At 39.5% G+C, this 57,671-nt stretch carries 51 protein-coding genes, 1 tRNA gene and 1 other RNA gene (1 of these 53 running past the window's edge); 31 read left to right on the top strand and 22 right to left on the bottom strand.

Annotated features, from left to right (window positions below):
* From EDC37_RS08720 to EDC37_RS08695, 6 genes are all read right to left on the bottom strand, one after another.
* Positions 1-307: the 5' end (the start) of a uracil-DNA glycosylase gene (locus EDC37_RS08720; RefSeq protein WP_132550453.1), read on the bottom strand. The gene continues 377 nt to the left of window position 1, outside the view; 307 of the gene's 684 nt are visible here — the first part of the coding sequence; its start codon is at positions 305-307; the stop codon falls past the left edge of the window.
* A gap of 164 nt (positions 308-471) precedes the next feature.
* Complete coding sequence (locus EDC37_RS08715; protein WP_132550451.1) at positions 472-996, bottom strand: 2-oxoacid:acceptor oxidoreductase family protein; 525 nt, start codon at positions 994-996, stop codon at positions 472-474.
* On the bottom strand, positions 993-1,817 hold the full coding sequence (locus tag EDC37_RS08710) for a 2-oxoacid:ferredoxin oxidoreductase subunit beta (RefSeq protein WP_132550449.1): 825 nt from the start codon (positions 1,815-1,817) through the stop codon (positions 993-995). The genes EDC37_RS08715 and EDC37_RS08710 overlap by 4 nt, the downstream gene beginning before the upstream one ends.
* Positions 1,814-2,962, bottom strand: coding sequence for a 2-oxoacid:acceptor oxidoreductase subunit alpha (locus EDC37_RS08705; protein ID WP_132550447.1), 1,149 nt, complete (start codon positions 2,960-2,962; stop codon positions 1,814-1,816). Before EDC37_RS08705 ends, EDC37_RS08710 begins: the two co-directional genes overlap by 4 nt.
* Positions 2,959-3,159, bottom strand: a complete 201-nt coding sequence (locus EDC37_RS08700) for a 4Fe-4S binding protein (RefSeq protein WP_132550445.1) — start codon at positions 3,157-3,159, stop codon at positions 2,959-2,961. Before EDC37_RS08700 ends, EDC37_RS08705 begins: the two co-directional genes overlap by 4 nt.
* Before the next feature lie 189 nt (positions 3,160-3,348).
* Positions 3,349-5,028, bottom strand: a complete 1,680-nt coding sequence (locus tag EDC37_RS08695) for a DUF4127 family protein (protein WP_165874489.1) — start codon at positions 5,026-5,028, stop codon at positions 3,349-3,351.
* A 395-nt stretch (positions 5,029-5,423) separates the two neighbouring features.
* Between EDC37_RS08695 and EDC37_RS08690 the strand changes: the two genes are divergently transcribed.
* The 18 genes from EDC37_RS08690 (at position 5,424) to EDC37_RS08605 (ending at position 25,925) form a co-directional block, all read left to right on the top strand.
* Positions 5,424-5,663, top strand: coding sequence for a cell division protein ZapA (locus EDC37_RS08690; RefSeq protein ID WP_132550441.1), 240 nt, complete (start codon positions 5,424-5,426; stop codon positions 5,661-5,663).
* A gap of 101 nt (positions 5,664-5,764) precedes the next feature.
* The gene (locus EDC37_RS08685; protein WP_132550439.1) at positions 5,765-8,278 is read left to right on the top strand and encodes a U32 family peptidase; all 2,514 of its coding nucleotides are present in this window, start codon (positions 5,765-5,767) and stop codon (positions 8,276-8,278) included.
* A 10-nt stretch (positions 8,279-8,288) separates the two neighbouring features.
* Entirely contained in the window at positions 8,289-10,661 is a 2,373-nt protein-coding gene (locus tag EDC37_RS08680; protein WP_132550437.1) for an endonuclease MutS2, read from the top strand.
* Between the two features lie 184 nt (positions 10,662-10,845).
* The gene (locus EDC37_RS08675; protein ID WP_132550435.1) at positions 10,846-12,972 is read left to right on the top strand and encodes a transglycosylase domain-containing protein; all 2,127 of its coding nucleotides are present in this window, start codon (positions 10,846-10,848) and stop codon (positions 12,970-12,972) included.
* Between the two features lie 16 nt (positions 12,973-12,988).
* The gene (gene tyrS / locus EDC37_RS08670; protein ID WP_132550433.1) at positions 12,989-14,212 is read left to right on the top strand and encodes a tyrosine--tRNA ligase; all 1,224 of its coding nucleotides are present in this window, start codon (positions 12,989-12,991) and stop codon (positions 14,210-14,212) included.
* A 40-nt stretch (positions 14,213-14,252) separates the two neighbouring features.
* Complete coding sequence (locus tag EDC37_RS08665; protein ID WP_132550431.1) at positions 14,253-14,984, top strand: YebC/PmpR family DNA-binding transcriptional regulator; 732 nt, start codon at positions 14,253-14,255, stop codon at positions 14,982-14,984.
* Between the two features lie 6 nt (positions 14,985-14,990).
* Complete coding sequence (gene ruvC / locus EDC37_RS08660; protein ID WP_132550429.1) at positions 14,991-15,482, top strand: crossover junction endodeoxyribonuclease RuvC; 492 nt, start codon at positions 14,991-14,993, stop codon at positions 15,480-15,482.
* Positions 15,483-15,496: 14 nt separating this feature from the next.
* On the top strand, positions 15,497-16,096 hold the full coding sequence (gene ruvA / locus EDC37_RS08655; protein ID WP_132550427.1) for a Holliday junction branch migration protein RuvA: 600 nt from the start codon (positions 15,497-15,499) through the stop codon (positions 16,094-16,096).
* 74 nt (positions 16,097-16,170) lie between these two features.
* On the top strand, positions 16,171-16,977 hold the full coding sequence (locus EDC37_RS08650) for a TrmH family RNA methyltransferase (RefSeq protein WP_132550425.1): 807 nt from the start codon (positions 16,171-16,173) through the stop codon (positions 16,975-16,977).
* 42 nt (positions 16,978-17,019) lie between these two features.
* An RNA gene (rnpB, locus tag EDC37_RS08645) (RNase P RNA component class A) lies at positions 17,020-17,371 on the top strand.
* 162 nt (positions 17,372-17,533) lie between these two features.
* Positions 17,534-18,118, top strand: a complete 585-nt coding sequence (yqeK, locus tag EDC37_RS08640; protein WP_132550423.1) for a bis(5'-nucleosyl)-tetraphosphatase (symmetrical) YqeK — start codon at positions 17,534-17,536, stop codon at positions 18,116-18,118.
* On the top strand, positions 18,108-19,118 hold the full coding sequence (locus EDC37_RS08635; RefSeq protein ID WP_132550421.1) for an LCP family protein: 1,011 nt from the start codon (positions 18,108-18,110) through the stop codon (positions 19,116-19,118). Before yqeK ends, EDC37_RS08635 begins: the two co-directional genes overlap by 11 nt.
* Before the next feature lie 19 nt (positions 19,119-19,137).
* Positions 19,138-19,518, top strand: a complete 381-nt coding sequence (gene rsfS, locus EDC37_RS08630; protein ID WP_132550419.1) for a ribosome silencing factor — start codon at positions 19,138-19,140, stop codon at positions 19,516-19,518.
* The gene (locus EDC37_RS08625; protein ID WP_132550417.1) at positions 19,508-20,410 is read left to right on the top strand and encodes a CvfB family protein; all 903 of its coding nucleotides are present in this window, start codon (positions 19,508-19,510) and stop codon (positions 20,408-20,410) included. The genes rsfS and EDC37_RS08625 overlap by 11 nt, the downstream gene beginning before the upstream one ends.
* Before the next feature lie 149 nt (positions 20,411-20,559).
* Positions 20,560-21,513 carry a chemotaxis protein gene (locus tag EDC37_RS08620; protein ID WP_132550415.1) on the top strand — a complete coding sequence of 318 codons (954 nt, stop codon included), beginning with the start codon at positions 20,560-20,562 and terminating at the stop codon, positions 21,511-21,513.
* 392 nt (positions 21,514-21,905) lie between these two features.
* Positions 21,906-22,925 (top strand): zinc-binding alcohol dehydrogenase family protein, encoded by a 1,020-nt coding sequence (locus EDC37_RS08615; protein ID WP_132550413.1) that lies wholly within the window; start codon positions 21,906-21,908, stop codon positions 22,923-22,925.
* Positions 22,926-22,936: 11 nt separating this feature from the next.
* Positions 22,937-24,424, top strand: a complete 1,488-nt coding sequence (locus EDC37_RS08610; RefSeq protein WP_132550411.1) for a tagaturonate reductase — start codon at positions 22,937-22,939, stop codon at positions 24,422-24,424.
* A 16-nt stretch (positions 24,425-24,440) separates the two neighbouring features.
* A complete protein-coding gene (locus EDC37_RS08605) occupies positions 24,441-25,925 on the top strand; it encodes a UxaA family hydrolase (protein ID WP_132550409.1) in 1,485 nt (494 codons plus the stop codon).
* A gap of 35 nt (positions 25,926-25,960) precedes the next feature.
* On the opposite strand, the gene EDC37_RS08600 is transcribed toward EDC37_RS08605, so the two are convergent.
* The 9 genes from EDC37_RS08600 to EDC37_RS08560 all read right to left on the bottom strand — a co-directional run bounded on the left by EDC37_RS08600 (position 25,961) and on the right by EDC37_RS08560 (position 36,777).
* The gene (locus EDC37_RS08600; protein WP_132550407.1) at positions 25,961-27,805 is read right to left on the bottom strand and encodes a sigma 54-interacting transcriptional regulator; all 1,845 of its coding nucleotides are present in this window, start codon (positions 27,803-27,805) and stop codon (positions 25,961-25,963) included.
* A gap of 75 nt (positions 27,806-27,880) precedes the next feature.
* Positions 27,881-29,305: an argininosuccinate lyase gene (gene argH, locus EDC37_RS08595; RefSeq protein WP_132550405.1), complete on the bottom strand. Its 1,425-nt coding sequence runs from the start codon at positions 29,303-29,305 to the stop codon at positions 27,881-27,883.
* A 5-nt stretch (positions 29,306-29,310) separates the two neighbouring features.
* Positions 29,311-30,525, bottom strand: a complete 1,215-nt coding sequence (locus EDC37_RS08590; RefSeq protein WP_132550479.1) for an argininosuccinate synthase — start codon at positions 30,523-30,525, stop codon at positions 29,311-29,313.
* 23 nt (positions 30,526-30,548) lie between these two features.
* A complete protein-coding gene (gene argF / locus EDC37_RS08585) occupies positions 30,549-31,490 on the bottom strand; it encodes an ornithine carbamoyltransferase (RefSeq protein ID WP_132550403.1) in 942 nt (313 codons plus the stop codon).
* A 121-nt stretch (positions 31,491-31,611) separates the two neighbouring features.
* Complete coding sequence (locus EDC37_RS08580) at positions 31,612-32,805, bottom strand: acetylornithine transaminase (protein ID WP_132550401.1); 1,194 nt, start codon at positions 32,803-32,805, stop codon at positions 31,612-31,614.
* 32 nt (positions 32,806-32,837) lie between these two features.
* Complete coding sequence (gene argB, locus EDC37_RS08575) at positions 32,838-33,728, bottom strand: acetylglutamate kinase (RefSeq protein ID WP_132550399.1); 891 nt, start codon at positions 33,726-33,728, stop codon at positions 32,838-32,840.
* A 13-nt stretch (positions 33,729-33,741) separates the two neighbouring features.
* The gene (gene argJ / locus EDC37_RS08570; protein ID WP_132550396.1) at positions 33,742-34,947 is read right to left on the bottom strand and encodes a bifunctional glutamate N-acetyltransferase/amino-acid acetyltransferase ArgJ; all 1,206 of its coding nucleotides are present in this window, start codon (positions 34,945-34,947) and stop codon (positions 33,742-33,744) included.
* Between the two features lie 38 nt (positions 34,948-34,985).
* Complete coding sequence (gene argC, locus EDC37_RS08565) at positions 34,986-36,020, bottom strand: N-acetyl-gamma-glutamyl-phosphate reductase (protein WP_132550393.1); 1,035 nt, start codon at positions 36,018-36,020, stop codon at positions 34,986-34,988.
* A gap of 169 nt (positions 36,021-36,189) precedes the next feature.
* Positions 36,190-36,777: a hypothetical protein gene (locus EDC37_RS08560; protein ID WP_132550390.1), complete on the bottom strand. Its 588-nt coding sequence runs from the start codon at positions 36,775-36,777 to the stop codon at positions 36,190-36,192.
* 284 nt (positions 36,778-37,061) lie between these two features.
* Between EDC37_RS08560 and EDC37_RS08555 the strand changes: the two genes are divergently transcribed.
* The 6 genes from EDC37_RS08555 (at position 37,062) to cuyB (ending at position 41,370) form a co-directional block, all read left to right on the top strand.
* Positions 37,062-37,136, top strand: a tRNA-Cys gene (locus EDC37_RS08555).
* Between the two features lie 302 nt (positions 37,137-37,438).
* Positions 37,439-38,161, top strand: a complete 723-nt coding sequence (locus tag EDC37_RS08550) for an amino acid ABC transporter ATP-binding protein (protein ID WP_132550387.1) — start codon at positions 37,439-37,441, stop codon at positions 38,159-38,161.
* A gap of 99 nt (positions 38,162-38,260) precedes the next feature.
* Entirely contained in the window at positions 38,261-39,100 is an 840-nt protein-coding gene (locus EDC37_RS08545) for a transporter substrate-binding domain-containing protein (protein WP_132550384.1), read from the top strand.
* A complete protein-coding gene (locus tag EDC37_RS08540; protein ID WP_132550381.1) occupies positions 39,100-39,771 on the top strand; it encodes an amino acid ABC transporter permease in 672 nt (223 codons plus the stop codon). Before EDC37_RS08545 ends, EDC37_RS08540 begins: the two co-directional genes overlap by 1 nt.
* A 3-nt stretch (positions 39,772-39,774) precedes the next feature.
* Positions 39,775-40,422 (top strand): amino acid ABC transporter permease, encoded by a 648-nt coding sequence (locus EDC37_RS08535; protein ID WP_132550378.1) that lies wholly within the window; start codon positions 39,775-39,777, stop codon positions 40,420-40,422.
* Between the two features lie 219 nt (positions 40,423-40,641).
* On the top strand, positions 40,642-41,370 hold the full coding sequence (gene cuyB / locus EDC37_RS08530) for a cysteate racemase (RefSeq protein WP_132550375.1): 729 nt from the start codon (positions 40,642-40,644) through the stop codon (positions 41,368-41,370).
* 57 nt (positions 41,371-41,427) lie between these two features.
* On the opposite strand, the gene EDC37_RS08525 is transcribed toward cuyB, so the two are convergent.
* Positions 41,428-41,976 (bottom strand): flavoprotein, encoded by a 549-nt coding sequence (locus EDC37_RS08525; protein ID WP_132550372.1) that lies wholly within the window; start codon positions 41,974-41,976, stop codon positions 41,428-41,430.
* 413 nt (positions 41,977-42,389) lie between these two features.
* Here EDC37_RS08525 and EDC37_RS08520 point away from each other — a divergent pair, with 413 nt between their 5' ends.
* The 5 genes from EDC37_RS08520 (at position 42,390) to EDC37_RS08500 (ending at position 48,316) form a co-directional block, all read left to right on the top strand.
* Positions 42,390-44,519, top strand: a complete 2,130-nt coding sequence (locus EDC37_RS08520) for a TonB-dependent receptor (RefSeq protein ID WP_132550369.1) — start codon at positions 42,390-42,392, stop codon at positions 44,517-44,519.
* 71 nt (positions 44,520-44,590) lie between these two features.
* Entirely contained in the window at positions 44,591-45,622 is a 1,032-nt protein-coding gene (locus EDC37_RS08515) for a FecCD family ABC transporter permease (RefSeq protein ID WP_132550366.1), read from the top strand.
* 56 nt (positions 45,623-45,678) lie between these two features.
* Positions 45,679-46,404, top strand: a complete 726-nt coding sequence (locus tag EDC37_RS08510) for an ABC transporter ATP-binding protein (RefSeq protein WP_207900822.1) — start codon at positions 45,679-45,681, stop codon at positions 46,402-46,404.
* Positions 46,405-46,407: 3 nt separating this feature from the next.
* A complete protein-coding gene (locus tag EDC37_RS08505) occupies positions 46,408-47,472 on the top strand; it encodes an ABC transporter substrate-binding protein (protein WP_196589883.1) in 1,065 nt (354 codons plus the stop codon).
* Positions 47,473-47,527: 55 nt separating this feature from the next.
* Positions 47,528-48,316 carry an energy transducer TonB gene (locus tag EDC37_RS08500; RefSeq protein WP_132550360.1) on the top strand — a complete coding sequence of 263 codons (789 nt, stop codon included), beginning with the start codon at positions 47,528-47,530 and terminating at the stop codon, positions 48,314-48,316.
* Positions 48,317-48,462: 146 nt separating this feature from the next.
* On the opposite strand, the gene manZ is transcribed toward EDC37_RS08500, so the two are convergent.
* The 5 genes from manZ to EDC37_RS08475 all read right to left on the bottom strand — a co-directional run bounded on the left by manZ (position 48,463) and on the right by EDC37_RS08475 (position 54,134).
* On the bottom strand, positions 48,463-49,281 hold the full coding sequence (gene manZ, locus EDC37_RS08495) for a PTS mannose transporter subunit IID (protein ID WP_132550357.1): 819 nt from the start codon (positions 49,279-49,281) through the stop codon (positions 48,463-48,465).
* Positions 49,282-49,297: 16 nt separating this feature from the next.
* A complete protein-coding gene (locus tag EDC37_RS08490; RefSeq protein WP_132550354.1) occupies positions 49,298-50,113 on the bottom strand; it encodes a PTS mannose/fructose/sorbose transporter subunit IIC in 816 nt (271 codons plus the stop codon).
* 97 nt (positions 50,114-50,210) lie between these two features.
* Positions 50,211-50,690, bottom strand: a complete 480-nt coding sequence (locus EDC37_RS08485) for a mannose/fructose/sorbose PTS transporter subunit IIB (protein ID WP_132550351.1) — start codon at positions 50,688-50,690, stop codon at positions 50,211-50,213.
* Complete coding sequence (locus tag EDC37_RS08480; RefSeq protein WP_132550348.1) at positions 50,690-51,133, bottom strand: PTS sugar transporter subunit IIA; 444 nt, start codon at positions 51,131-51,133, stop codon at positions 50,690-50,692. The genes EDC37_RS08485 and EDC37_RS08480 overlap by 1 nt, the downstream gene beginning before the upstream one ends.
* A 280-nt stretch (positions 51,134-51,413) precedes the next feature.
* Positions 51,414-54,134, bottom strand: coding sequence for a sigma-54-dependent transcriptional regulator (locus EDC37_RS08475; protein ID WP_132550345.1), 2,721 nt, complete (start codon positions 54,132-54,134; stop codon positions 51,414-51,416).
* A gap of 288 nt (positions 54,135-54,422) precedes the next feature.
* Here EDC37_RS08475 and EDC37_RS08470 point away from each other — a divergent pair, with 288 nt between their 5' ends.
* Both EDC37_RS08470 and EDC37_RS08465 read left to right on the top strand, forming a co-directional pair.
* On the top strand, positions 54,423-55,373 hold the full coding sequence (locus EDC37_RS08470; RefSeq protein ID WP_132550342.1) for an AEC family transporter: 951 nt from the start codon (positions 54,423-54,425) through the stop codon (positions 55,371-55,373).
* Positions 55,374-55,390: 17 nt separating this feature from the next.
* On the top strand, positions 55,391-56,749 hold the full coding sequence (locus tag EDC37_RS08465) for a TrkH family potassium uptake protein (RefSeq protein WP_132550339.1): 1,359 nt from the start codon (positions 55,391-55,393) through the stop codon (positions 56,747-56,749).
* A 48-nt stretch (positions 56,750-56,797) separates the two neighbouring features.
* Here the strand turns inward: EDC37_RS08465 and EDC37_RS08460 are convergent, their stop codons facing one another.
* The gene (locus EDC37_RS08460; RefSeq protein WP_132550336.1) at positions 56,798-57,466 is read right to left on the bottom strand and encodes a potassium channel family protein; all 669 of its coding nucleotides are present in this window, start codon (positions 57,464-57,466) and stop codon (positions 56,798-56,800) included.
* Positions 57,467-57,671: the final 205 nt, after the last annotated feature.

The raw sequence follows: 57,671 nt of genomic DNA, 5'->3' as shown, positions 1-57,671 counted from the left end.
TACAACCGAGGTCTTCCTGTAATTCCTTGAATATATTTACAAGTGACGGCGGTGCTTTCACACCCGGTTTTACAGAAAAGCTTAGCCCATGTGCCTGTCCTGGGCCGTGGTATGGATCCTGTCCCAGAATAACGACTTTGCACTCATGATAACTCGTGTAATGCAAGGCATTGAAAATATCGTACATACTCGGATAGATAATTTTTGTCTTGTATTCTTCTTTTAAAAAATCTCTGAGCTTTAAATAATAGTCCTCTTTCAGTTCAGCTGCCAGATATTCATTCCAGTCATTTTTAAAAATCTGCATAATTACCGCTACTCCTAATAAGCTTTAATTACTATTATTATATATAAAAATTAAAGATGTAACAAGTACCGCCATATTCTTATGCCTAAAGAAGGCACGGACCGAAATTGGCCCGTGCCTTCTTTAGGTGATCTATATATTATGGAAACGAATAAAAATATAATTCAGACAGCATCATAACCTAGTTTTAATGCTTTTATATTTTGTTCTATTGTATGCGGTGGTACACGCTTTTTTACGGATGCTTCTGCACTTGCAAAAGAAATGAGCTTAGAAAGTTTAACCAACACACCCAATGCTACGATGTTTGTAAATAACATTTTGCCAACCTGTTCGGAAGCAATACGTGTGACCGGTACCTTTATCACATTAGGAAAATCTGGAATATCCGGTACAAGATCTTCGTCTACAACTAAAAGTCCTGTTTTTTCATCAAGATCTTTATAATATTTATCGGCAGCCTTCTGGGTTAAAGATAAGACAATATCCGGTTTTATAATTTTCGGATGATATATTGGCTTATCGTCAATAATTACTTCTGCTTTTGAGGCACCACCACGTGCTTCAGGTCCATAGGACTGTGATTGGACTACTTGTCTGCCTTCGCTCATGGCAGCTTCAGCAAAAATAATGGCGGCGGTGATAACGCCTTGTCCGCCAGACCCGGATAAACGCAATTGTTTCATTATTTTCTGCCCCCTTGTGCAAGCTCAATAACTTCACGATAAGCTTTTGTATATTCAACAGTTTGCTGTTCATGAAATACACCTATGGGGAATTTGTCCGTTCTTTTATCTTCTGGCAGCTTATCCCATGCTGCTTTCATTACCGCATTATCTCTCATCCATTTCATCATTTCTGATGGATCTGGCATTTTGTTTTTGCGGCCATAGGCAGTCGGACACTGAACTAATGCTTCAATAAAGGAAAATCCTTTGCAGGCTATACCTTCTGCTATCATACTGGTCAGATGCTGAACATGGAATGCCGTACTGCGTGCAACATAGGAAGCACCCGCCGCCTGTGCCAATTTACAGGCATCAAAAGGACGATCCACGCTGCCGTAAGGAGCTGTCGTTGCCTTTTTATGCAATGGTGTCATCGGTGAAGCCTGTCCACCAGTCATGCCGTAAATAGTATTGTTGAACAATACCACGGTGAGATCTATATTACGGCGCGCCCCATGGATGAAATGGTTGCCGCCTATGGCGGTGCAATCTCCATCACCAGTTATGACAATGACGTTCAACTCTGGATTAGCGAGCTTTATACCTGTAGCAAAAGGAATAGCACGGCCGTGCGCGGTATGCAGGGTATCAAAATCCATATAGCCAGAGGCTCTGGACGAGCAGCCTATGCCTGAGACGATAATAGTTTTGTCACGCGGCAGTTTTTGTTTTTCTACAGCCAAGACAATTGCCTTCATTGCTATACCGTTGCCACAGCCAGGGCACCAGATATGGGGCAGGCGATTTTGCCGAAAATATTTTTCATAAGTACGTTCTTTCATAAAATTCTGCCCCCTTCAAGATTTTCAATTGCTTTTAATATTTCACTTGGCGTAAATATTTCTGTATTGTACTTAGCGAGCAGTTTTACCGGACATTTTCCGGCAGCAGCTCTTTCTACTTCATATTTTAACTGACCATAATTAAGTTCTGGCACCAGAATGCCCTTTAATTTTTCGGCATTTCTGCGGATTACTTTATCAGCGAATGGCCAGATTGTCATCAAGCGTATCATCCCGACTTTAATTCCTTTTTCCCGTGCCTGGCGTACTGCTTCATAAGCAGTACGGGCAACACCACCATAGGAAAGCACTGCATATTCCGCATCATCCATAAAGAATTCATCATAATGGGTTATTTCATCTTGGGCAATGGCAATTTTCTTATGCAGCCTATCAATGAATTCTTCCGTCACAGCCGGACTGCCTGACGGGAATCCAGTATAATCATGGACAAGTCCCGTAACATGTATATGATAGCCAGTGCCAAAATCAGCAGGATTAGGGACGAGGTCTTTTTCAGGTGCATATGGTTCATAGCCCTGGGCACGTGTCTTAGAAGGCCGGCGGCGCGGATAAATATTAAGCTCGTCACTTTTCGGCAATTCTATGTTTTCTCTTAGATGACCAACTATTTCATCCATCAGCAAAATTACAGGTGTGCGAAATCTTTCTGCATAATTGACAGCCATCACGGTAGCATCGAAAGTTTCCCTGACAGTCCATGGTGAAAGGGCAATCATCGGGTGGTCACCGTGTGTCCCCCAGCGAGCCTGCATAACATCACCTTGCGCAGGTGAAGTCGGTTGCCCGGTAGAAGGGCCTACTCTTTGGACATTTACAATGACTACCGGTATTTCCGCACAGGCAGCATAACCGATCAGTTCCTGTTTGAGAGAAAATCCCGGCCCGGAAGTGGCCGTTAAAACTTTTTTACCAGCAAGGGAAGCTCCCAGCACTACTCCCATACCACCTATTTCATCTTCCATTTGCACAAAACAACCATCTACAGAAGGCAATACCTTAGCCATTGTTTCTGCTATTTCCGTGGAAGGTGTTATCGGGTAGCCACCAAAAAATCTTACACCGGCTGCGATAGCGCCGGCTGCACAGGCTTCATTTCCCTGCATTAATTTCATATTGTTCATGCGCTCACCTTCTTATCCACAAAAATTGCATAATCGGGACAACGCAGCTCACATTGTCCACAAGCGATACAGGCATCGGCATGAACGACACTACAGTGCCCCAAAGTATCTAAGCCAAGTACCTTTTTAGGGCAAAAAGATACACAAATGCCACATCCTTTGCAACGTTCAGACTTTAATAATATTTCTGTACTCATAGAGCTTCCTCCCTAACTCACCAGCGTTTTATCCGGAAAAGCCAATTTATAAAATATTTTGCGGCATTGAAAATGAAATCATCCGGATGAGATCAAGAACCCAATCAATAAGTCATAAACTATATTATAGAGAGTATTGTTCTTTTTGACAACACTCAATAAATAGAAGTTATATTATCTTGTCATACATCATTTCATAATGTTCATGCTGAAATTTACATCAGTATATATTTCAAAAGTTCTCGGCCACGGGAAAAACGCATTTACATTTATATCCTGTAAATAAATTCTTTGGAGTCCATCAGGAGTCTGTAACGTAATTGGGCTGCGTGAAGCCTTACTGTGCGTAAATTTAGCAAGCTGCCTTTGCAGTGAATCAGCCAGCATCCGATTTGCCCAAAGATAATTATTGTCCATATTCAAATCGCTCACATTGTCTATTCCCGCTTTGCGTAAAGCTGTATTGACTGCATCTACTGTCCCCTTTAAGTAAAAATAATCTTCAACAAAGTGGTCATAAAGAATAGTTAGATTATTATACGTCAAGCGTAATACAGCATCAGTGCTATAACTATCCTCAGCAGCCTGACAGTATATCGACGCTTGGGAGACAGCTGTACCAATGGAATTACTGGCAGTATTCCAACCTGAATAAGCCGTCAACTGATTGACCGGCACATCATTTTGCAGCAGTACCGGAAGTAATGTTTCCTCCGCCGAAAAATGCTTACTCAGATCAACTATGGCAACTTTTTTTCCAGCTGCAAGCCAATTATTTACTCTTTTTGCACCTAAAAGGCGTGTAGACAAATTTTTACTGTTGCCGATATGTACGTATAAAATAAAATCTGCTGCTTCAGGTGATTGGACAATCTGCCCGCCTGTCATCGCTATCTTCTCGCTGACAATCTGCCCAACAGGAGCAGCCATATACGGCAAGATGGCCTGTGCAGAGGCAGTTTCATTATATGCCACAAATACTTTCGGCGCATAATTTTGTTGCTTGAAAAGCTGTGCCATATTGAATAAGAGCGACATACCGACCTCATCTGCACCATGTGTTATAGTGACGGTATTAGCATCAAGCTGCTTTGCCGCCGTATAACGCTGCAAATTTCTGCGTTCCATATTGGGAATACCGTATTTTTCGCCATCATCCTGGCCAATTACTAATTTCGTTAAAACTTTGTCTGCAGCTAGATTAATCAGTTTTTTATTCAGCTCCAGATTTCTGTTATATAAATCTATATATTGTTCCAGATGTTCCTCGGGGATTTTAGCACGCAGCTTTTCAATTTTCAACAGATCCTTTTCTTCATAAAACCGACTGAATCTATCTGTCAACCTTGAATACTGCATAAGGTTTTTTATATCTTTTACCGAATCAATATTTGATGGTGGTGTTATACGTGGCAATATATTAAAAGCATAGATTGGTAGCTGGGGATTTTGGCTGCGTATATCTACCAATGTCTGCCATAGTGAATTTTCCTCAGTATCTTTCCCAAATGACTGGCGCGATGCCAATAAGCCTCCATATAAAAGTTGGTCGACAGAAATAATGATGCCGTCCGCTGAAGGCGCATTCATTTGCAGCCATGCCTGTAATTTTTTCGTGTTTCCCGGTTCGGTATAATAGTCCATGATATCCGGTGGTGGTGTTATCACTTCGATATCAGCCATTTTGCCGGCATCAACTACAAATTTAGCGCAGGGAGGACGACTGTCTAAGGGTATGAGTAGAATATGCTTTGTGTATTTTGGTGTTATAGTAACTTTTTTGCCAAGCGGTTGGACCAAGTAAAATTGCTGGACAAAAATAGCAATAATTATTGTTATTGAAATAAAAAAAACACTTCGTTTGTACAAAATTATACATCCTTTTTGTATATTTTATATCGATCAAGATTTACAAATTAATATGTCTGTTGATACAGGGTAATCATTCTGATTTCCTATTATTATATAAAATTACTTAAAATGTCAAATATGTTTGTAATATTTAACCTGTAATAAAAAAATTTACGAATTAATAAAATAACATATGAGAAGATGTACATTTGGTAAAAAATGTGCTAAAACATAAATAGTAATATTAACGTAATAAAGATTTAATCAAATTATACAATACTATGAAAATTGAAATTGCTGACAATAGCATAACAAAGAGAAAATAATGGGTGATTTTCCCTGTATCCTTGCATATTTAACTATCTTTTGATAAAATCAATAAGGGAAAACCCTATATATAACAGGTGATATGTATGGAAAACAAGTTGACAATAGATATTTACGGAGAACAATATCCTATAAAAGGTGACGTTGACATTGAATATATGAAAGAATTAGCTGATGTAGTTGATACTAAAATGCGAGAATTGGTGAAGAAGAACCAATACCTGCCAATCCAGCGCATAGGCGTGCTTACGGCACTGCACTTGGCTGACGATTATTTTCGTTTAAAAAAAGATTATGATGATCTGATTAAACTGCTTGATAAATAAAATCTGGAAGCATAAAAGCGGTATGGTTTTCCATGCCGTTTATTTTTGTTTGCACAGTGGTGCTGTATTATTTAATTGTTATTATTTTTGGAGGTATATTTTTGGTAGAATTACTCGCTCCAGCCGGAACTTGGGAAGCTTTAAAGGCGGCTGTGGAAAGCGGTGCTAATGCCGTTTATCTGTCAGGTAAAAGTTTTGGTGCACGTGCTTTTGCTGATAATTTTGATGAAGAAAGTCTCAAAAAAGCTGTCACATTTGCACATATGCGTAACGTGTCCATTCATGTAACAGTAAACACACTGGTGGATAACAGTGAATTACCAGCGTTGGCTAACTATCTTATTTTCCTATACACGATAGGTGTCGACGCTATTATCGTACAGGATCTTGGTGTAGCCAAAATTGCCCATGAAATAGTTCCTGACTTACCGCTGCATGCTAGTACGCAGATGAGCATAAATAATCTCGACAGCGTCAAAATGCTGGAAAAATTGCACTTCAGCAGGGTTGTCTTGGCCAGGGAAGTCAGTCTTAACGACATAAAATACATATGCAAAAATGCTAAAATTGAAATAGAAACTTTTATTCATGGTGCCATCTGTGTATGCTATTCCGGCCAATGCCTCATGAGCAGCATGATTGGCGGCAGAAGCGGTAACAGAGGACGCTGCGCCCAGCCGTGCAGGCTGCCCTACACACTTATGGATGAAAAGGAAAATGATCTTTTGCAAAATGCTGACGCAGGACAGTATTTATTAAGTCCGCGTGATATGAATACATTGGATTTGGTACCGGAGCTTATCGAAGCCGGCGTGTCTTCTTTTAAAATAGAAGGGCGCATGAAAAAACCGGAATATGTTGCTGTCGTGGTGAACGCCTACCGCAAAAAAATAGATACTTATTATAACAAAACAGCTTTCCCCGAAAAAGAAGTAAAGAAAGAGTTAAGCCAAATATTCAATCGTGATTTTACAACGGCATACTTACTGGATCGACCGGGCAGAACAATGATCAGTGACCGAAAGCCCAACAACCGCGGATTGCTTATAGGACGCGTCCAAAAATACAATAAAAAAACATTTGTAGCGGATATCAAGCTCAGCGGTGATCTAAATATAGGCGATAAAGTTGACTTTTGGGTAAAGGTTGGCGGACGTGTAAACACAAATGTGACCGAGCTAAAAATTGATGGCAAAAAAGTAGAATCCGCGCACAGCGGTGACGTTGCCAGTATCAAATTACCAGGACATGTCCAAGAACATGACCGTATTTTCAAAATACTTGACGCCAAGCTCAATGAAAAAGCCAAAACTTTTTTCAACAGCAGTGACCCAGTGCGGCGAATACCGCTTGATATTACCCTCACTGCCAGCATTGGTGAACCGGTAAAAATAGATATGGTAGACGGTGACCAGATACATTGCAGCTTCACTGCTGATTTTATAGCTGAAAAAGCTTTAAAACGACCGCTTACTTACGAAACAACAGCAAAACAAATGGACCGTTTGGGCAGTACTATTTATTATTTGCGAAAATTAGAGTGTAATATTGCCGATTCTGTAATGGTACCAATGAGTGTGTTAAATGATATCCGCCGCCAGGCTGTAGACATTCTTTACAAAAAGCGTCTACAACATTTTACCCGTCAGAAACCAAAGCGTAATACTAAATGGGAAGAGTTGTTATTGCCGCATCAGCAGCACAAAAAACAAACCGCGCAATTAATGGTAGCCGTCGATAATATCCAAAAACTTTCCGCAGCCTTAAAAGGAGGCTGTGATGACATATTATTTGGTGGAGATTCCTATCACCACCAAAACATTACTGCTGCGCAATATACCCAAGCAGCCAAACTCTGCCAAGATACCGGAGCGGCAATTTTTCTTGCTATGCCGCGTATCTTACGGCAGTCAGAAACCGACCTAACGGCAGCCCTTTTCCCAAAACTCCCTATTGACAGTTTTGCCGGCGTTTATGTGCATAGTGTCGGCCAGCTAAAAGAAATTAAAGATTTATGTGACCAATATAATAAAAATCTGCCTATCTGGGTTGATTATTCAATGAACGTATTTAATAACGCAACTATTGAAACATTAAAGGAACAGGATGTATCCGGCTGTGTACTATCCCCTGAATTGAATATGCAGCAGCTGAAGGTTATTACCAATATTTCACCTGTGCCGTTAGAAGTCCTCGTGCAAGGCAATATTGAACTGATGGTTTCCGAATATTGTATAGCGGGCAGTTTTTTAGGTGGGCTGCATACAGGCAGCTGCACTGCACCGTGCACTAAGCAAAAACTTTATCTAAGAGACCGAAAAGATGAGCATTTTCCTATTGTAACGGACCAATTTTGCCATATGCATATATTAAACGGCAGGGAACTTGTAATGCTGGCACACGTGCCCGATCTCATTGAGCTTGGCTTAAACCGTCTGCGTATAGATGGCAGGTATATGAGTAGCAGCAAACTGACAGAAACAGTAAAGCTTTATAAAGAAGTTATGCATAAAGGAAAATATCATAAAATCTTTCAAAATAATCTCATTGAAAAAATAGAGGGCAATAATTTTACACGCGGCCACTTTTTCCGCGGTATTTTGAGCAATGATTAATGGAGAACATATGGAACAAGCAACATTAAAAACACTTCAATACAGCAAAGTTATCGACAGGCTTAAACTAAAAGCCCATACTACCCAAGGCAAGGAATTAATAGCCAGTCTTCTTCCTGCCGATAACTTCGAGGATGCCTGTAGCAATCTAGAATATACTAAAGAAGCTGTTGCGGTGCTGCATGAAAATGAACCGCCCTTCGGCGGCATCTTTGATATAAGGACAGCCTTAAAAAAAGCTTCCATGGGCGTTGTGCTCGAAACGGAAGCACTGGTAAATATCAGCAGTACCATGTACGGTATGCGCGGCATTAAGAAATTTTTTAAAGAATATGCAGGCGAATGCAGCAACCTCAAAGGCTGGGCAGTTTTAATCGAAATACTCGGCCAGCTTGAACATGATATAAATACCATTGTAGATGAGCACGGCTCTATGCGCGATACTGCTAGCAATGAACTTTACCGTATTCGGCAGGGTATCCGTACCACACAAAACAGAGTGAAATCAACATTGGACAATATCTTGAGAAATACTGGTATGCAGAAATTTTTTCAAGAAAATATTGTGACTATGCGTGATGAACGCTACGTTATTCCTGTCAAGCAAGAATATAGGCAAGCTTTTCCCGGGATAATTCATGATCAATCGGCCAGCGGTTCGACTCTTTTTATCGAACCGATGTCTATTGCTGCGCTCAATAACGATATAAAGCAATATAAGTTGAAGGAAAGAAAAGAAATAGAACGTATTTTGAAAAATATTTCCGCCAAAATTGCTAAAAATGCTGATATTCTCAACCAAAATTGTGATCTTATCGCTAGGTTAGACTTTACTTTTGCTAAAGCAAAACTGGCGAAAGCTATGGATGCGTCATTGCCAATTTTAAATGAAGATGGACATACAAACCTGCTTGGTGCACGTCATCCACTTCTCAAACAAGAAAATATTGTTCCTATTGATATAAAGATTGGCATAACCTATAAAGCTTTATTGATTACCGGACCAAATACAGGTGGGAAAACCGTCAGCTTAAAGACATTTGGCTTGCTTGTGGCAATGGCGCAGGCAGGGCTTTTTATACCGGTCAAAGAGGATTCCCAGCTCGCCTTTTATTCGCAGGTATTTGCCGATATAGGTGATGAACAAAGCATCGAACAAAGTTTAAGTACTTTTTCAGCGCATATGACACACATTATAAAAATTCTGGAAAATGCGGCAAACGATGATTTGGTGTTGCTCGATGAATTGGGTTCGGGCACTGATCCAGAAGAAGGTGCGTCATTGGCAATGGCCATATTGGAAAAGCTTATGGACATGAATGTTTCCGTCGTTGCCACAACACATTATAATGAATTGAAAACATTCGCCTACAGTCACGAAAACATAGAAAACGCCAGCGTTGAATTTGACATCAAAACATTACGGCCGACATACAGGCTGTTAATCGGTGTTCCTGGAGCCAGCAATGCTTTTGCCATAAGCGGCAGGCTGGGACTTGCTGAATCAATAATTCTCCGCGCCAAACAGCTCATCAGAGCTGACCATGCCAATTTTGAAAATGTATTGAACAGGCTTGAGTCAGAAAAACTCATCTATGAACAAAAGAATGCAGATATTCTCGAAAAAGAAAGACATATATTTAATTTAGAAAAAAAATTAATAGAACAAAAACAGGAACTCTCCCGTAAAAAAACGCAGGCAGTGAAAAAGACACAAAAAGAATGTGCCGCTGTACTGCGGGATACCCGCCGACAGGCTGAAAGCATCATTAAAGAATTAAAAGCCCAATTCAACGATGCTGGTATAAAAAAACGGCAGAAAACAATACAATCTGCCCGCGAAAAATTACAGACCAGCATGGGGCGCTTTAATACAGTGACAGAAAATATGCCTGCCGAAGGAGTTTCTGTCGATCCGAAGACAATAAAAGCAGGAGATATAGTATTTTTAAAAAATATTCAGCAGCAAGGAACTGTCAGCGAAGTCAAGGGGAATGAACTTGTTGTCTTACTGGGAGGCTTAAAAACTACAGTAAAGGCCGCTAAATGCCTTTTTCTCGCTTCCGGCAAAAAAGTTTTACCCAAGTCCACTCGTTCAGTAGAGCATAAATCATTTTCACAGGTAGATAAGACAGCACAAATAAGCCATCAGATTGACATACGCGGCATGATGGTGTCAGAAGCAGAAACAGTATTGGACAGATATATTGATGACGCCGTCATGGCCGGACTGAAGGAAGTAATCATTATCCATGGCAAAGGGACAGGTGCTTTGCGCAAAGGCATCCACGAGTATCTGAAAAAACACCGCAATGTTTTTTCTTATTCACTCGCCGATATTAACGAAGGTGGCAGCGGTGCTACTGTCGTCCAACTGCAATAAATATCTCAAGGATTATTAAGTATAACCTTAGGGATTTTCATTAGTTTTTTTTAATTTGATTGCAGCTATTTACTAGGGACAGGTTTGAGTTTGCAAGTGGTAACATTTTAAATTTTATGGTATTATAGCATTTGATAATTAAAATTGTCCTATATTGTTCAATCTTGCACTTAGGAGGATATGCATGAGCAACCGTACACAAATGCCAGCTCCCCGCCACCATCGTCCAGGTGGCAGCAGCTGGCAGAAAACATCATCTGTCGTCATCATAGTCTTGGTCGTTATGGTTATTGGTGTCGGCTGCGGTTTTCTGACTGCTACAATAAATACAAAGCCAGATATGTTACATAACATTGAACCACCGGCTTCATCGCAGATTTATGATATTCATGGTAATTTGATAAGGAATGTACATGCTGTAGAAAATCGTGTTCCCGTTCCTATTTCAAAGATCCCGCCTGATTTGCAAAATGCTTTTATTGCAAATGAAGATGCTCGTTTTTATGACCATTTAGGGGTAGACCCCCGCGGGATACTGCGTGCTATATGGGCTAATCTGACCAACCATGAGATAGCAGAAGGCGGCAGTACGATAACACAGCAGTTAGCCAAGAATGCCTATTTGACTCAAGACCGCACATGGACCAGAAAAATCCAGGAAGTATTTTTGGCATTACAGCTTGAACAAAAATACACCAAAAAAGAAATATTGGAGATGTATCTAAACCAAATCTATTTTGGGCAGGGCGCTTATGGTGTCCAGGCTGCAGCCCAGACGTATTTTGGCAAAAACGTATCCGATCTTGATCTATCGGAATGTGCCATGCTTGCCGGCATTCCGCGCAGCCCTAATTATTACTCACCTTTAAATAATCTGGCGGCTGCCAAAGCACGTAAAACAGTCGTGCTGCAACAGATGGAAAAATATAACTATATTACAGCGGGACAGCTCTCCCAAGCTGATAAGGAAGAGCTAAAACTAAGCTCAGGCCAACAGCAGCAGGAAGATGACAATACAGCTTCTTATTTTGTTGACTACGTAACGCAATTATTGATAGACAAATATGGTGCAGACAAGGTTTATAAAGAAGGTCTGCAAATATATACAACTATTGATATGGAAACACAACGTGCTGCTGAAGCAGCCATGAAGAACCTGCCAAACTTGCGCAAAGACCAAAATGGTCTGGAACAGCCGCAGGGCGCGCTTGTTTCCATTGACCCGCATACCGGCTACATCAAAGCCATGGTTGGTGGACGTGGCACGGATAAATTCAATAGGGCCACAATGGCCGTAAGACAGCCAGGGTCATCTTTTAAACCATTTGTTTTTGCAACAGCTTTTGAAAATAATATGACACCAAATACACAGGTCAATGACAGTCCTATAAAAATTGGTACATGGGAACCGCAGAATGATGACCGTAGGTTCCGCGGTATAGTGAATATAAGGCAAATTGCCACAGAGTCCATAAATGTACCTACTGTCAAGCTTGCTGATTCGCTGGGCATTGACAATGTATTGGCAACAGCTAAGCAGCTCGGCATATCTACCCTTGTACTCGACGGCGGCAAAAATGACAGAAACCTCGCCACTGTCCTCGGTGGATTAACCAAAGGTGTTACCCCACTTGAAATGGTGGCTGCATATGGAGCCTTTGATAACAAGGGTGTGTATGTAAAACCTACGGCTATCGTTAAAATAATGGACCGCAGCGGTAAAATCATAGAACAAAACCATCCAGAAGAGCATAAGGCAATAAGTGAACACAGTGCTGAGCTTTTGACAAGCGTACTAAAGGATGTTATCACCAATGGTACCGGTAGAGGAGCCGATATAGGGCGCCCTGCAGCTGGGAAAACAGGAACTACGGATAACTCACAAGATGCGTGGTTTATCGGTTATACTCCAGAACTGGTTACAGCAGTATGGATAGGCAATGATGATAATACCAAAATGCCCGGTATGTATGGTGGGACTACACCGGCTTTAATATGGAAAACCTTTATGACCAAAGCTCTATCGGGAATTAAGCCAGCCGAATTTTCCCAAGATGCTGCTCCCGCTGGTGCTACTAAACAAATAAGCAGTGACAAGAGTAAAGAAAAGGCCGCGAAGGGAAAAGATGACGCTAAAGACAGCACCAAAACGGCCGCTGATAAAAATAGCGACACTGCCAATAAAAATCCTAAAGCCGTAGACAACAACCAAAAAGCTGCTACCGACAACAAACAGGTTCCAGCCATGCCGCAGGAAACCCCTGCGCTCCAACCTGAACCTGGAGAACAGAGCGGAAAAGGACAAAATTAATTGGGGAGGATTTTGATTGAACGTATATGACGTATTAAAGGAACGCGGCTATATTGCGCAGGCCACTCATGAAGAAGAAATAAGGGCACTTTTAGCGAAAGAAAACGTAACTTTTTATGTCGGTTTTGATCCGACGGCAGACAGTCTGCACGTAGGACATTTTTTAGGAATGATGGTAATGGCACATATGCAGCGTGCCGGCCACCGTCCTATTTGCCTTATTGGCGGTGGAACCGGAACTGTTGGTGATCCTTCGGGGAGAACTGACATGCGTCAAATGCTTACAGATGAAATTATTGAACATAATTGTAATTGTTTCAAAAAACAAATGCAGCATTTCATAGATTTTTCTGATGGCAAAGCCCTTATAGTGAACAACGGTGAATGGTTGCGCAAGCTTAATTATATAGATTTACTGCGGGATGTCGGCCCTTATTTCTCAGTAAACCGAATGCTGGCAGCAGAATGTTATAAGCAGCGTATGGAAAAAGGATTAACTTTTCTAGAGTTTAATTATATGGTAATGCAGGCCTATGATTTTATGGAACTAAACCGCCGTTACAATTGCAAGATGGAAATGGGCGGGGACGATCAGTGGTCCAATATCATTGCCGGTGTAGAGTTGCTGCGCCGCAAATACGAAAGACCAGCATATGGATTAACTTTTACCTTGTTGACTACAAGTGAAGGTAAAAAAATGGGGAAAACAGCAAAGGGCGCATTATGGCTTGACCCGGACAAGACTTCTCCGTATGAATTTTATCAATACTGGCGCAATGTAGGCGATACCGATGTAAAAAAATGCTTATCACTGCTGACGTTTCTGCCAATGGACGAAGTAAATCGTTTGGGCAGTTTCGAAGGCCAAAAAATAAATGAAGCTAAAAGAGTTTTAGCATATGAAGTTACTAAAATGGTGCATGGCGAACAAGAGGCCAAAAAAGCACAGGAAGCGGCTGAAGCTGTATTCGGCGGACAGGGCATCCTAGATAATGTTCCTTCTCTCGAAGTTTCTAAAAAGGCATTGGGCGGCAGACTGCTTGACATCTTGGTGCAGAAAAAAATCTTTGCTTCAAAAGGTGAGGGAAAACGCCTCATTCAACAGAATGGGTTATCTCTGAATAACGAAAAAGTCAGTGACATTGACAGAATTTTAAACGAGTCTGATTTTGCTGATGGCTTTTGTATGTTGAAGAAAGGCAAAAAAAAGTATTATCGTATTATACTGCTTGATGAGTAAACGATATATAGTAAATTAATGATTAGATGAGGTGTAATAAATGTCAGGACATTCAAAATGGGCAAATATTAAAAGAAAAAAGGGAGCAAACGATGCAATCCGCGGAAAAGTTACTACTAAAATAGGCCGTGAAATTACGGTAGCTGTCCGTATGGGCGGTAGTGACCCGACGGGTAACATGCGTTTAAAATTGGCACTCTCTAAAGCTAAAGCAAATAATATCCCCAAGGAAAACATCCAGCGTGCTATCCAAAAGGGACTGGGCGCAGCTGATGGCAGTAATTATGAAGAATTTGTTTATGAAGGATACGGTCCAGGCGGCAGTGCTGTAATGCTCGATATAATGACAGACAACCGTAATCGGACAGCAGCTGATATCCGTCATTTGTTTTCCAAATACGGCGGCAACCTCGGTGAAACAGGCTGCGTAGGCTGGATGTTTAAGAAAAAAGCAGTATTTATCGTCGACCGGGAAACATATGATGATGAAGAAACTTTAATGATGATTGCTCTTGATGCCGGTGCTGATGATTTTCAGGCAGAAGATGATTCTTTTGAAATAACAGCCGACCCTAAGGAGTTTGATGCTGTTACAAAAGCTCTTGAAGATAATAAAATAGATACCGTCCAAGCAGAAATTACGATGGTACCGGATACTACCGTAGTGCTTAGCGGAAAAGACGCAGAAAAAATGCTTGCACTTGTCGATGCCCTCGAAGAACATGATGATGTGCAAAATGTGTATGCTAATTATGAAATTGAAGAAGAGTAACTGCTAATGCTTGCATTAGGAATAGATCCCGGCACTGCCATCTGCGGTTATGGATTTGTCGAACTTACGGGAAGCCGCCTAAAGGCCTTGGAATATGGTGCCATAACGACCAGTTCAAAAGCCAGGCCTCAGGATCGTCTTCTCAAAATCCACACTGAACTTACTGCATTGCTGGAAAAATATAAACCGGATGTTATGGGTGTAGAGCAGTTGTTTTTTAACCGCAACGTGACAACTGCTATCCCTGTTGGTCAGGCGCGCGGTGTAATTCTTTTAACAGCAGCACAGAGTAATACCGAACTTGTTGAACGTACACCGTTGCAGATCAAACAATCTGTAGTTGGTTATGGCAAAGCCACCAAAGAGCAGGTAATATATATGGTCAAAAAAATATTAAACCTGCCCACTGCCCCGCATCCCGATGATGTTGCCGATGCTTTAGCTATAGCTATCTGCACTACACATTGTATAAATAATATACTTTGGCGTAATCGCTGATTGCAGGAGAAAATATGATAGGTTACTTACATGGGATAATAACAGAGCTTTTTACCGATTCTTGTTTTATTGATGTGAAGGGTGTCGGTTACCATACACTCATATCATCGCCTACGCGTTCCCGGCTTAAGAAAGGGCAGGAAACTACGCTTTACACCTATCTTAACGTACGCGAAGACGCCTTGCAGCTTTATGGTTTTTCTTCACAAACAGAACACGATATTTTTCTGCATTTGATATCTGTTTCGGGAATAGGGCCAAAAGCTGCACTCAGCATTTTATCGGTATTGTCTGCCGATAAAATAGTATGGGCCGTACAAAATAAACAAATTTCGTTGCTGACAACAGCCCCAGGAATAGGTAAAAAAACAGCAGAGCGTATTATCTTAGAATTAAAGGATAAACTCGGCGACGCAGTAACAGATGAAGCGGCCTTTGAAGAGGCTGTGCCTGAAGAAAATTCTTCGCAACCGGATATTTGGGCGGATGCCAAACAGGCTTTGGCATCCTTTGGTTATACACCGCAGGAAATTTTTAGTACTCTAAAAAAAGCGGGTCGTTTTAATTCAGTAGAAGAAATCATAAAATTTGCTTTAAAAGATTTAAGTAAATAAATAAAGTTCTTATTTCAGATAAGAAGAATTTTCTGAAATAAGAACTTTATTCAGTTATACAAAGGAGTCAATTAATGCCGATCATTACCAGTCCTGATAATATACAGCTAAAACAAGCCGTTTCCCTAAAACAAAAAAAATTTCGCGACCAAAAGCAACTGTTTTTAATTGAGGGAATACGTTTAATAGAAACAGCCAGTTCAGCCGCTGAAATCAAGGAATGTTTTTATACTGCCGAAGCCCTTACCAATGAAAGGTGTGCAGTATTAATAAATACATTGCAAGATAAAGGTTGCCGCATGTATGAAGTAAGCAATAAGCTTTTTGCTAAATTAGCAGATACTGATTCACCACAGGGAATTATTGCCGTCGTAGACAAAAAACATTTCTCGTTAGCTGATTTTCCTAAGAACGACCATCCTCCCGTTTACGTTATTCTCGACCAGCTCCAAGATCCCGGCAATGTAGGAACGATCATAAGGACAGCTGAAGCTTCGGGAGTAGACGGTATCATTGCCATGCGTGGAACGGTCGATATATATTCTCCCAAAGTAATACGGGCGACTATGGGGGCTGTGTTTTTTCTACCAATAGTTGATAAGGTCACATCGGTTGAATTGCACAATTTCATTACGGAAAACAATATAAACGTATTTGCTACCGTCCTGTCTTCTACGGCAACACCTTGTTTTGCCGTAAATTATAAACAACCGTCTGCCGTGATCTTGGGCAACGAAGGAAAAGGTATTTCTGCTGAAACGCAGGAGCTTGCCGATACATGCATCTATATTCCCATGTATGGGAAAAGTGAATCCTTAAATGCCTCTAGCGCAGCAGCGATGGTAATGTATGAGATAATGCGGCAGCGACACTTTAATTGACAGTTATTTTAATCAATGCTATAATTCAACCATACAATGCTATGAGTATGAAAGATGATCGCGGGTGTCTTTGACATCTGAGGAAAGTCCGGGCTCCGCAGGGCAGATATGCCGGATAACGTCCGGCGAGGGTGACCTCAGGGAGAGTGCTATAGAAATTTAAACCGCCTGCTTGCAGGTAAGGATGGAAAGGTACGGTAAGAGCGTACCAGCGTATGGGTGACCATGCGGCTTTGGTAAACCCCATATGGAGCAAGACCGAATAGGGAAGGGATGAAGCGGCCCGCTGAACCTTCCGGGTTGTGTCGCTTGAACCGGCAGGCAACTGCCGGTCTAGATAAATGATTATCACCGCTTAGGCGGAACAGAACTCGGCTTAATGATTACTCGTAGCTGAAATAAACTGCCTTCAGGCAGTTTGTTTTTTATCTGTAACGTTTATCCATTTGACTTGCTGTAGCTGTATTAAATATGGTTGGACATGGACGTAATAATGCTTTGATTATAAGCAATATTTATTAAAAACAGATTTTTATCTAAAAAGGAGACTCTGACGTTGAATTGTATTGATATGCAAGAGAAATTGCGACACAGTCTTGACAATGAACACCGCTATATACATTCGCTTGGTGTAAGTGAAACAGCTGTGCAGCTGGCAAAAAGGCTTGGCGCGTCATTGCCAAAAGCAAAGATCGCAGGTTTATTGCATGACTGTGCACGCGAATTTCCTGTTTCCGCCTTGCTTGATGAAGCCCGGAAACGGAATATACCCATTGATTTCATAGATAATTATCAACCTATTCTGCTGCATGCAGCTTTAGGTGCCGCACTTGCCAAGGAAAAATACAGTATTGATGATCCGGAGATTCTTGATGCTATAAGGCTGCATACTACCGGCAAAGAAAATATGACCCTTCTCGATAAAATAATCTATTTGGCCGATATGATTGAACCCCATCGCCAATATGATGGTATTGATGAGTTTCGTAAATTTGCAGAGTCCGCAGATATCGACAGTGTAATGATTGCAGCGTTTGACAGATCTTTGTCTTTTGTCATAAAAAAAGGACAGATGATCCATCCGCAAACTATCCTTGCACGCAATTATCTGCTCGCGCAGCGCATCGACCATGAAAAATAATCGAAAACCACCTGCCCCTAGGCGGCGGAGAAGATTAGTACGCAGAAGACGTCAGCCAAAACTTTGGCGGATAGTTATATTTTTAGCAATTTTTCTGGCTGTGTGTGTAGGAATTTTCCGTGCCCTTCAGTTTTCCTATAACGGGGCTGAAAACGCTTATACGCATCTTTATACTGCTTATCGTGAGCACAAGGAAAATAAAGAAAAGAAAGCTAATGCACCCGTAGAAGAAACAAAAGCAAGTACACCCGCTAAATTTAATAAAATAGATACCGTTTTGTTAATCGGTGTAGATAAATCAAACTACAAAACCGCTAATGCCAATGCAGATACATTGATATTACTTAATATTAATCAGCAGACTGGCGCTATGACAGTGCTGCTTATACCCAGGAGTACCGCAATACCAATAGATAAAAACGATAGTGTGCCTATAAGTTCATTTCAGCAAAGCGGAACAGCAAGGACTCTGACAGCTGTTTCAAGTTTACTTTCCTTAAGAGTAGATAAATACATTATTGTAGATGAAAATACGTTAAAATCATTGGTAAATACGCTTGATGGCATAGACTTATACGTAGGCGATGATATGAATTACGATGACCCCCAAAGCGGTGTTTCAATTCATTTAAATAAGGGTTATCAACGACTTAATGGCGATACTACCATGCAGTATTTAATGTATCGCGGTGATGATATGGGAGATTTAGGCAGAGCTAAAAGGCAGGAACTTTTTATAAAGTCATTTTATGCCGAAAAATTTACTGTAAACTCCCTGTTGGCAGCTCCCGCTATTATAAATATAATGGATAACTCATTATATACTAATATAGATTTTTTCACCCTGGCAAATTTTAGAAACTATTTTAAAATTGCTTGGAATAATTCCTTTACGGTAAAGACACTACCCGGCAAACTTTCACCTGACGGTTCATTGTGGCAGCCCGATGCTGCGCTTATAAATGATATAGTCAATGAAATGGGTGCGTCTTCACCCTGATAATTTACAATAGAAAGGTATGATTTTTATAATTAACTTAAAAAACAAAGATATAATAACACCGCTTGCCAAAAGCAAATTGATTGCCAAAGCGGCTGATGACAAAAAAGCTTCTCGTATCCTGATAATGGATATGCGGGAATTAACAACATCTACGGATTATTTTATTGTGTGTAACGGCGGTTCCAGCATTCAGGCAAAGGCAATAGCCGATAATATTGAAGAACAGCTTGGTTTAGCCGGCGAACACCTGCTGCATCGTGAAGGATATAAATCAGGTGAATGGATTTTATTGGATTTCGGTGATTGTGTAGCGCACATTTTCACTGAGGAAAGCCGAGAATTTTATGGATTGGAAAACCTCTGGGGGGACGCAGGGATCACAGAATATGAACAATAGAGACAATGATGCCGTAACTACTGTTAATATGTTCAAACCGAGCACGGTTGCTACCTTAAAAGTAGCCCGGAAAAATGAAATGGGTGCTTTTCTTGATGCCCAGACGGGCAATACCTCAAACGATATCCTGCTGCATAAAACCCAGCAGACAGCCCCTGTAGAAATTGGGGATATGGTCAAAGTCTTTTTGTACAAAGATCCTAAAGGTCGTCTTACAGCCAGTATGCGGGTTCCGCGTATGAAAGAAGGACAGATTGCCCGGCTGAAAGTAATAAATCTTTCAGAAGATGGTGCTTTTTTGGACGCTGGTGCAGAAAGAGGCATATTCCTTCCTTTTGCCGGAACACGCGGTGCACTTAAATTAGGGGATTATGTTTGGGCTAAATTATACACAGATAAATCAGGTCGTCTGGCTGTCACCATGAAGGTGGAAGATGAAATCCGCCGTGCCTCAAAATCTGCTATTGGTGCAGCGCATGTTGGTGATAAAATAGATGGCTCCGTTTATAATCTTACGGATAAGGGAGCATTTGTCTTCACTACCGAAAGATATATCGCTTTTATTCCGGAAAAAGAAATGGCTGAACATCCCCATGTAGGTGCTGAAGTAACTGCCAGAGTGACTTATATACGTGAGGACGGACGCCTTAATGCTTCCTTACGTCCCATTAAGGAAAAGGCGATCGACATTGATGCCGCAATGCTGCTCAAAGCAATCGCTGCGCATGACGGCAAAATCCCGTATGATGACAAAACACCACCCGAGATAATAAAAAACCGATTTCATATCAGTAAAGCCGCTTTTAAAAGGGCTGTCGGCCATTTATTAAAAAATGGCATTGTCATGGAAAAAGACGGCTGGCTTATTTTGGTTGATGACAAAAAAGATTAATAATAATTATCTTAGATAAATTAGAAGGATTTGCTTTGAAGTTACCGAATTATCAGGTAGAGGCTTTTTTATTCGATGCCAGTATGAAATGGATTAACATACGTATCATCGGATAGTAAATTGTATGACTAAACAGCGGAGGTATAAGCATGCAGAAATTGGAAGCGGAAGTATTGGACAGCAGCGAAAATAAAAAAGGGATTCTTCTGGAAAGCGGTACAAACGAATTTGAAATAGTTGAATTTAATATAGGTGATGTGTACTATGGCATCAATGTAGCTAAAGTTCGCGAAGTTATAACCAGAGTGCCAGTGACGGCGATGCCTTCAGCGCATCCCTTTATCGATGGACTTTTTACATTGCGCGGCAGAGCTATTCCGCTTGTAAATTTAGCGCGTGCCATAAAGGTCAAGGAATCCGAAGATCCTAAGAATATCATTGTCACCGAAATAAACAATTACAATATTGGCTTTTTGGTAGACAGTGTTTCGCGTATCCATCGTATTTCTTGGAAAAATATGGAACCTTCTCCAGAAGTCGGCAATGAAACGATGATCGTCGGCGTTATAAAAATGACCGATAAAATTGTTTTACTGCTGGATTTTGAAAGTATAATAGCTGAAATTAATACAGAAATAAACCATAAATTATCAACTGTAGACAAAGTAAGCAATTCAGTTGAGGCTGACCGCCGCAATAAACATATCGTCATTGCGGAAGATTCCAGAATGCTTCGCGACCTGCTGGTCGATACGCTTCATAAGTCCGGTTATGAATTTGTACGTGACTTTAACAACGGTAAATCTGCATACGAATATCTGCAAACATTAAAAGATGCAAACGGTCCCATCACAGACAATGTAAACATGGTGATTTCAGACATTGAAATGCCGCAGATGGATGGTCATCGCTTACTGAAACTTGTTCGGGAAGATAAAACATTAGGTAAAGTGCCTGTTATCCTCTTTTCATCATTAATAAATGAAGAAATGCGTTTAAAAGGTGAACGGCTTGGCGCAACTGCCCAGATTTCCAAACCGGAAATAGGCCAGCTTATTGATTTGATGGATGATATTATCTTTAAAGCAAAAAACCAAAAATAAACTGGTAAAACCGCAGTTACAAAATGCTGCGGTTTTATTTGTTTCTTTTACTGAATAATTGCAACTGATTCTGTAGCATATTTATATTACAAATGTGAAATTTATTTAATGCAAATATGAAACAGTTCGCTGGTTTTTAATAATTATTTTATTTTTTGAAGGCTTTAAAATAAAATTTGTTGAAATAATCAGATTAAATTGTTTTTTTAGATGTATCTCAGAAGTATTGTAAAATAAGGATATGCAGACGTTTTTTTGCAATATTATGAAATAGTCTCATCCTATTTTTTTATGTATAAAGATATTATGCTGGAAATTTAAAATATTTGGCATGGTATTTGCTCTATTATAAAATAAGAGCAATACATATAAAATATAGAGGTGCATTTTTTATGAAAACAGTAATTATTCCAGAACCGGGACAAGTAAAAATCATTGATACTCCCAATCCTGTACGTAAAAAAGGAGAAGCTTTACTAAAGATATTATACGGCGGTATCTGCGGCAGCGATTTAGGGACGTATCGTGGCACATTTGCTTATGCTTCCTATCCGCGTATACCTGGTCATGAGTTCTCTGCTGAAATAATTGAAATCGACGATAATGAATATAATTTATCAACAGGTATGATAGTAACCTGCAATCCTTATTTTAACTGCGGAAAATGTTATTCCTGCCAACGCGGTCTTGTTAACTGCTGCATCAGTAACGAAACTTTGGGTGCACAACGGGACGGTGCCTTTTCCGAATATATAACCATGCCTGTTGAACGCATATATGATGGTAAAGGATTACCAGCCAAAACACTGGCTTTGATTGAACCGTTTTGCATAAGCTACCATGGGGTAAGCCGCGCACATATCAAACCGGGCGATAATGTGCTTATCATCGGGGCAGGAACTATAGGCGCACTCGCTTCGATAGCCGCCAAAGCGGCTGGTGCCAATGTCTATATTGCCGATATTTCCCAACAAAAAATGGATTATGCCATAAAAACATTTCATCTTGACGGCGGTATCTTAAATAACGACCCAGAAAACTTTATGAACAAAGTAAAGGAAATAACAGACAACAAGCTTTTTGATGTCACCATTGAAGCAGTCGGCTTGCCCTCTACTTTCCAAAACTGTATTGATGCCGCTACTTTTGGTGGACGCATGGTACAGATAGGTGTAGGCAAACGCAAACAGGATTTTGATTTCACTTTATTACAAAAGAAAGAACTCAATGTCTTCGGTTCACGTAATGCTCTAAAAAAAGACTTCCTGGCTTTAATTGATTTAGTCAAAGGGGGCAGCGTAGATCTGCAAAAAATAGTTACTAATACTTATGCTTTAGCTGAAGCTGATAAGGCTTTTGCTGATTTCAGCAAAAATGCAGCATCTATGCTAAAGGTAGTAATAAAATTTTAGGAGTGTTTTATATGCAGAAATTAAATTTTACATCACATCCCGAATTAAAAAATGATTTACCCGAAAAGATAATTCAATTTGGTGAAGGCAATTTTCTACGCTGCTTTATTGATTGGATGATCCAGCAAATGAACAAGAAAAACATCTTCAACGGTCGGGTAGTAGCAGTACAGCCCACTCCCCATGGCCGCGTGGTTGGTAAGTTAAATGCCCAGGATGGTCTTTATACAACAATCTTACGAGGCGTACAAAATGGTAAAACGGTTAATGTAAAGGAAATCATTACTTCTGTAAGCCGTGGTATCAATCCTTATACAGATTGGCAGGAAGTCCTTAAATGCGCGGAAAACCCTGCTATAGAATATGTCTTTTCCAACACTACGGAAGCAGGCTTGGCATATAATGGTGACGATACGGCAGAAATGACACCGCCATTGTCGTTTCCTGCTAAACTGACACTTTACCTTTATCACCGGTATGAACATTTTGCCGGGGCTGCTGATAAAGGCATGGATATTATCCCATGTGAATTATTGGAAGCAAACGGTGAACTTCTAAAAAGCATTATTCTAAAGTACTGTGCCCAATGGAAACTGCCGGAAGGCTTTAAGACCTGGCTTAACAAATACAACACTTTTTATAATACATTAGTTGACCGTGTTGTAAGCGGTTATCCTAAGGATGAAGCAGAACAATTCGCCAAAGAACTCAAATACGATGATGCTTTACTTGTATGTGGTGAACCGTTCCATTTTTTTGCTATTGAAGGTGATGCCCGCTTACAGGAAAGACTGCCCTTGCAACAAGTTGACCTGAATGTTGTTGTCGAAAAAGATATAACAAAATACAGACAGCGGAAAGTCCGTCTTTTAAATGGTGGCCATACGGCCAATGTACCAGCAGCTTTTCTAGCCGGAATGAATACGGTAGCGGAAATGATGGAGAATACGACAACAGGCAGCTTTACATGCCATACTATACGAGATATTATTCTTCCTTCAGTAGATATGGATAAAAACATGCTCAGTGATTTCGCGGAAGCTGTCATTGAACGTTTCCAAAATCCATTTATAAAACATTATTTACTGAGTATTTTGCTCAATTCCACTTCTAAATTCAAGGTCAGAGTACTACCTTCCTTACTTGATTACCATAAAAAATACGGTAAATTCCCTGAAGAGCTATTGTTTGCCTTTGCAGCTTTTATCTATGTCTATAAACCCGTCCGTACAGCAGAAAATCATCTGTATGGGCAGCGTGACGGCAAAGAATATGAGCTCACCGATGATGAAAACAACATAAAAAAATTCGTTGCCGCATGGAAATTGTATGACGGTACACAAAAAGGAGCAGTAGCAACAGCCAAGGCAATTGTGGGTGATACTGACCTTTGGAATATAGACACTGCATTTTTAGAAAATATAACACAGGCTGTGGGTAAATATCTGTATCGTCTTGATACGGAAGGCAGTAAAGCCGTGATGGACTCACTGCTGTAAGGAGTAGATTATTGTTATGCGGGCATTACAAATAAATAAAGCAGATAATGCTGCTGTAGCTTTGGAAAATCTTCTTGAGGGAGACTGTATAGAAATAAATGGCCAAAAAATCATATTGCGTGATGATATTCATTTTGGCCATAAATTTGCCCTGCGAAATATAATAAAAGGGGAAAATATTATCAAATATGGTTTTCCCATAGGTCATGCCAGTAGTGACATACCTGCCGGTGCACACATACACACGCATAATGTAAAGACGAATCTGGGCGAGCTGCTTACCTATAAATACACACCGGTGAAACAAGCTACACTGCCCAAAAAGCAGGGGAGTTTTAAGGGTTATAAGCGTGGTGATGGTACAGTCGGTATCCGCAACCATATATTTATCGTTCCAACCGTCAACTGTGTTACCAGTACAATCAGGTTTTTAGAAAAAAAAGGCCGGGAATTATGCCAAAACTATGCGAATGTCGATGACTGCATCGCTGTAAGCCATCCTTATGGCTGTTCCCAAATAGGGGACGATTACCGTATGACACAGCGTATCCTGGCAGACATAGTAAAGCATCCCAACGCGGGAGCAGTGCTCGTCGTAGGCTTGGGTTGTGAAAATAATAATGTAGATGAATTTAAAAAAGTACTTGGTGAATTTGATGAAAGACGCGTAAAATTTCTTATCACCCAGGAAGTACCTGATGAAAATGCCGCAGGTGAGAAACTGCTGAAAGAATTAGCTGAATTTGCCAATGGTTATGAAAGGACAGAATGTCCGTTGACTGCATTGCGCATTGGTTTGAAATGTGGCGGGTCTGATGGACTTTCAGGCATTACTGCCAATCCGCTCATTGGCGCTTTGTCCGATCTTATGGTCGGCAGTGGTGCCACCACTATTTTGACAGAGGTGCCAGAAATGTTTGGCGCAGAAACACTTTTAATGAATCGTGCGGTTGATAAAAACGTATTTAATAACATTGTCGATTTAATAAATAATTTTAAAAAATACTTCAAACGATATGGGCAGGTTATTTCTGACAATCCATCCCCCGGAAATAAAAAAGGGGGGATAACCACCCTTGAAGACAAATCCCTCGGCTGCGTCCAAAAAGGCGGAACTGCCGCCATTACTAATGTACTTGATTATGCTGATACTATCAAAGGATCAGGCTTGCAGCTTCTCAATGCCCCCGGCAACGATTCAGTTTCGACCACTGCCCTTGCTGCGGCTGGCTGCCAATTAATACTATTTTCGACAGGACGCGGCACCCCTTGGGGCACGATTGTACCTGTTTTAAAAATAGCGACGAATCCAACTTTGGCAGAATATAAAGCCAATTGGATAGATTTTAATGCAGGCAAACTTCTACAAGGCTTATCATTAACTGAACTACGTGATAAACTTTTCACGCAAATATTGCAAACCGCCTCCGGTGAACTAACGAAATCAGAAAAAATGGATTTTCACGAAATCGCCATAATGAAGGATGGCGTTACTGAATAAAGGTAAAACTAGGCAAATAAATTTTATGCGGCATTTTATTTGCATTTTCGCCATAAAGTCACTCTGCTTATATTGAGCAGATGGCATACTTCTTCGGCAGAATATTTCTTTAATAATTGATGGATTATGTCTTTTTCCATGGTTTTTAAATCACCGCTTGCATTAATACTGAGTGTGCAATCAGCATCAATACTTTCAACATCATCGTCTAAAATGTCTTTTACCTGCTGAAGCGAAATATTCTTATTATAGTTGAACGCTATTACTTCTGCCGTATTTTTGAGTTCACGTACATTTCCATACCATGGATAATTTTGCAGATAAGCAGTTATTTTAGGCGGTAAAGTGACAGGAGTTTTATGCTGTACAGGCAGATAACGGTTTAAATAAAAATACAGCAGGGGCATTATATCTTCCTTGCGTTCACGAAGAGGTGGCAATGTAAGCCGCAGGACATTTATACGATAGTACAAGTCTTGCCGAAAAAGGCCATCCTTTATGAGCTGTTTCAAATTTTTATTGGTAGCACAGATAAGCCGTATATCAATAGGTAATATTTTATCGTCACCAATACGCATGATTTCCCGTTCCTGTAAAACACGTAAAAGGCGGCTTTGCATATCTAACGGCAGATCACCTATTTCATCAAGAAATATTGTTCCTGTATGGGCCATTTCAAATAAGCCTTTTTTACCAGAACGGCGTGCACCTGTAAAGGCGCCATCAACATAGCCAAATAGTTCCGATTCAATCAGCGTAGGTGGTAATGAAGCGCAATTTATTGATACAAATGGTTTATCACGGCGTGGGCTGGCATTGTGTATACTCTGTGCCAGTCCTTCTTTGCCTGTTCCTGTTTCACCATAAATGAGCACGGTAGATTTTGATTCTGCAAATTGGCGCGCTGTCGATAAGATATTTTCCATTTTTGTAGAAGAATATTTAATATCAGCGAAATTCTTTTTTGCATAAAGTCCTTTTTGATGAAGTGCAGAACGTATTTTCCTAGCTGAATTTTCAATATTACTGACTTTCTGAAAAATTAATATATCATTTTGGTATTCTTTAGTTATATTTAACTTTATAATGTCCAGTAAAACTTTTTCGGCATTTATTTCCAATATTTTCCCTTTGTATTCATCCAGCAATGTAGGGAATTTTCTTTGCCGGTCTGATGAAGAAAACAAAGGGCTGTTTTTTATTATGGACTGTCCTTCTTTATTAGAGAAAATAATATGCTGGTTTTGGTCGTAAACAATTATCCCTTCATCAATATTATCAATGATAGATTGCATTGTTTTTAAGCGCAGATGCTTTCCTTGTTCATAATTAGCAAGAGCAAGGGCTTCTTCTATCGCTTTACTGATAGAAATATCACCTGATGTGATATAGGCGCGGTTTTGTATATTTAATGAAGCGGCGGTCAAGATGGCCTTTATATCACCAGCAATACCATCAATACCTGTCTTATAAAGTTCTTTTACCTTTTTAATTATGTCACTATCATCGATACATGGGCATAATCTGACAGAAATCCCACCAAAATCAAACTTGATATTGGCATTCTCTATTATATTATTCGCTGATACGATCGCAATATTTTTACTGCCCTGCGTAATTAATTTTTGAACAGCTATACTTATATCTATAAAAGAAGTATGGATATCAACAATTATTTTATCAGTGCTTTGCTTGAGATCACGGGCTGTGCCGCCACGGCTTATAATTATCGACGCATTTCTGTAGGCAGTAGCAGCAATTCGTACGGCTTCTTGGTTGGAAGCGGTAATAACAGGAATGGATATCCCCATATACTCCAGTATATTCTGTGCATTATCGGCTATTTTTTGATGGGGTGCAATAAATAATATAGAATTCATAAAATAATAATCCTTTACTGAATTAAAAATGCACGCTTCATTGAACAGCGTGCATTTTCTTTATCAAAATACAAATCAAATCTTTATTTTTCTGGAACTATAAAAATCAAGTTGATCCTGCTGTTCTTTAAGGATCTGGTCTGCAGCGGTGAGCTGCATTTGTGTCTGTGCATACGATGTCCCGCCATAAGAGTTACGGTTCTTTACGCATGTTTCCGGCCTGATTGCTTCTTTTACATCTGGTTCAAACAATGCGGAGAGTTTTTTAAACTCTTCCATCGTCATATCTTCAAGCCATTTGTGCTGTTCAATACAATAATGCACTGCCTTGCCTGAAACAGAATGTGCCTGTCTAAAAGGCATACCTTTTTTTACAAGATAATCAGCAAGATCAGTAGCATTAGAAAAATCTTCCTGAACAGCCTTGAGCATTGTTTCTTTCTTCACTTTCATACCGCGAATAAGCTGCGCATAAACTGCCAGACTGAACTTTACTGTGTCGATAGTATCAAAAAGGCCTTCTTTATCTTCTTGCAGGTCTTTGTTGTATGCCAGCGGCAATCCTTTTACAGTGGTCAGCATAGCCATCAAATGCCCGATTGTCCGTCCTGCTTTACCACGGACAAGTTCTGATACATCAGGATTCTTTTTTTGTGGCATCATGCTCGACCCGGTACAATGTGCATCGTCCAATTCCACAAAAGAAAATTCACGAGAACACCATAAAACAATTTCTTCACTCAAACGGCTTAGATGAACCATGAGAATCGAAGCCGCCGCAAGAAATTCCATGATATAATCCCTGTCACTTACAGCATCAAGGCTGTTTGGATAAACTGCTGAAAAGTTAAGCTGCTTAGCAACCATTTGCCTGTCTATTGGAAATGTCGTTCCAGCAAGTGCCCCGGCACCGAGCGGCATTATATCGCAGCGTTCATACACGCCCTTGAAGCGTGAAAAATCGCGGCACAACATGGAAAAATAAGCGAGCATATGGTGTGAGAATAAAATGGGCTGTGCCCTTTGCAGATGAGTGTAGCCAGGCATAATAACGTCATCGTATTTACGTGCTGTTTCTACAAAAGCCTTTTGCAAATCTAAAATGAGCTTTGAAACATCGGCTGTTTCCTTACGTACATACATGTGTGTATCAAGTGCTACCTGGTCATTGCGGCTTCTTGCTGTATGTAGCCTGCCGCCTGCTTCCCCGATCCTATCGGTAAGTCTCTTTTCGATATTCATATGAATATCTTCCAAATCAATGGAAAAATCAAAGTTTCCAGCTTCTATATCAGCCAATATTGCTTTTAGGCCATCTGTTATTTTTTGGCAGTCATCATTTGAAATTATACCGCATTTTGCCAGCATACGGGCATGCGCTATGCTTCCGGCAATATCTTCATGGTACATCCGTTTGTCAAACTGAATGGAAGCCTGGAATTCATTTATCATTTCATCGGTGGATTTAGAGAACCTGCCACCCCATAATTGTTCACTCATACTATTTATTTACCTGTTTTTTCCTGCATCATAGCGCGAACCTTAAGCGGTAGGCCAAAAAGATTAATGAATCCGGTAGCATCTGCCTGATCATATACATCATCAGCTTCAAATGTAACAAAATCATGGCTGTACAAGGAATACGGTGATTTTGCACCAGCAGATATAATATTTCCTTTATACAGTTTCAGCTGTACGGTGCCGGTAACAGTTTCCTGTGTGCTGTCGACAAAAGCAGCCAAAGCTTCACGGAGCTGGCTAAACCACATTCCATCATAAACGAGTTCGCCATAACGAATGGCAACTGTTTCCTTATAGTGGAAAGTTTGACGGTCTAAGCACAGATATTCAAGTTCTCTATGTGCATAATATAAGAGTGCTCCGCCTGGATTTTCATAAACGCCACGGGACTTCATACCTACAAGACGGTTTTCAACAATATCTGTAATGCCAATACCGTTTTTAGCACCAATTTTATTTAATTTATTGAGCAATGCAACTGCATCAAGCGTTTCACCGTTCACTGCGACAGGAATACCCTTTTTAAAATCAATAGATATATATTCTGGTTTGTCAGGAGCGTCTTCCGGTGCTTTGGAAATGAGGAACATACTGTTTTTAGGTGCATTCCAAGGATCTTCAAGATCAGAACCTTCATGGCTCAAATGCCAAATATTTCTATCCATGCTGTAGGTTTTATTTTCTGTGGCAACAGGAATATCATGTTTATTGGCATAGACTATTTCGTCTTCACGTGATCTCAATGTCCATTCACGCCACGGAGCGATTATTTTTATATTCGGTGCTAATGCTTTAACCGTTAATTCAAAACGAACCTGGTCATTACCTTTTCCTGTGGCACCATGGGCAATTGCATCAGCATTTTCTTCTTTAGCTATTTCGACAAGGCGTTTAGCTATCAAAGGACGGGCAAATGATGTGCCGAGCAGATATTTGCCTTCATATACAGCACCGGCCTTTAATGTCGACCATACATAATTTTCAAGAAAATCCTGAGTAAGATGTTCTATATAAACTTTAGAAGCGCCTGATTTCAATGCCTTGTCATGGACTACATTCAGTTCATCACCCTGGCCAATGTCAGCACATACAGCGATAACTTCGCAACCGCCATAATTTTCTTTAAGCCAAGGAATAATAACAGATGTATCAAGACCGCCTGAATAAGCGAGTACAACTTTTTTTACTTGTTCCATAATGAACACTCCTTAAATTTTTATTATTAATGATGATGGTCGCCCATTAAAAGAGCCATAATAGCTTTTTGTGTATGAAGACGATTTTCGGCCTCATCAAAAATTTCATCAGCATGTGCTTCTAAAACTTCATCAGTTATTTCTTCACCGCGGTGAGCTGGTAGACAATGAAGCACCATTGCCCGTTTGTCAGCATGTTTTAGAAGATCAGTATTTATTTGGTAACCTTGGAAAATTTTTACTCTTGCATCATGTTCAGCTTCTTGTCCCATGCTCGCCCATACATCGGTGTATAAAACATCAGCATCCTTCGCTGCCGCTGCTGCATCATTCGTAACTGTCACTGTTGCTCCGGTTTCTGCTGCGTCCGCTTTAGCATTTACCAATATTTCAGCATTTGGTTCATAGCCTTTTGGTGTAGCCGCGACAAAATTTATACCTGTTTTCGCACAGGCAAACATTAGGGAATGAGCCATATTGTTACCATCGCCAATATAAGCCATCTTCAATCCCTTTAAATTTTTACCTTTATGTTCACGGATAGTCAACAGATCAGTCAGTGCCTGACATGGATGGAGCAGGTCAGTCAATGCATTTATGACTGGAATGTCAGCATAACGGGCAAATTCTTCTACCTTTTCGTGTGCAAAAGTGCGGATCATAATGCCGTCGAGATAACGGGAAAGGACTCTTGCGGTATCTTTTATCGGTTCTCCGCGGCCAATCTGCAGATCACGATTGGAAAGGAAAAGTGCCTGTCCACCAAGCTGATACATACCAGTTTCGAAAGAAACCCGCGTACGTGTAGACGATTTTTCAAAAATCATGCCCAGCGTTTTTCCCTCCAGTAAATGATGTTCAATACCGGCTTTTTGCATCGCTTTTAATTCCTGGGCAAGTGTTAGTATTTCTTCTACTTCTTCAACTGTCAAATCATGTATCGATAATAAATCTTTACATGAAAGCATATAAAAACCTCCTTGATAACGTATGGTTATATTTTAATTAAAAATATTCATTTTGTAAAATGTATATTACAATTTTTTTTGCTGTATCCATAAAAATTTATCTTTGTGTGCATAAATTTTTTTAGTTGTGTTTAGCTAAAACTTTATCAAGGACCGGTATCAATTCATCAACATGCTGCTTAGTTATGATCAACGGCGGCACGAAACGCAGCACATTACCCGCTGTGCAGTTTATTATCATACCTTCCTTAAGGCATTCATCGACTATAGCTCTTCCCGGTTGGGTGATTTCCATGCCGATCATCAGACCGCGCCCACGCACTTCTTTGATAAGTGCCGGATATTTACGCTGCAAGCCTTTGAGTTGCTCGGTTAAATACGCCCCAACTGCCTTTGCATTTTCCATAAGTCCGTTATGTTGTATAGCATTAAGCACCACATTCGCAGCTGCGCAAGCGAGCGGGTTGCCGCCAAATGTAGTACCATGGTCACCAGGATGAAAAGCTGCTGCGATCTTATTGCTCGTCATAAAAGCCCCTATGGGAACACCGCCGGCTAAGCCTTTGGCCAATGTAACGATGTCAGCTTTTACGCCAAATTGTTCATAAGCAAAAAAGGTACCGGTACGTCCCATCCCACACTGTATTTCGTCAAAAATAAGCAAGGCATTATATTTGTCACAGAGAGCACGTACTTTTTGCAGATAGTCTGCATCGGGAACATGCACGCCGCCTTCTCCTTGGATTGCTTCAAGCATAACCGCACATGTTTTATCGTCCATTTTTTCTTCAAGTTGTTTTATATTATTGAAGTCAACATGGGTAAAACCATCTGGCAAAGGGCCAAAACCTTCATGGTATTTAGGCTGGCCTGTAGCTGTAAGGGTAGCAATAGTACGTCCATGAAAACTGTTATTGGCAGCTATTATAAGCGATTTATCCGGGTCAGACATATGCGCGTATTTTCTCGCAAGTTTTATTGCGCCTTCATTGGCTTCTGCTCCAGAATTACCAAAAAACACTCTGTCCATACCGCTTACTTTGCTTAATTGGCAAGCGGCCTTAGCTTGTGCTTCCGTATAATAAAGGTTGGAACAATGGATCATTTTTGCTGCCTGTGTGCTTATCGCCTGGACGAGTGCCGGATGATTATGTCCCAACACATTTACGGCAATACCGCCCAAATAATCAAGATATTTTTTACCCTGTGTATCATATACATATGGGCCTTCACCATGGTCAAGAATTATTTTATAACGGGTAAAAACAGGAAGATAATGTGCCGCGTCTTCACTGTATATTTCTTCATCATTCATTTTAAAAACCTCCTAAAGGAATAAGATCTTTTTTAACGTATCACTTGTGTGCCAATACCCTGCGAGGTAAACAGTTCCAAGATTAAGGAATGTGCCTGCCGCCCATCAATAATGCTTGCCTTACCGGTACCTTTAGCTAATGAACATAGGCATGCCTCCACTTTAGGGATCATACCACCATTTATTTCTCGCTTATTGATCATGTCCTGCACCTGTTTTTGCGTCAAAGTGGAAAGGAAGGTACTCTTATCATTATAATCGCGATAAATACCCTCAACATCCGTCAAAAGCAACAGCTTTTCCGCCTGCATGGCACCCGCGATTTCCGCTGCGACATAGTCAGCATTTATATTATAGCTGGCGCCATCTTCTCCAGTACCTATCGGCGCTATTACAGGCACATAATTTTTATCAAGAAGATCATTTAACAATCCACTATTTATTTTTTCTATTTGACCGACAAAACCAATATCAACTTCTCCGGTGCTGCCATTTTCATTATGTATGACAGCTTTTTTCTTCTTTGCTAAGATCAGGTCAGCGTCTTTACCACTGAGGCCAACAGCATTGACATGAAGATGGTTTAACCTGCTGACAATTTCCGAATTGATTTTGCCTACTAGTACCATTTCCGCGATCTGGACTGTTTCCTTATCTGTTACACGCAGGCCACTGACAAAACGAGATGTTTTGCCGAACTTTTGCAGAAAACCCGTTATGTCAGGACCGCCGCCGTGCACTATTATAGGGCGGATACCTACATATTTCATCAAGACAATATCATGCATTACCTTATTTTTTAAATCATCATTGATCATGGCGTTGCCACCGTATTTGATGACAATAGTCTTCCCATAAAATTTTTGGATATACGGTAACGCATCAACTAAGATGGAGGCTTTCACTTCGGCAGAAAATTCCATAGTCGCCAACTCCTCAGGTATGGTATTCACCATTTATTTTCACGTATTCATAAGAAAGGTCACAAGACCATACAGTGGCATCAGTTGAGCCTATATTAAGATCAATATCAATTACAATATCATGTTCCGCCATCACTTTTTGTAAGGCTTTTTTATCAAAGGCGGCTCCTGTACCATCGGCATAAACTGTTATATTGCCGAATTTAACCACGGTTTTTTCAGGAACCATGTCCGCTCCAGAATAGCCTGCGGCACAGAGAACACGTCCCCAGTTAGGATCCTGGCCGAAAAATGCTGTTTTTACCAATGGGGAGTTGGCTATGGACATGCCAACCTTTTTGGCATCAGCAAAATTTTTGGCATTATGGATATTAATTGTCAAGAACTTAGTAGCGCCTTCACCATCAGCAGCTACTTTTTGCGCCATCTTGCAGCAAAGTTCCGCTAAAGCATTATAAAAGATTTTAAAGTCTTCATCATCCTTAACGATCTTACGGTTGCCTGCTTGCCCGTTAGCTAAGACTACGACCATGTCATTTGTGCTCATGTCGCCATCTACAGAAATCATGTTAAATGATTTTTCAATTATCGCCGACAAGGCCAGCTGCAACCGAACTTGGTCTATATTGGCATCAGTTGTAATAAAGCAAAGCATTGTTGCCATGTTGGGCTGAATCATACCAGCGCCTTTTGCGATTGCACCAATGTGTACTTCTTTACCATCTATAATAATATCAGTAGTTAATGACTTTATATAAGTATCAGTAGTAATGATAGCATTAGCAGCATCTTTACTACCGTTTTCGTCGAGTGCAGCTGCCGCAGTTTTTATACCAGTTGCAATCTTATCCATTGGCAGTGTAACACCTATCACACCAGTAGAAGCGACGATAACGTCATCAGCGGTTATACCGAGCTGTGCCGCCGCCAAAGCTGCTGTCTTTTCTGCATCGTCCATTCCCTGTTGGCCAGTACATGCGTTAGCGCAGCCGGAATTGGCAACTATTGCTTTTGCACTGCCGGATTTTACTACTTTCTTGGAAACATAAACGGGAGCTGCCGCAACTTTATTTTGGGTAAATGTACCTGCTACAGCTGCATCGGTATCACTTACGATAAGGGCAAAGTCAGGATTGCCACTTTTTTTTATACCTGCCTTTACGCCTGCTGCTTTAAATCCTTTTGCGTATGTTACCCCGGCTTTATCTTCTTTAACCATTTAAAAACCTCCAGTATATTTATGTTACTTAATGTCTATTATGGATACATCGGCGTCATTGACAACCCTGTTTTTTCATCGAAACCACAGGCAATGTTGAAATTTTGGACTGCCTGTCCTGCAGCACCTTTAACCAAATTATCTATTGCCGATAAAACAATCACACGGCCGGTTCGCTTATCTACCTGCCAGCCTATATCACAATAATTAGAACCGCGTACATTCTTTGTTGTCGGATATGCACCACGTCCTAGCAGGCGAATAAAAAATTCTGACGCATATAATTGATTGAAAGCGTCATCAACTTTTTCAGCAGTCACACCAGGTAACAGCTTAGCATAGCATGTACTTAAAATACCGCGTGCCATTGGTAGCAAATGGGGTGTGAAATTGAGAATTACATTTTTACCGACTAAAGAAGAAAGTTCCTGTTCGATTTCCGGTGTATGTCTATGTGAAGCTACGCCATATGCCTTAAAGTTATCATATAGTTCCGGTAACTGATTGGCCACTACAGCTGACCGACCTGCACCGGAAGCACCTGACTTAGCATCAATGATTATTGTTGACGGATCTATTAAATGCTGTTTTACAAGCGGGGCAAGCGCTAAAATACTAGCAGTTGGATAACAACCGGCATTGCCGATAATTTTAGCTGTCTTTATTTCCTGTCTATGCAGCTCAGCAAGCCCATAAACACGGGCAGTATTTTTATGAATATGTTTTACTTTATACCATTCTTCATAAGTAGCAGTGTCTGCGAAACGGTAATCAGCACCAAGGTCAATAATCCGTGTTTTTGTATTTTCAAGTGCTTTACCGACCTGCATAGCATGTCCATGCGGCAGACAGATAAAGATAAAATCACTTGCAGCCGCAATTTTTTCAATGTTATCAATACTTATTAGCACTTGGTCATAGATGCCACGCAAATGACCATATATATCCGATATTTTTTTGCCAGTACTGCCCTCTGAGGTAAGATATGCAATGTCAACTTCAGGATGATTATGAAGTATGCGCAACAGCTCAACTCCTGCATAACCGGTAGCACCCAGTATACTAACCTGCATACAATAAACCAGCTCCTTTTTTAATTTACTTATAATTATACAACTTTTATGCAAAAAATTGCAACAATCTTCTCGATAAAACTTTTAAAAACTTCTATAAAAAGGCCGTTGCATAAATTATCATCTATACAACGACCTTTTCTCCAAACGGGGTCTATAATTTTTTATATTACTTTTTCTTGTCAGTATTTTCGCTGTGCTGTCCCTTTATGGAATCACTGAGACCTTTGTAAAAAAGTTTATTAAAAGACGTATAGGATTTAATATTGTTATCACTTTGGCCGCCACCGATTACTTCATAAGAATAGAGATAAGCATCATTTTTTGCTGAATAAAGGTCGTAAAAGACAACAACGCGATTGTCATTGGCAACCGTTACTACTAAATAAGCATCAGCATATTTTGCCGCGTTTTCTTTAAAAAGTTTCTTCGCGGTATTTTTGTCTGTACTCTGTAAATCGACATTGTTTTCTTTCTTTACATTAGAAGCAATAATAGAATAAGGGATCACGGTCACATTTTGTAAATCTTTAGAATCAAAACCTGACTGGGCAACTGCCGCTGTCAAATCAGCTACGGTCGGCCCGTTGCCTGTCTGGACATAATTAGGTGCGGCAACGGCAATGGTATGGATCGATGCCAAATCAAAAGAATCATCCATAACAGTTGCCTTTGTTATCGGTGCCGCAAATACTGTAGCTAACGAAAAGAAAAGAGTCAAAACTGCCAAGCTTGATATTCTTATTGCATACTTCAAAAAAATACCCCCTAGGTTTGTCTTTACTAAGTTTAATTACATAGTTAAGTATAACTATTAAACTATATGCCGTCAATTAATTATAAACGTATATAAATCATTTAGGAAAATTTTGCATAAAAATATAGTTGAATTGATTTTATAGTAGTATAATGTCAATAGTATTTAATATAAGTTAATTAAGAATGATTTATATATATTTAATTTCAACCTGCTTTTAAGTAGAAAATAAAAAACATGTTGACAAAGGCAGAAAAATTATATATAATGATACACGTTCTAGCGGCGACATAGCCAAGTGGTAAGGCAGAGGTCTGCAAAACCTTTATTCCCCAGTTCAAGTCTGGGTGTCGCCTCCATATAGTTAATTAGAGAGAAGCGTAGTCTTCTCTTTTTGTATATTTACACGAGACAAATATCGCATTACTACCTTAAACGGCAGTAATGCGATATTTAAGATATAAGCTATTAGTCTCATTAATATGCTTTTTTATATATAATAAAGCTAAAAAATTAATATATTTAGCTTATATGAATGTATTGACAAAATATATTCGATGATTTATACTTATTTCATACTTAAGCGATGGCGCTATGACCTGTGATGGGTCGCGGCGCTTTTTTTTATATTTTTATACTTTTAGAGAAAAGGGGGAGGACAATGATACATTTAATTGGTGTTAATAAATATTTTGGCAATAATCATGTTCTAAAAGATATAAATTTACATGTAAAACCAGGAGAAAAAGTAGTTGTCATCGGGCCGAGCGGCTCTGGTAAAAGTACGATGATAAGATGTATCAATCAGCTGGAAAAACCAGACAGCGGCGACGTTATTGTTGACGGTATTAATTTGATAAAATCAAAAGCACAACTAAAAAAAATACGCCAAGAAGCAGCTATGGTTTTTCAGCAGTTTAATTTATATCCTCATAAAACAGTATTGGAAAATTTAACTATAGCACCTATCCTTGTCCAAGGGAAAAATAGAGATGAGGCAGAACAAACTGGATTGGAATTTCTCGCCAGAGTCGGTTTAAAAGACAAAGCTGGTGCTTATCCATCACAACTTTCCGGTGGCCAGCAACAGCGTGTTGCCATCGCCCGGGCACTGAACATGCATCCCAAAATAATGTTGTTCGATGAACCGACCTCAGCTTTAGATCCTGAAATGATAAAGGAAGTACTTGATGTTATGGTCGATCTTGCACACAGCGGTATTACTATGGTTTGTGTCACGCATGAAATGGGTTTTGCCCGCGAAGTGGCTGACCATGTTATCTTTATGGCTGATGGGCAGATATTGGAAACAGGAACACCCGCTGCTTTCTTTGACAATCCGCAAAACGAAAGGGCTAAACAATTTCTCAGCAAGATTTTGTAATGCTATTATTGCGGTTTTATATGTTCCGGCCAACATGCCGGCCGGGTAAAAATATATTGAATAAATGCTAATACTTTTAAATTTAGGGGGTTAATGATTATGTTTTTTGCAAAAAAGAAATTAATGGTTTTGGCTTTGACTGCACTTACGGGATTATCTTTACTAGCGGCAGGCTGCGGCAGTGAAAATACTTCCTCCTCATCGTCTTCTTCATCCTCATCAGCATCTAATGATATCATACAAACAATTAAAGACCGTGGTTATCTTAAGGTTGGCTGTAAAGTAGATGTTCCTTTATTTGGCTATAAAAATCCAGATACAGGCGAACTAGAAGGTTTTGAAATTGATTTATCACATGCAATAGCTAAAAAGATATTTGGCGATCCTTCAAAGGTTGAATTTACACCTGTTGTGGCAAAAACACGCGGACCGTTGCTTGACAGTGGCGAATTAGATACAGTTATTGCTACATATACAATCAATGACGAACGCAAAAAGCAATATGATTTCAGTACTCCATATTATACAGATCCTGTAGGCTTGTTAGTAAAAACAGCAGACAATATCAATTCACTTAAAGACCTTAGCGGCAAAACAATTGCAGTTCCTCAGGGCGCAACAACAAGAAAAGCTGTTGAAGACGCAGCAAAGGCTGCTGGTATAGAAGTTAAATTTGCAGAATTCCCAACATATCCTGAATGTAAAGCAGCTTTGATGTCTGGCCGCGCTGCAGCTTATGCAATGGATACTTCTAATTTGTCTGGTTATGTAGATTCTGAAACTAAAATACTTCCTGATAAATTTGCTCCGCAAGAATATGGTGCCGCTACCAAAAAAGGCAACGATGCTTTAGCTAAACTTATCGAAGATACTATTCAAGAAATGAAAGATTCCGGCGAATTAGATCAACTTCTCACGAAATGGAAGCTTAATAAATAATGGGTGTCAATAATCCTTTTGCGCTTTATAAGTGGCAGGCATTATTTGATGCACGCGATATTTTCATTGACGGCCTAACCACAACTTTAGAAGTGGCGATAGGGGCACTGATCTTATCGGTTTTATTGGGAATAATTTTTGGTATCGCCGGTGTATTTCCAAATAAATTTATACGTGTATTAAATCGTGTGTATGTGGAATTTTTCCAAAATACGCCATTAGTTGTACAAGTGGTTTTTATTTATAACGCCTTACCGCAAATTCATATTGTTATGCCAGTGCTGCTTATTGGTATTATCGGCGTAGGCCTTTACACCGGTGCTTATATGGCAGAGGCTGTGCGCGGCGGTATTTTGTCGGTTTCCAAGGGACAGCTTGAAGCAGCTATGTCGCAAGGATTTAATTATTGGCAGGCAATGTGGTATATAATATTACCCCAGGCAAAACGGGTGATGCTTCCTTCAATGGCAAACCAAGCTATTAATCTTGTCAAAAACACCTCTGTGCTGGCTATGATAGCTGGTGGCGATTTGATGTATCAGGCAGATTCATGGTCTGGGAGTAATATGTATTATGGTCCGGCATATTTAACAGCAGGCGTATCATACTGGATAATATGTTTTCTGCTGAGCAAATACATCAACAAGCTGGAAAAGAAAGCTGAGGTGTGATGAATGGCAGACTTATTTGGGCTAAATAATTTTTTATTTCTGATGGGCGGTTTTAAAGTAACGTTGGAGATTGGCTTTTTCTCCATAATATTCAGCGTTCTGATAGGTACGCTTGTCGGCATAGCCAGGTATTTACGAATACCTGTATTAGGACATATTGGCAGTCTTTATGTAGATATAGTACGTAACATTCCCTGTCTTTTATGTGTCTTGATAGCGCGCTTTATGACACCGCTGCCACCGACCATGTCCGGCATACTGGCTATGTCAGTATTTACGGGAGCAATCATGGCTGAAATTGTTCGTGGCGGTATAAATTCTGTGGCAAAGGGCCAGTTTGAAGCAGCTCTTTCACAAGGTCTCAGCAGATGGCAGATAGTATACCATATCATTTTACCGCAGGCATATCGCAACATTATCCCACCTATGGTTTCCCAGTTTACTACTGTCATCAAGGATTCTTCCTTCGTATGGGCAGTTGGTACAGAAGAACTTACCGGTCGGGGAACAATTTTGATAGGTCGTTATAGCGATACTAGCCATTTATTTATCATCATGGGCTGTGTGGCGCTGATTTATTTTATCGTAAATTACAGTTTGTCCCTAGTTGCCAGATGGGAACATAGACGGTTGACCGCTAAAAGTTATTAAAAATAATATACAGTATAACAATATAAAAAAATGTTTCACAGTAAAAAGCACTTTCGTTTATTTTGTAAGCGGAAGTGCTTTTTGCTGTCCCATATTTACGGATATATCCTGTACTTTATAGATCACTCACTAAAAAGCACATATATATGCATTTGATTTTATCATAACGCTCTTTTATAATAAAGATAAGCAGTAAATTCAACAAAGGTGTGAAATAAAATGTCTAATGAAAAAAAAGCAAGAAAAACCATTGGCATAATAGGTGGCATGGGACCTTTAGCCACATGTGACTTATTTAAGAAAATTATTGAAAAAACAAATGCTGCCAATGACCAAGAATATATACGTGTTTGCATAGACAATAATACAAACATTCCCGATAGGACGGCAGCCATCCTGCACGGCGGTGCAGATCCTGTTCCTGAGATTGTCAGAAGCGGTGTCCTGTTGGAAGGTATGGGCGCTGATGTATTGATTATGCCCTGCAACACAGCACACTATTTTTACAATAAAATTGTTCCCTTTTTGCATGTTCCTCTTTTAAATATGCCGGAAGAAACTGCCCATCGCCTTAAACAGCAAAATGTTAAAACAGCTGGGCTCTTGGCTACAGACGGTACCATAAAATCCAGAGTCTACCACAATATGTTAGAAAAATTAGGAATAAAAGTGGTTACCCCCTCCCCCGTACACCAGAAAAGTGTTATGGACATTATTTATAAAGGTGTCAAAGCTGGGCGCAAGGATATAGATACAACCGGTTTTTACGCAGCAATGGATGAACTGGCAGCAAATGGAGCAGAAAAGTTAATTTTAGGCTGCACAGAATTACCAGTTGCCTTTACAATGTTCAATATAGACCGCCCCGCGATCGATGCGACAGCTGTTTTAGCAGAAGCGGCAGTCCGCTTTGCTGATAAGGATTTATTATTCCCGGCGAATAAATAAAAGTCATTAGCTTTTTTATTTTAGTGCCCTGCAATATCAAAAATATATTGGAGGGCATTATTTTATTTCCATTTTAACAGCCTCTATTATTTCCTGTGGTGCAAGTATTTTACCACATGGCTTGCCATTATCTGGTTCTATAAATTTATAATGGTCTGCATATTTCTTTAAGCGGGTAATATTTTCCTGCATAATAGGATTTTTATACATGACAGGATTCATGCATGGTGCTATAAAGATAGGGACACTGCATGCCAGCAACATGGTCGTCAAGGTATCATCAGCAATAGCACCGGCTATCTTACTGATAATATTGGCTGTTGCCGGTGCTATTATAGCAAAATCTGCCAATTTAGATAAAGGTACATGCGTTGAACTCATATCTGTCAACTTTTCCCACATATCCGTTTCCACTTTATTGCCTGAAGCTCGCTGAAAGCTTATAGGTGAAACAAATTTCATGGCATTTTCTGTCATTACTACATGCACATCAGCACCAAGTTTAGTCAGCTGTGTAACTGTTTCTACACTTTGCCAAACAGCATTACCACCGCTTATGCCAAAAATGATATGCTTTCCCTGAAACGGGTTTTCTTCTACTAACACAAAAAAGCCTCCTTAAAATTAACATATTAACATCTACAAATTAGTGTATAATCAATTATATATCTTTTATCACTTAAAAATAAGGAAAATAAGATATTTATTTATAAAATTAGAAAATACGTAAAGAAAACAATTACTGTTAATTATTTTAATGATATTAAAATTTTTAGTCAATTATATAAATTAGTTATACAATTAACAAATTTTTACCTATTGGTTTATATTTAGTCTATTTATATATAAAAAACATTTTTTTCTCTCTAAAAAGTATTTTTTACTAGTAATTTATAAGGATTTATTTAATTTGTATAAATTGACATAAATTAAGTAAAATTCTATTATAAAAAACAAGCAAAGAAGCCTATCAACAATAATAGGCTTCTTTTTTATTATTTACATTGGGGGAGATTAGAGTGAAGGATGTAAATCGCAAGCTGTTGCCATTAATGCTGGGAATATCATTATCAATAGGCGGTACTGTTTATGCGGATAGTCCAGAGTCTGTTACGCAGGTAGAACTGCCTGCGCAGACAATCGTCGGCGAAAAAGAAAACAAGGACAACGCAGCATACCACGACGGAAGTGACTACAAAGAACCTGCCTACAGTAGGTTATCTATACCCGAAAGCTCCAAAGCTGGTACAGAGGTAATAACACATGAGCAAATAGAAAGGATGCATCCCCACTCAGTCCTAGATATCCTGCAAAGAGCCATGGGCATAAGTTATACGTATCAAGGAGTAAAGGTGCGGGAAACGTTGCAGGACAGAGGCGGTGACAATCTAGGCCTCATTATAGATGGTTCCTATATCGTCTATTCACAGCAGGCAAGGGGAATGCTCAGTAACCTGCCTGTATCAATGATCGATTCAATAGCGATTGTGCGAGATTCGACTATTCTTACAATGGGACCGATAGAAGCCTTTAAGAGTCCTACCGGCGCACCGAACCAAGGTTTTGTAGTCATTAAAACCCTGAAATCTACCAAGCAAACGAGAAATCTTTCTATTTCTACAGGTAATTTTTCGACTAACGGACAAAGCATACATATTGGTGATAAAGATGCTAATGGACTTTCTTATGATTTTGCCTACGCACATAAAAGCTCTGCCGGTAAAAGCGGTTGGAATAATGATTATGCTTACAATGCTGCCTTATTTAAAATAGGTAAAGAATCTAAAACTACCGATAATGAACTTTCTTTTTATTATAATGACGGCATGTCCGGATCACAAATGGGATTTGTCCGTGGCAGTACAAGTGTAATCGCCGATCCTGATTATGTAGCTAAATATGATCCAGTAAAAGCTGCTATCTTAGGATATACATTTTATAAACACTGGTCTAACGGTTCTACTACCGGACTTTCCTTAAATTACAATAAATTAAATGGCCTTTTCGTAGCAAAACATAATGGCATCATGAATAATACCACCGGAAAGGTTTTTACGGATGAATATAACCAAGAAGACGAAAGTGTATACGAAGGAAATTTGTGGCAAGCCTGGCAGACTAAAAATTCTGTCACAAAAATAGGCCTGCAAGCATTGAAATGGAAATCACCAGAAGGCGCAATTTATTTTTATGGCTTTGGCCCATTTGATGAACAAATATATAGTGCTTATGCATCATATCAACAAAAAGTTGGTAAAAAATTAACCTGGGATGGAGCCATGCGTATAGACCGCCATCACGTAACCGACAGCGCACAAAAATACAGCGGTGCCGGAAGCAATCCAAAACGTATCCACGATGAATGGCTGGGTTCGGCAAAAAGCATTGCCCTAGGCGCTGCCTATCAGGCCAATGACACATACGAATTATTTGCACGTACTTCTTACACAGAAACACCGCCCAACAGTTATATCGTAGGTGACCGGCTAGTTAACGGAAAACATGTCCCCGATCTCAATGCAAAGTTTGCTGACGATAAACGTCTTAAATACGAAATTGGCGTTACAGCGCATTATACCCCTGCTTTCAATGCCTCCCTCACAGGTTTTTATTATGATATTAAAAATGACAAAAGTGCCGTCCAACAAGGTATTGATGTCAATGGCAATGCAGCAAAATCTGCTATAGATTCATATACTACATATGCCCAAAGCGATGTAAAACGCAAAGGCTTGGAGTTATCACTACACGGTATGATAAATAAATATCTCAGTTACAATACAGGCTATACCTATTTTACTGCCGGTAATAATCCCAGCTCGGCACTTGTGCCCCATTCCCAGTACACGGCTTCCCTTATGTATGATAAAGGTGATTATTCAGGGTCTTTATCTTTACTGCATGTCGGCAATTTTAAAAACGCGCTTACGGATACCACAAATGTAGGTGATTTCACTACGCTGAATGCCAGTCTAAGTAAAAAGATCAATGATAATCTTACCGTTTCTATATTTGGCGATAATATAACGAACCAGCATTATGCTACCAACCACCGTGATGTTGACAGACCGGATTTTACAGGAGCTGTAAAAGGATATTGGTATAATGAAGGCGCTGTATACGGTATCCAGTTTGATTATAATTTTTAATGGACTTATTTTATATAAACCGCACATATTGCCCCAATATATGCAGCATAATTTTCAGGAGTAGTTATTATATGAGAATGCAAAATACAAAGCATCATAATAATAAAATCATCTATTTAATATTCGGCAGCATCCTGCTCGGTTCTTTTTTATTATCTTTTTTAGTTGGCAGTTATGATTTGTCATTGAATAATCTGCTGCATTTATTATGGGAAGGAACAAGCGGCTCATATTCAGGCGAAAGCAGCTCAGCAGCAACCATTATTTTCGAAGTTCGTATGCCACGCATCCTAGCAGCAATGGGCATAGGCGCCGCCCTATCAATAGCCGGTACCTCCTACCAAAGCATATTTCGCAACCCAATGGCTTCACCGGATCTTTTAGGTGCGTCGGCAGGTGCTGGCTTTGGTGCTGCCTTAGGCTTATTATTCAATTTCAATATGATGGAAATACAGCTTATGGCCTTTATAGCCGGAATGGCTGCCGTGCTCATCACCTATCTAATAGGCAATTTTATTAACAGTGGCAGCTCTACCATAGCCCTTATTTTGACGGGTATTGTTGTTTCTACATTATTCCAGGCTTTTATTTCCATAATTAAATACACGGCCGATCCTGATGGCAAATTGCCTGACATTGTTTTTTGGCTTATGGGCGGGTTGAATAATATCACTTACAGTGATTTGGATTTTTTCTTTATTATGTTTTGTATCGGGGCGATACCTTTATTTTTATTGCGCTGGCGTTTAAATGCATTGATGTTTGGCTCTGAAGAAGCTTTGGCTCTAGGTGTAAACGCAACTATGTTACAGCTAATCACCATTATCTGTGCAACCATTTTAACAGCAAGCTCGGTGGCTATAGCAGGAATAATTGGCTGGGTTGGTCTGGTTATTCCCCATCTGGCACGCCTGCTAAGCGGTGCGGATAACCGGATCGTACTCATTAATTCTTGTATTCTAGGTGCAGCTTTTTTACTTTTAGCCGATGATGCGGCTCGTTCCATTGTTGCTTCAGAAATTCCCATAAGTATTATAACTTCAATAATAGGGGCTCCATTTTTCATTTTGATGTTATATAGTTTTCGGGGGCGATTATCATAGAACTCACTATAAAGAATCTTTCCTGCGGCTATGCCCATAACAGCGTAGTAAAAAATATGAATTTCACAGTCACATCAGGAGAAGTAATTTCCCTACTCGGTCCAAACGGAGTAGGGAAAACGACTTTATTAAGAACGATTATGGGCTTTTTAAAACCGCTGAACGGTATAGTTTCCCTAGATGATAGAAACATTTTATCCCTGCCGCGAAAATACATTGCCAGCCGTATAGGTTATGTGCCGCAGATAAACCAGCATTCATTTTCCTTGTCTGTGGAAGATGTCATTATCTTAGGTCGTCTTTCCCATTTAGGTATCTTTGCCCATCCTGGTTACAAAGATATGCAGATTGCCGAAGAAACACTCAAAGTATTAAACATAGAATCTTTACGACATAAAATCTTTAATAATTTAAGCGGTGGTGAACAGCAGATCGTCATGATTGCCCGAGCATTAGTACAAAAACCGATGTTTTTAATTATGGATGAACCAACTTCAAACTTGGACTTTGGCAATCAAATACGCATATTAAAGATAATAAAGCATTTGGCGAAATGCGGCATCAGTGTACTATTTACCACGCATCTTCCCGACCAGGCATTTTTATGTGAAGTTAAGGTAATACTTTTTTATAAGAATGCAGAACCGGAGATTGGCAAAGCAGCAGATGTATTGACAGAACATAACTTACAAAGAGCATACGGTGCCGCTATTAAAGTTATTACCCAAAAGAATGATGATGGAAGTATCCTAAAAACATGTGTCCCGATGATGGGAGAATAAATTATGCGTAATATAAAATTTATAAGAAAAATAATTATAATACTCATTGCCATAGGTCTGGCAATAAGTATTATTGGCTGCAAAAGTATTCTTAATAACAGCTCTGCAACGGATAGCACACCAGAAACTATGCGTACCATTACAGATATGACAGGACAGCAGGTGCAAATACCGACTAATATAAAAAAATATGCAGTTGGCTGGTATGCGCATAATGAAGTTTTGGTGATGCTTGACCATGCAGATGGGATGGTTGCTACGCATATGCAGCAAAAAGACTTCCCATGGCTTTATAAAATCGCCCCGAAAATGAATAATGCACTATCTACGTTTGGGGATGATTTTAATTTAGAAGCCTTGCTGGCACGTAAACCCGATGTAGTCTTCGATTCCACTGATAAAAACAGGAATAAATTAGCCTCTGTACATATTCCCCTCGTAAATTGTTATTTCGATAACTATGACGATATGGAAAAGGCTATAACCCTGACTGCGGATATAATGGGCGGTGATGCCATTAACCGCGCTGCTGCCTATAATTCTTATCTCAACGAAAAATTGAATTGGATAAAAGATATCACCGCACAAATTGCAGAAAATGATAAACCAAAGGTATTGCATTTGCAATCGATAGATCCATTAAAAGCAGATGGCAGACAGACGATCATTGATACTTGGATAACTACAGCCGGTGGTATAAATGCAGCTTCAGAAATAAAAGGTAATATGCAGCCTATATCAAATGAACAGATAATAAAATGGAATCCGGATATAATTATCCTTGACGCTGCCTGCAACCCGGATGATATATTACAAAGCACACCGCTAGCAAATGTAACCGCTGTAAAAAATGGCAAAGTATACATCAATCCACGTGGTGGTTTCGCCTGGGATCGCTATGGCATTGAAGAAGCTTTGCAGATTCAGTGGGCAGCCCAATTATTCCATCCTGATCTATACAAAGATCTTGATTTACCGCATGAAGTTAAAAATTTTTATAAGCAATTTCTTTGGACAGACCTCACAAATGAAGATGTAATAAAAATTTTACACGGTGAACACCCTTAATCTTCTGCCATATTCATTAAAATCAATATACGGTATTTCCAGCGGGAGTATTATTATGGAAAACTTTAATTATTATCGGACAGGATGGCTGGTCTCTCTAGGAATCCATATCATTTTTTTCCTTATAATAGCGTATAATGGTATTTTTTCTAATATAAGTAAAAATGTGCAAGAACCTAATACCGAAATCTATGTAGCCAATATTAGTACAGCAAGTGGCGGTGAATCGGGCGACACAGGATCTTTAAATAATGCATCAGATGATATTTTATTCAGCCAGGATGAAAACGATTCAACCGATACAGAAAATAACAATGACCAAACTGCTACCAAAATGACTGACAATAAACATAAAATTGTTGATGAGAACAGTTTCTCAGGGAAAAATAAAAGTACTGCTGCTAAAATATCTAATGGAGAAAGCAGTGCTGGAAAAAGAGCATCTGCCAGCAGTGGCTCCGGCACTAACGATGGTAAAAGTCACGGAGCGGGAAATGGTCAAGGAAATGATGGCAAAGCCGGTGAAGGTGATTCCGCTGAAACAGATGATGCCACCGCACGCCAAGCGGTGGTCCTGCCTGTTCCGCTGAATGCTCCTAAACCTTCTTATCCGTATACCATGCGTTCTTCCGGTGTTGAAGGAATAGTAACGATAAGCTTTCTCGTAGATGGCTCGGGACAAGTCGAAACAGTATCGGTTGTTTCTTCTTCTGGTGGCGAAGCTTTCGATGAAGCAGCCTTGTCTGCCGCCCGTCAATGGACTTTTTCCCCTGCCCAAAATGAAAAAGGACAGCCTGTCAGCTGTCGTATAAGCCAAACTTTTTATTTTAAGATGAACGGCTAATGGCGATACAGTATGTCAAATAAAAAATGGTTTTGCTGAATTTTTAAGATCATTTCAACAAAACCATTTTTGTTAAGCAGGGATTATGCTTTGCAATATTATTTTAATATAACACTATAGGTATAGTGTTTAGGGTTAACGACAAATTACATGCCTAGGATACCAGTCCAATAACCGAGGATACCAACGGCAAACAAACCGAAAATAATCCATATCGGGTTGACTTTATTCTTCATGAGCTTAATGCACAGGAAGGTCAAAAGAAGCGGTATGAGCCCTGGCATCAACTGATCCAAAATGGTTTGCACTGTTGTCACAGCCACAGTACCATCCTGTTTTTGGATAGTAGAAATAACAATAGGGACATGTACCGAAGTCCACTTATTAACTAATGCACCCATAACAAAAAGTCCTAAAATTGATGCACCTTCAGTAATTTTTTGCAGGGCATTGCCAGCAACATCAGCAATGACATCAGTACCTTTTTCATAACCATATTTGATACCATACCAACGCACGAGAAGACGAATCAAGTTAAATAAGACAAAGAACAATATAGGGCCGAATAAGCTTCCGCCTAATGCGAAAGAAGCACCTAATGAAGCTGTTATAGGACGTACCGTTCCCCAGAATATAGGATCACCGACACCAGCCAAAGGTCCCATCATCCCAACTTTAAGGCCGTTTATAACACCGTCCTGGATGTCTTTACCATTTGCTTTTTGTTCTTCTAATGCTGTAACTACACCAATGATTGGTGCCGTTACAAAAGGATGTGTATTATAAAATTCAAGATGTCTTTTTAAGGCTTGTTTGCGTTCATCACCTTTGTATAATCTTTTGATGATAGGAATCATCCCAAAGCAAAATCCTAAGGCCTGCATACGTTCCATATTCCAGGAGCCCTGTAGTAAGTTTGAACGGACAAACGTCCAGAAAAAGTCGCTTTTAGTTAATTTTTTCATTGTATTTTCCTCCTTTTCAATCATCTAAATCATCATCAAGATCATCGTCTTGGCCGCCATTAGATGCAGGAGCTGCCGCCGCGACTGCCGGTTTATTATATTTAGGGTTAAGCTGAATATACACTATAGCCAGAACCAAACCGATAACGCCAAAAGCAACAAGGTTAAACTGTGTGAAACCTGCAATGACAAAGCCGAGGAAGAAGAACGGCATCAGATAGCCTGCCTGCATCATGTTGATTACCATAGCGTAACCAACAACTACTATGAATCCACCAGCTACCTGCAAGCCGCCTGTGATGACGGGAGGAATAGCATCGAGCATAGATTGTACTGCACCTGTACCTATATACATTGCAACGAGTATAGAAGGAATAGCTACACGCAATGCCTGAAGTGCCAGTGCGCTAAGATGGCATATGTCTATACCGCGCAGACTGCCTTTTTCAGCAAAACCATCGGCTTTATGCTGAAAGAAAACTGTTATTGTACGGCATAAGATAGTCAGCACCTGCCCTGCGGCTGCCAGCGGCATTGCTATGGCAATACCGGCACCGATGCTTTGATGTCCTGCAATAACTAAAATTGTTGAAATAACTGAAGCCAAGGCTGCATCTGGTGCCATTGCCGCACCGATGTTCATCCAACCAAGGGCGATCATTTCCAATGTACCACCGATAATGATCCCAGTAGTTATATCTCCTAAAATAAACCCAATGAGTGTACAAGCAATTAATGGCCTGTGAGTTTGAAATTCATCCAGTACGCTCCCCATTCCTGCTACAGCAGAAACAATAAAAATTGCAATAAGTTGAGCACCATTGATTTCCATTATGAATACCTCCTAATTATTAATTTATAAATAAAGTTCTTATTTCAACTGAAAACTATTCAGTTGAAATTTAGATTACCTGAGTCCATTCATAAAATTATTTTTTCAAAAGTTCCATTATATCAACTTTCTTATCTGTATCGACTTTCCTACATTCTAGTTCTATACCTTTTTCATGCAGCTTTTTAAACGATTCTTCATCTTTTGCATCGACTGATATAGCACCGCTGACTTGACGTTTGCCTTCTTTGAAACTCATGCCGCCTATATTGACACTTTTTATGTCTACGCCCGCTTCAACCATACGCAAAACACTTGTCGGATTGGTAAACAGCAATAGGCACTTATCGTCTTTATATTTGGGATTATTATAGACACGAATGGCTTTATCGACATTTACAACACTGGACTTTATACCGGGAGGCGCAACCTGTTTTAAAAGTGTTGCCCTGATATTGTCTGCGGCTACTTCATCATCACAAACAATTATTCTTTCACATTTAGTTACCTTCGCCCATACAGTAGCCACTTGGCCATGTATGAGTCTATCATCAATACGTGCTAATACAATTTTCATTATAAATCGTCTCCTTCATCATCAGTCTCTATACTTACCATGCTTTTGTGAAACTCTTTTATTCCTGTGCTGGCAGCTTCCTTTGCTTTTGCTAAAACAGCAGTTATAGGTGCTTCGCTGCTGGCAGCCAAACGATAATTTATGACTTCAATCAGCATTGGCAGGTTGACCCCCGTTACCACACCGCAGCGTTCATCGGCAGCAGCAATTCGGCAGGCAGCGTTATAAGGACTTCCGCCGAATAAATCGTTTAATATTATAATTCCATTTTCTATGCCAAGTTCTTTTATGGCCTGTTCATATTTTATATTTAAATCGTCAGGACCTTCTCCCGGAATTAAGGTAACAGTCCTTAATTTATCTGGCTGTCCGCAAATCATTGCGCATGTCTTTACCAGTTCTTCCGCTAAATGACCATGAGTTCCAACAATAATACCGAGCATATCCCTCAACCTCCTTTACCTCTATACTTAAATACATACGCAAGAATCATGCCAATATTGTGTGTCACTTAAAAAGAGCGTATTATCAGACTTTATAGAAACTTATTTAATTTTTGACACAGTCACAAATGACACAGTTATAAAAAAGCATCACAATGTTTGACACATTGCGATGCTTTTTTGACACACTATAATTATCTCAAAAAAATTTAATTTATAAAAATATCGGTGAACCAAAAATCTTTATATCATTTATAAAGATTCACATCGAAAATCTTATTCATATCATGGCCACTATATAGGACAATTCATCTTCATCAAGGGTAATTTGCAAAATTCTCTCAAATACAGATGCAGTACGTTTTACCTTATCCAATTTAAGTGGTTCGATTTCTCCTGCCAATGCCTTGTTATATTTGATGCTATTGTGAGTTATCTGGCGTTCCAAAGCACAGCCAGTATGGACTACTATTTTCAGTTTTTGTGCATTGGAAAACTTTGTACCAAAAATTTTCTCCAATTTTTCCACAAATTCTATCAACAAGTTTATTACTTTATCAGGATTTAAATATAAAAGGATTTCTTTAAGCGCATCCGCACATAAATGGCGAAGGACTATATTACTGTCCTCTATACGCTGCGGCGCAGTATGTGCCATACCGGGCAAAAGACATAATAAGGCACTGTCCTTACCGCTCAATATTGTTTCCAAAGGAATAAACGGAGCATCTATTTGTGGATCCATAATCCCCACCGACGCTAATATATTATATTTTTCTGACAGCTTTTTTATGTTTTCTTTCATATCATATATACTTATCGGTATGATTTTAATATGCATAATTCCTGCGTTGAGCAAAATATCCCAGATCATCTGTTTTAATTTTTCTGCGGTACCTTCACCAGAACTGCAAATTGTGATAATTATATCTTTCTTTTCTTTACTAGATAAAATAGTGCTGTCATCATAGCCGCCAAAAGATTTCAAGGAATCATACACTGCTTGCAAAGTAACCCCTGCCATATCTACCTTTCGCATGGCTTCAAGCACCAGCGGTGTAGTAACCATATTTATAGTCAAAATGGAGATATTGAGCTTTTCCTGTATAAGTGGACCAAAGTTACATAGCGAACCCATATCCGCCATCAGCAAAACGCCTTGGCTGCAATTAATATGCCGCAATCTTTCTACGATCCGCTCAAGCATTTCGTTTGGCTTGCATTCGAGCGGCATATCAAAAGGAATTAACTGTACTTTTGTCGCACTGAACAGCTTACGGGCAACATCACAGACCGAACTGGCAGTATAGTTACCATGCATTGCTACCGCAATAACAATTTTATCCGTTATATCCTCTTGTTTTAAAGATTGAAGCAGCATCGCAAAATATTCCATTTCTGAATTGGCAATCTCTATATTATAATGGCTTTCGATTAATGCCTTAATTTCCTGTGCCAGTTCAAATTCCAGTGTAGAAGTATTAACCATTCCTGACAGTGAATTGCGAAATTGCTTTTTTTCCTTAATTCGCGCAAATAATGAACTCAAATGTAAACCAAAAGCATATAAAAAGCGTTCCTTTGATATCAGATTAATTTTTTCGGCGACGAGATCAGCCACCTGTTGTGTAAAATCAACCATATCTGCATCAATTATTTTTAAAAGACGGTCATGTACCGATAAAGTCACATTTTGTTTTTGTTTTAAATAAAAGTTTTTTAAATAAGCGTTTACGTCAGCAATCATTACCTGCTGTACTACATCATCAGCAATTCCTTCGCCCTTTAAAATTTTTACTTTATTTTCTACCATTTGGTAAAGGTTAAATTTTTCACCTTCGACTTCCTTTGGCAGTTTACCTTTGCTGTCTGGTGTTACGTAAAATTCATTGCCTATAGTTGCTGAAATAGCAGCCATATCCTGCCTTTTGGTACTCATAGCCAATATACCTGATTTTATTCGGGAAGGGAGTATATGATAATCTATATCTATATATTTACGATTTTTTATATTGAGTAAACCCTGGGCACATAAAAGGCGTACATTCGATTCAAGCTGACCAACATTTCCGGGTCCAATGCTCCCAATCAACGCTTTTATTGCATCTCCGCTCACCTTTATTGGTCTTTTTATACAACGTGATTCTCTCAAAAATAACAGTTTTGTGATCTCTAGTTTTTCTTCAACAGGTCGCTCTGATAATGGTGGTATTTCAATAATATTAGGAATACGCCTTTTAAATGTCTTGGTCAGGACAGAATCTGGATCTTCCGTTGTCGCACAGATTATCAGCACACGCGCTTTCCGTTCACGCTTTGTTTCCCCCAACCTGTTAAAAGTACCAGTGTCCATAAAATAAAAAATCATTTCCTGGCCTTCAGGCGGCAGGCGATGTACTTCATCAAGAAAAAGCACACCTTCATCAGCCGATTCTATCAACCCAATAGCACTAGTATCAGCTCCGGTAAAAGCTCCCTTAGCATGGCCGAAAATATGCGATATTAAAAGCTGTGGGTTATTGTAATAATCCGCGCAATTAAATGTTATAAAAGGAGTATTTTGTTTGAAATGGCCTATTTCGCGTCCATATTCAAACATCATATGGGCAAATAACGTTTTACCCACACCTGTCTGTCCCAAGATAAGTGTATGCAATCCATTTGGTGGATAAATTATGGCCGCTTTTGCTTGATCTATTTGTGCTTTAAGGCTTACGCCCACGAATTTGCTAAAAGCACTACTATGTTCATTTACCTTTTTAGTTTCGATATGTCTTTTTATGTTCTTTATCTTGCCATCACTATAAAAATAACGGACAGGACGGCCGTTGGCTTTTTCTATCTTCTTTTGCCTGTAAAGTTCGTTCAATTCACGGCTTACATTACTGCGTAAAATGTCCAGTTTTTGGGCAATCTGCTCAGCTGTCAGACCTCTTTCATGCAATGCCCCTGTTTCATAGACTTGTTTCATATACGCATAAATACGATCAATACGTTTCATAAGCTGCGCTCCAATATAATCACTTTTATTATTATACTAGCCTTCCTGAATATATCATTTAATCCATTTGGTTTTCGCGTTGCGAAACGGTCATAAAAAAAGAGAAGCATCCTGCTTTAATAAAATATGTACAGGAAAAAGTACTATTTAAAATATATTATCGCAGATATATAGAACGTTTACAAGTAACGCTGTTATTATCTGCTAAAATGAAAATAAACATTGACAATATAAGCATATCCATTATCATGATATTATATTAATAAATTTTTTTGGAAGGATCTTTCGATGGAGCAGTCAAATATTCGTATAATTTATATTTTTGTCGACCTTATTCTCCCGCTTATAGTTGGTTATTTTTTGCATAAGCGTAAATGGATGAGTATTGAAACATGCAATTTACTCCTTAAAATAAATATCAGAGGTATTGCCACCATATTGGCTATGGGAAGTTTTTGGCTCATGGAGATCAGTGCTGATTTTATAATCATTCCCATCTATGGCATCGTTGTATGCCTAATACCGGGCCTTCTTTCCTACCCACTCGGCAAACATCTTAAAAATCCCCGAGCCGTAGGCGCTTTTCTACTTACTGGATACCTTTCGAATATTGGTACACTTGTGGGTTTGTGCGGTTTTGTGTTGTATGGAGAAATGGGGTTTGCTTATATACAAGCAGTCGCCATTTTCCAAAATGTATTTACCCTTTTAGTCTGCATTCCAATGGCAGGCTATTATCAACAACTCTCTAGGGCACGTTCGGCTGATATACATTTTAGCCCGCAATGGCGTGATATTCTTATAAGCTGGAATCAACTGGCACTGGTTGGTGTGCTCATAGGATTTTTCCTGTCATTGTACCATGTTCCACGCCCTGCACTTTTCCCGCCCGTCTTTGATTCATTAGTTCATATTGGTGCCTGGATAGGGATGCTTCCTATCGGTTTCCTTATAAAATTTTCTACATTAAAAATTTATTTACGGGAAGCACTTATGATGCTGCCAATAAAATTCGTAATCCTTCCTTTATTGGTCTATTTTGCTTTTTCCTTGTTCACCGATAATAAAATGATTATTAATACGATGACCTTAATCGGGGCTGCCCCAGCCGCCATAAATTCGATTGCCATAAGTCAACTTTATAAGCTGAACACCAATATGTCTACGGCAATATTTATGATTACTACAGCCGTATTTTTTATTATTGTTTTTCCTATTTTTTATTTGTTCATATATTAATAGGCTTTGGGGGTATCATGACAAATATATTAATAAGCCGATTGCAAAAAAGACGTTTATTGACTCCTTACCAAACATTAGTTTTGAGTTTTATTTTAGTCACTTTTTTAGGGGCATTGCTTTTAATGCTTCCTTTGTCCTCGCGTTCTGGAGAAAGTCTTTCTTTCACTAATGCTTTATTTACTGCAGCTTCCGCTGTATGCGTAAATGGGCTTACCGTGGTTGATACAAGCCGGTATTTCTCATATTTTGGTCAGATGATTATTATTCTCCTAATTCAAATAGGCGGTTTAGGCGTCATGACCATAACTATAATAATAACCGTTATAGCCGGTCGGCAAATACGTTTAAAAAGCAGAATTTTGATGCAAGAATCTTTAAATCTGTTGAGCTTTGCCGGTGTTGTGAGATTGTTCATAAGCATCGTCATTGAAACTTTCATTATTGAATTTATAGGTGGTTCTATTCTGGCGATACGTTTTTATCAGGATTTTGGCATAAAAGGAATTTATATGGGCTATTGGCATGCTGTATCGGCCTTCTGTAATGCCGGCTTTGACATAATAGGCGGGGAAGGCATCGCTGCCTACATCACAATGCCTTCTGTTTGTATGACTTTATCTATCCTTGCCGTCATAGGCGGTATTGGCTTTGGGACAATAGAAGAATTAAAAGAACGCTTTCTTTATAAAAGAAAATTTCGTTTTTCACTAAATACCAAAGTCGTCCTCTTTACAACGGCTATCCTTTTAATTGTTGGCGCAATTAGCATGTTTTTACTTGAATATAATAACACCGCCACACTAGGCAACATGTCACTGACCAATAAATATCTGGCCTCGTTTTATCTTTCAGTGGTTTCACGCACTTCCGGATTTGCTCTTGTGGATACGGCTGACCTCGGCAATGCGGCACTTTTCCTCATAATGATCCTCATGTTTATAGGTGGCTCACCTGGCTCTACTGCCGGAGGAATAAAAACTACGACATTTGCAGTCATATTTTCTTCTGTTCTGCATATCATTAATGGGAAAGATGATGTTGTCCTTTTCGGCCGGCGGCTGGAAACAGATACAGTTATGAAAGCATTGGCTTTGTTCTTTATATCATCTTCATTTATAGTCAGTGCCACAATGTATCTCTTTATCACTGAAAACTTTACTTTTATCCAAACCTTGTTTGAAGTCGTATCCGCTTTTGCTACTGCTGGACTTACTACCGGAATAACACCTTTGCTTTCGGATAGCAGTAAGCTTGTACTGATTATCATAATGATCATAGGTCGTGTTGGCATCGCCACATTTACTTTATCGTTAGCATTAAACCATAAGAAAAATTATGTGCGCCGCCCTTCAGAAAAAGTAAGTATTGGTTAATAAATGACAAAGCTGCACAGCATTCGTATAATGTTGCGCAGCTTTTATTTATTCTAGGCTTTCCAAACCATTAATCCCATTGTTGTCACCGACGACAACAATTACATCATTTTCGTGAAATTTTTCTGATGGCATTGGTGAAACAATCAAATGGCGGCCACGTTTTATTGCTACGACATTTATATTGTATTTGGCACGCAAATTTGCCTCAATCAAAGTTTTACCAATAAAAGCTTTTGGCAGCGTTGTTTCTGCTATACTGAATTCATCCGACAACTCTATATAATCCATCACATTGGTAGACACCAGATTATAAGCAACGCGCTGTGCCATATCATGTTCAGGCGCCACCACTCGATCTGCACCTATTTTCTCCAAAACTTTCATTTGCAGCGGAGTCCTAGCCATTGCTACGATATATTTAACACCTATCTCTTTTAGCTGCAATGTGGTCATTATATTAGACTCAATATCTTCACCTATTGCTACTATCACAACATCAAAATTCAAAATACCAAGTTCACGCAATGCATTTTCATCTGTAGAATTGGCTTGTACTACATGTGTAAAATCATTACTAAAATCCTGCACTTTTTTTAAATCATTATCAATAGCAAGCACATCATAGCCCATCTTGTAAAGTGATACGGCCATACTGGAACCAAAACGCCCTAAACCAATCACTGCAAATTGTTTGCCACTTTTTTTCACTTTCATGGAATTCCTCGTCCCTCGCCAAATATCTTTATACTAAAAATTTAACATATATTATCATAATAACTAGAAGTAATATATATGGCAAGAGTCCTTCATGATGTTTTTTAATTGTAAGCGCAAAATAAAACAGTGGCTGTAAAATATACCCTAAACATGAGATAATTCCTTTAGAGTTTTCAGAGCAGGTCGAAAAACTCGAAAAAAT

The sequence above is a fragment of the Pectinatus cerevisiiphilus genome, assembly GCF_004341685.1.
In the GTDB taxonomy this organism is placed as follows: Bacteria; Bacillota; Negativicutes; order Selenomonadales; family Selenomonadaceae; genus Pectinatus; species Pectinatus cerevisiiphilus.
The sequence above is the reverse complement of the archived record's forward strand: the minus strand, read 5'-3'. Positions and strand labels throughout refer to the sequence as shown.

What these genes read in the sequence shown, in the direction of transcription:
- argJ (WP_132550396.1), bottom strand. Translation starts at nt 34,947, where the DNA reads ATGGTTAAAGAAGATAAAGCCGGGGTAACATACGCAAAAGGATTTAAA.
- EDC37_RS08500 (WP_132550360.1), top strand. Translation starts at nt 47,528, where the DNA reads ATGGAAAACTTTAATTATTATCGGACAGGATGGCTGGTCTCTCTAGGA.
- EDC37_RS08690 (WP_132550441.1), top strand. Translation starts at nt 5,424, where the DNA reads ATGGAAAACAAGTTGACAATAGATATTTACGGAGAACAATATCCTATA.
- EDC37_RS08490 (WP_132550354.1), bottom strand. Translation starts at nt 50,113, where the DNA reads ATGGAAATCAATGGTGCTCAACTTATTGCAATTTTTATTGTTTCTGCT.
- ruvA (WP_132550427.1), top strand. Translation starts at nt 15,497, where the DNA reads ATGATAGGTTACTTACATGGGATAATAACAGAGCTTTTTACCGATTCT.
- ruvC (WP_132550429.1), top strand. Translation starts at nt 14,991, where the DNA reads ATGCTTGCATTAGGAATAGATCCCGGCACTGCCATCTGCGGTTATGGA.
- EDC37_RS08680 (WP_132550437.1), top strand. Translation starts at nt 8,289, where the DNA reads ATGGAACAAGCAACATTAAAAACACTTCAATACAGCAAAGTTATCGAC.
- EDC37_RS08480 (WP_132550348.1), bottom strand. Translation starts at nt 51,133, where the DNA reads ATGCTCGGTATTATTGTTGGAACTCATGGTCATTTAGCGGAAGAACTG.
- EDC37_RS08535 (WP_132550378.1), top strand. Translation starts at nt 39,775, where the DNA reads ATGGCAGACTTATTTGGGCTAAATAATTTTTTATTTCTGATGGGCGGT.
- rsfS (WP_132550419.1), top strand. Translation starts at nt 19,138, where the DNA reads ATGATTTTTATAATTAACTTAAAAAACAAAGATATAATAACACCGCTT.
- EDC37_RS08485 (WP_132550351.1), bottom strand. Translation starts at nt 50,690, where the DNA reads ATGAAAATTGTATTAGCACGTATTGATGATAGACTCATACATGGCCAA.
- EDC37_RS08580 (WP_132550401.1), bottom strand. Translation starts at nt 32,805, where the DNA reads ATGAATGATGAAGAAATATACAGTGAAGACGCGGCACATTATCTTCCT.
- EDC37_RS08635 (WP_132550421.1), top strand. Translation starts at nt 18,108, where the DNA reads ATGAAAAATAATCGAAAACCACCTGCCCCTAGGCGGCGGAGAAGATTA.
- argC (WP_132550393.1), bottom strand. Translation starts at nt 36,020, where the DNA reads ATGCAGGTTAGTATACTGGGTGCTACCGGTTATGCAGGAGTTGAGCTG.
- argB (WP_132550399.1), bottom strand. Translation starts at nt 33,728, where the DNA reads ATGGAATTTTCTGCCGAAGTGAAAGCCTCCATCTTAGTTGATGCGTTA.
- EDC37_RS08615 (WP_132550413.1), top strand. Translation starts at nt 21,906, where the DNA reads ATGAAAACAGTAATTATTCCAGAACCGGGACAAGTAAAAATCATTGAT.
- argF (WP_132550403.1), bottom strand. Translation starts at nt 31,490, where the DNA reads ATGCTTTCATGTAAAGATTTATTATCGATACATGATTTGACAGTTGAA.
- EDC37_RS08620 (WP_132550415.1), top strand. Translation starts at nt 20,560, where the DNA reads ATGCAGAAATTGGAAGCGGAAGTATTGGACAGCAGCGAAAATAAAAAA.
- EDC37_RS08700 (WP_132550445.1), bottom strand. Translation starts at nt 3,159, where the DNA reads ATGAGTACAGAAATATTATTAAAGTCTGAACGTTGCAAAGGATGTGGC.
- EDC37_RS08515 (WP_132550366.1), top strand. Translation starts at nt 44,591, where the DNA reads ATGAGAATGCAAAATACAAAGCATCATAATAATAAAATCATCTATTTA.
- EDC37_RS08470 (WP_132550342.1), top strand. Translation starts at nt 54,423, where the DNA reads ATGGAGCAGTCAAATATTCGTATAATTTATATTTTTGTCGACCTTATT.
- EDC37_RS08600 (WP_132550407.1), bottom strand. Translation starts at nt 27,805, where the DNA reads ATGAATTCTATATTATTTATTGCACCCCATCAAAAAATAGCCGATAAT.
- EDC37_RS08665 (WP_132550431.1), top strand. Translation starts at nt 14,253, where the DNA reads ATGTCAGGACATTCAAAATGGGCAAATATTAAAAGAAAAAAGGGAGCA.
- EDC37_RS08605 (WP_132550409.1), top strand. Translation starts at nt 24,441, where the DNA reads ATGCGGGCATTACAAATAAATAAAGCAGATAATGCTGCTGTAGCTTTG.
- EDC37_RS08705 (WP_132550447.1), bottom strand. Translation starts at nt 2,962, where the DNA reads ATGAACAATATGAAATTAATGCAGGGAAATGAAGCCTGTGCAGCCGGC.
- EDC37_RS08545 (WP_132550384.1), top strand. Translation starts at nt 38,261, where the DNA reads ATGTTTTTTGCAAAAAAGAAATTAATGGTTTTGGCTTTGACTGCACTT.
- argH (WP_132550405.1), bottom strand. Translation starts at nt 29,305, where the DNA reads ATGAGTGAACAATTATGGGGTGGCAGGTTCTCTAAATCCACCGATGAA.
- cuyB (WP_132550375.1), top strand. Translation starts at nt 40,642, where the DNA reads ATGTCTAATGAAAAAAAAGCAAGAAAAACCATTGGCATAATAGGTGGC.
- EDC37_RS08505 (WP_196589883.1), top strand. Translation starts at nt 46,408, where the DNA reads ATGCGTAATATAAAATTTATAAGAAAAATAATTATAATACTCATTGCC.
- EDC37_RS08460 (WP_132550336.1), bottom strand. Translation starts at nt 57,466, where the DNA reads ATGAAAGTGAAAAAAAGTGGCAAACAATTTGCAGTGATTGGTTTAGGG.
- EDC37_RS08625 (WP_132550417.1), top strand. Translation starts at nt 19,508, where the DNA reads ATGAACAATAGAGACAATGATGCCGTAACTACTGTTAATATGTTCAAA.
- EDC37_RS08550 (WP_132550387.1), top strand. Translation starts at nt 37,439, where the DNA reads ATGATACATTTAATTGGTGTTAATAAATATTTTGGCAATAATCATGTT.
- EDC37_RS08540 (WP_132550381.1), top strand. Translation starts at nt 39,100, where the DNA reads ATGGGTGTCAATAATCCTTTTGCGCTTTATAAGTGGCAGGCATTATTT.
- EDC37_RS08510 (WP_207900822.1), top strand. Translation starts at nt 45,679, where the DNA reads ATGAATTTCACAGTCACATCAGGAGAAGTAATTTCCCTACTCGGTCCA.
- EDC37_RS08475 (WP_132550345.1), bottom strand. Translation starts at nt 54,134, where the DNA reads ATGAAACGTATTGATCGTATTTATGCGTATATGAAACAAGTCTATGAA.
- EDC37_RS08710 (WP_132550449.1), bottom strand. Translation starts at nt 1,817, where the DNA reads ATGAAAGAACGTACTTATGAAAAATATTTTCGGCAAAATCGCCTGCCC.
- EDC37_RS08610 (WP_132550411.1), top strand. Translation starts at nt 22,937, where the DNA reads ATGCAGAAATTAAATTTTACATCACATCCCGAATTAAAAAATGATTTA.
- EDC37_RS08650 (WP_132550425.1), top strand. Translation starts at nt 16,171, where the DNA reads ATGCCGATCATTACCAGTCCTGATAATATACAGCTAAAACAAGCCGTT.
- manZ (WP_132550357.1), bottom strand. Translation starts at nt 49,281, where the DNA reads ATGAAAAAATTAACTAAAAGCGACTTTTTCTGGACGTTTGTCCGTTCA.
- EDC37_RS08465 (WP_132550339.1), top strand. Translation starts at nt 55,391, where the DNA reads ATGACAAATATATTAATAAGCCGATTGCAAAAAAGACGTTTATTGACT.
- EDC37_RS08675 (WP_132550435.1), top strand. Translation starts at nt 10,846, where the DNA reads ATGAGCAACCGTACACAAATGCCAGCTCCCCGCCACCATCGTCCAGGT.